The sequence below is a fragment of the Halobacteriovorax sp. GB3 genome, assembly GCF_028649655.1.
Classification (GTDB): domain Bacteria; phylum Bdellovibrionota; class Bacteriovoracia; order Bacteriovoracales; family Bacteriovoracaceae; genus BSW11-IV.
This window is the reverse complement of the sequence record NZ_JAQSLN010000003.1, coordinates 1,260,683-1,318,353: the sequence shown is the minus strand read 5'-3', so window position 1 is coordinate 1,318,353 and position 57,671 is coordinate 1,260,683. Positions and strand designations below refer to the sequence as shown.

56 protein-coding genes (2 of these 56 running past the window's edge) are annotated in these 57,671 nt (G+C 37.0%); 31 read left to right on the top strand and 25 right to left on the bottom strand.

Features of this window, described 5'->3' with window-relative positions:
• The 5 genes from nusB to HBN50_RS12700 all read right to left on the bottom strand — a co-directional run.
• Window positions 1-399: the 5' portion of a transcription antitermination factor NusB gene (gene nusB, locus HBN50_RS12720; protein WP_273870580.1), read on the bottom strand. It extends 75 nt beyond the left edge of the window; the window shows 399 of its 474 coding nt (coding positions 1-399); the start codon lies at window positions 397-399; its stop codon lies beyond the left edge, outside the window.
• Window positions 383-880 carry a transcriptional regulator NrdR gene (gene nrdR / locus HBN50_RS12715; protein WP_273870579.1) on the bottom strand — a complete coding sequence of 166 codons (498 nt, stop codon included), beginning with the start codon at window positions 878-880 and terminating at the stop codon, window positions 383-385. The genes nusB and nrdR overlap by 17 nt, the downstream gene beginning before the upstream one ends.
• Window positions 881-1,027: 147 nt before the next feature.
• The gene (gene glyA / locus HBN50_RS12710) at window positions 1,028-2,278 is read right to left on the bottom strand and encodes a serine hydroxymethyltransferase (protein WP_337961805.1); all 1,251 of its coding nucleotides are present in this window, start codon (window positions 2,276-2,278) and stop codon (window positions 1,028-1,030) included.
• 14 nt (window positions 2,279-2,292) lie between these two features.
• Complete coding sequence (gene fabF / locus HBN50_RS12705) at window positions 2,293-3,546, bottom strand: beta-ketoacyl-ACP synthase II (RefSeq protein ID WP_273870577.1); 1,254 nt, start codon at window positions 3,544-3,546, stop codon at window positions 2,293-2,295.
• A gap of 186 nt (window positions 3,547-3,732) precedes the next feature.
• Window positions 3,733-3,933 (bottom strand): hypothetical protein, encoded by a 201-nt coding sequence (locus tag HBN50_RS12700; RefSeq protein WP_273870575.1) that lies wholly within the window; start codon window positions 3,931-3,933, stop codon window positions 3,733-3,735.
• Window positions 3,934-4,053: 120 nt separating this feature from the next.
• Between HBN50_RS12700 and HBN50_RS12695 the strand changes: the two genes are divergently transcribed.
• The 4 genes from HBN50_RS12695 (at window position 4,054) to HBN50_RS12680 (ending at window position 9,405) form a co-directional block, all read left to right on the top strand.
• A complete protein-coding gene (locus HBN50_RS12695; RefSeq protein WP_273870572.1) occupies window positions 4,054-4,920 on the top strand; it encodes a LysR family transcriptional regulator in 867 nt (288 codons plus the stop codon).
• Window positions 4,921-4,929: 9 nt separating this feature from the next.
• Window positions 4,930-6,372: a hypothetical protein gene (locus HBN50_RS12690; protein ID WP_273870570.1), complete on the top strand. Its 1,443-nt coding sequence runs from the start codon at window positions 4,930-4,932 to the stop codon at window positions 6,370-6,372.
• A 212-nt stretch (window positions 6,373-6,584) separates the two neighbouring features.
• The gene (locus HBN50_RS12685; RefSeq protein ID WP_273870568.1) at window positions 6,585-7,613 is read left to right on the top strand and encodes a hypothetical protein; all 1,029 of its coding nucleotides are present in this window, start codon (window positions 6,585-6,587) and stop codon (window positions 7,611-7,613) included.
• Window positions 7,614-7,719: 106 nt separating this feature from the next.
• A complete protein-coding gene (locus HBN50_RS12680) occupies window positions 7,720-9,405 on the top strand; it encodes a S8 family serine peptidase (protein ID WP_273870567.1) in 1,686 nt (561 codons plus the stop codon).
• A 34-nt stretch (window positions 9,406-9,439) separates the two neighbouring features.
• Here HBN50_RS12680 and acpP read toward each other — a convergent pair whose 3' ends face one another.
• From acpP to HBN50_RS12650, 6 genes are all read right to left on the bottom strand, one after another.
• Entirely contained in the window at window positions 9,440-9,664 is a 225-nt protein-coding gene (acpP, locus tag HBN50_RS12675) for an acyl carrier protein (protein ID WP_273870565.1), read from the bottom strand.
• Between the two features lie 41 nt (window positions 9,665-9,705).
• Window positions 9,706-10,470 (bottom strand): 3-oxoacyl-ACP reductase FabG, encoded by a 765-nt coding sequence (fabG, locus tag HBN50_RS12670; protein ID WP_273870562.1) that lies wholly within the window; start codon window positions 10,468-10,470, stop codon window positions 9,706-9,708.
• On the bottom strand, window positions 10,467-11,420 hold the full coding sequence (fabD, locus tag HBN50_RS12665; RefSeq protein WP_273870560.1) for an ACP S-malonyltransferase: 954 nt from the start codon (window positions 11,418-11,420) through the stop codon (window positions 10,467-10,469). The genes fabG and fabD overlap by 4 nt, the downstream gene beginning before the upstream one ends.
• Window positions 11,421-11,430: 10 nt before the next feature.
• Complete coding sequence (locus tag HBN50_RS12660; RefSeq protein ID WP_273870559.1) at window positions 11,431-12,435, bottom strand: beta-ketoacyl-ACP synthase III; 1,005 nt, start codon at window positions 12,433-12,435, stop codon at window positions 11,431-11,433.
• A 190-nt stretch (window positions 12,436-12,625) separates the two neighbouring features.
• Window positions 12,626-12,838, bottom strand: coding sequence for a 50S ribosomal protein L32 (rpmF, locus tag HBN50_RS12655; RefSeq protein WP_273870557.1), 213 nt, complete (start codon window positions 12,836-12,838; stop codon window positions 12,626-12,628).
• A gap of 129 nt (window positions 12,839-12,967) precedes the next feature.
• Window positions 12,968-13,534 (bottom strand): DUF177 domain-containing protein, encoded by a 567-nt coding sequence (locus tag HBN50_RS12650; RefSeq protein WP_273870556.1) that lies wholly within the window; start codon window positions 13,532-13,534, stop codon window positions 12,968-12,970.
• Window positions 13,535-13,632: 98 nt separating this feature from the next.
• Here HBN50_RS12650 and HBN50_RS12645 point away from each other — a divergent pair, with 98 nt between their 5' ends.
• The 10 genes from HBN50_RS12645 (at window position 13,633) to HBN50_RS12600 (ending at window position 23,307) form a co-directional block, all read left to right on the top strand.
• A complete protein-coding gene (locus HBN50_RS12645) occupies window positions 13,633-14,157 on the top strand; it encodes a shikimate kinase (protein ID WP_273870554.1) in 525 nt (174 codons plus the stop codon).
• Window positions 14,158-14,225: 68 nt separating this feature from the next.
• On the top strand, window positions 14,226-15,707 hold the full coding sequence (locus tag HBN50_RS12640) for a hypothetical protein (RefSeq protein ID WP_273870552.1): 1,482 nt from the start codon (window positions 14,226-14,228) through the stop codon (window positions 15,705-15,707).
• A gap of 6 nt (window positions 15,708-15,713) precedes the next feature.
• Window positions 15,714-16,841 (top strand): alanine racemase, encoded by a 1,128-nt coding sequence (alr, locus tag HBN50_RS12635; RefSeq protein ID WP_273870550.1) that lies wholly within the window; start codon window positions 15,714-15,716, stop codon window positions 16,839-16,841.
• Between the two features lie 137 nt (window positions 16,842-16,978).
• The gene (locus tag HBN50_RS12630; protein WP_273870545.1) at window positions 16,979-17,779 is read left to right on the top strand and encodes an MlaE family ABC transporter permease; all 801 of its coding nucleotides are present in this window, start codon (window positions 16,979-16,981) and stop codon (window positions 17,777-17,779) included.
• Between the two features lie 9 nt (window positions 17,780-17,788).
• Entirely contained in the window at window positions 17,789-18,541 is a 753-nt protein-coding gene (locus tag HBN50_RS12625) for an ABC transporter ATP-binding protein (protein WP_273870543.1), read from the top strand.
• 50 nt (window positions 18,542-18,591) lie between these two features.
• The gene (locus HBN50_RS12620; protein WP_273870541.1) at window positions 18,592-19,962 is read left to right on the top strand and encodes an MlaD family protein; all 1,371 of its coding nucleotides are present in this window, start codon (window positions 18,592-18,594) and stop codon (window positions 19,960-19,962) included.
• A 10-nt stretch (window positions 19,963-19,972) separates the two neighbouring features.
• Window positions 19,973-20,962 carry a hypothetical protein gene (locus HBN50_RS12615; protein ID WP_273870539.1) on the top strand — a complete coding sequence of 330 codons (990 nt, stop codon included), beginning with the start codon at window positions 19,973-19,975 and terminating at the stop codon, window positions 20,960-20,962.
• A 230-nt stretch (window positions 20,963-21,192) separates the two neighbouring features.
• The gene (locus HBN50_RS12610; protein ID WP_273870537.1) at window positions 21,193-22,176 is read left to right on the top strand and encodes a hypothetical protein; all 984 of its coding nucleotides are present in this window, start codon (window positions 21,193-21,195) and stop codon (window positions 22,174-22,176) included.
• A complete protein-coding gene (locus HBN50_RS12605; RefSeq protein WP_273870535.1) occupies window positions 22,173-22,760 on the top strand; it encodes a Sua5/YciO/YrdC/YwlC family protein in 588 nt (195 codons plus the stop codon). Before HBN50_RS12610 ends, HBN50_RS12605 begins: the two co-directional genes overlap by 4 nt.
• Window positions 22,723-23,307 (top strand): methyltransferase, encoded by a 585-nt coding sequence (locus HBN50_RS12600; protein ID WP_273870533.1) that lies wholly within the window; start codon window positions 22,723-22,725, stop codon window positions 23,305-23,307. The genes HBN50_RS12605 and HBN50_RS12600 overlap by 38 nt, the downstream gene beginning before the upstream one ends.
• Here HBN50_RS12600 and HBN50_RS12595 read toward each other — a convergent pair.
• A complete protein-coding gene (locus HBN50_RS12595) occupies window positions 23,272-23,802 on the bottom strand; it encodes a DUF721 domain-containing protein (protein ID WP_273870530.1) in 531 nt (176 codons plus the stop codon). The genes HBN50_RS12600 and HBN50_RS12595 overlap by 36 nt on opposite strands.
• 214 nt (window positions 23,803-24,016) lie before the next feature.
• Here HBN50_RS12595 and HBN50_RS12590 point away from each other — a divergent pair, with 214 nt between their 5' ends.
• Both HBN50_RS12590 and HBN50_RS12585 read left to right on the top strand, forming a co-directional pair.
• Complete coding sequence (locus HBN50_RS12590; protein ID WP_273870529.1) at window positions 24,017-24,562, top strand: hypothetical protein; 546 nt, start codon at window positions 24,017-24,019, stop codon at window positions 24,560-24,562.
• The gene (locus tag HBN50_RS12585) at window positions 24,552-25,496 is read left to right on the top strand and encodes a DNA polymerase III subunit delta (protein WP_273870528.1); all 945 of its coding nucleotides are present in this window, start codon (window positions 24,552-24,554) and stop codon (window positions 25,494-25,496) included. Before HBN50_RS12590 ends, HBN50_RS12585 begins: the two co-directional genes overlap by 11 nt.
• Window positions 25,497-25,604: 108 nt before the next feature.
• Here HBN50_RS12585 and rpsT read toward each other — a convergent pair whose 3' ends face one another.
• The gene (rpsT, locus tag HBN50_RS12580; RefSeq protein ID WP_273870527.1) at window positions 25,605-25,865 is read right to left on the bottom strand and encodes a 30S ribosomal protein S20; all 261 of its coding nucleotides are present in this window, start codon (window positions 25,863-25,865) and stop codon (window positions 25,605-25,607) included.
• A gap of 271 nt (window positions 25,866-26,136) precedes the next feature.
• On the opposite strand from rpsT, the gene HBN50_RS12575 reads away from it, so the two are divergent.
• From HBN50_RS12575 to HBN50_RS12560, 4 genes are all read left to right on the top strand, one after another.
• Window positions 26,137-26,994, top strand: coding sequence for a 3-hydroxybutyryl-CoA dehydrogenase (locus tag HBN50_RS12575; protein WP_273870526.1), 858 nt, complete (start codon window positions 26,137-26,139; stop codon window positions 26,992-26,994).
• Window positions 26,978-27,787, top strand: a complete 810-nt coding sequence (locus HBN50_RS12570; RefSeq protein WP_273870525.1) for an enoyl-CoA hydratase/isomerase family protein — start codon at window positions 26,978-26,980, stop codon at window positions 27,785-27,787. Before HBN50_RS12575 ends, HBN50_RS12570 begins: the two co-directional genes overlap by 17 nt.
• A gap of 10 nt (window positions 27,788-27,797) precedes the next feature.
• Entirely contained in the window at window positions 27,798-28,937 is a 1,140-nt protein-coding gene (locus HBN50_RS12565; protein WP_273870524.1) for an acyl-CoA dehydrogenase, read from the top strand.
• Window positions 28,938-29,089: 152 nt separating this feature from the next.
• Window positions 29,090-30,202, top strand: a complete 1,113-nt coding sequence (locus tag HBN50_RS12560) for a hypothetical protein (protein WP_273870523.1) — start codon at window positions 29,090-29,092, stop codon at window positions 30,200-30,202.
• Window positions 30,203-30,231: 29 nt separating this feature from the next.
• Here HBN50_RS12560 and HBN50_RS12555 read toward each other — a convergent pair whose 3' ends face one another.
• Entirely contained in the window at window positions 30,232-30,672 is a 441-nt protein-coding gene (locus HBN50_RS12555; protein ID WP_273870521.1) for a hypothetical protein, read from the bottom strand.
• Between the two features lie 197 nt (window positions 30,673-30,869).
• Here HBN50_RS12555 and HBN50_RS12550 point away from each other — a divergent pair, with 197 nt between their 5' ends.
• The 5 genes from HBN50_RS12550 to HBN50_RS12530 all read left to right on the top strand — a co-directional run bounded on the left by HBN50_RS12550 (window position 30,870) and on the right by HBN50_RS12530 (window position 37,090).
• Complete coding sequence (locus tag HBN50_RS12550) at window positions 30,870-32,189, top strand: hypothetical protein (protein WP_273870519.1); 1,320 nt, start codon at window positions 30,870-30,872, stop codon at window positions 32,187-32,189.
• A gap of 138 nt (window positions 32,190-32,327) precedes the next feature.
• Complete coding sequence (locus tag HBN50_RS12545) at window positions 32,328-33,392, top strand: hypothetical protein (RefSeq protein ID WP_273870517.1); 1,065 nt, start codon at window positions 32,328-32,330, stop codon at window positions 33,390-33,392.
• Entirely contained in the window at window positions 33,389-34,630 is a 1,242-nt protein-coding gene (locus HBN50_RS12540; RefSeq protein WP_273870514.1) for a hypothetical protein, read from the top strand. The genes HBN50_RS12545 and HBN50_RS12540 overlap by 4 nt, the downstream gene beginning before the upstream one ends.
• Complete coding sequence (locus HBN50_RS12535) at window positions 34,618-35,832, top strand: hypothetical protein (protein WP_273870511.1); 1,215 nt, start codon at window positions 34,618-34,620, stop codon at window positions 35,830-35,832. The genes HBN50_RS12540 and HBN50_RS12535 overlap by 13 nt, the downstream gene beginning before the upstream one ends.
• Before the next feature lies 1 nt (window position 35,833).
• The gene (locus tag HBN50_RS12530) at window positions 35,834-37,090 is read left to right on the top strand and encodes a hypothetical protein (protein WP_273870507.1); all 1,257 of its coding nucleotides are present in this window, start codon (window positions 35,834-35,836) and stop codon (window positions 37,088-37,090) included.
• Between the two features lie 6 nt (window positions 37,091-37,096).
• Here the strand turns inward: HBN50_RS12530 and HBN50_RS12525 are convergent, their stop codons facing one another.
• Complete coding sequence (locus HBN50_RS12525; protein ID WP_273870505.1) at window positions 37,097-37,915, bottom strand: hypothetical protein; 819 nt, start codon at window positions 37,913-37,915, stop codon at window positions 37,097-37,099.
• Window positions 37,916-38,104: 189 nt separating this feature from the next.
• On the opposite strand from HBN50_RS12525, the gene HBN50_RS12520 reads away from it, so the two are divergent.
• Together HBN50_RS12520 and HBN50_RS12515 are read left to right on the top strand one after the other, a co-directional pair.
• Window positions 38,105-39,268: a thiolase family protein gene (locus tag HBN50_RS12520; protein ID WP_273870503.1), complete on the top strand. Its 1,164-nt coding sequence runs from the start codon at window positions 38,105-38,107 to the stop codon at window positions 39,266-39,268.
• 56 nt (window positions 39,269-39,324) lie between these two features.
• Complete coding sequence (locus tag HBN50_RS12515) at window positions 39,325-40,476, top strand: Crp/Fnr family transcriptional regulator (RefSeq protein WP_273870501.1); 1,152 nt, start codon at window positions 39,325-39,327, stop codon at window positions 40,474-40,476.
• 20 nt (window positions 40,477-40,496) lie between these two features.
• On the opposite strand, the gene HBN50_RS12510 is transcribed toward HBN50_RS12515, so the two are convergent.
• Complete coding sequence (locus HBN50_RS12510) at window positions 40,497-42,086, bottom strand: hypothetical protein (RefSeq protein WP_273870499.1); 1,590 nt, start codon at window positions 42,084-42,086, stop codon at window positions 40,497-40,499.
• A gap of 174 nt (window positions 42,087-42,260) precedes the next feature.
• Between HBN50_RS12510 and HBN50_RS12505 the strand changes: the two genes are divergently transcribed.
• From HBN50_RS12505 to HBN50_RS12490, 4 genes are all read left to right on the top strand, one after another.
• Window positions 42,261-43,046 carry a GYF domain-containing protein gene (locus HBN50_RS12505; RefSeq protein WP_273870497.1) on the top strand — a complete coding sequence of 262 codons (786 nt, stop codon included), beginning with the start codon at window positions 42,261-42,263 and terminating at the stop codon, window positions 43,044-43,046.
• Between the two features lie 28 nt (window positions 43,047-43,074).
• A complete protein-coding gene (locus HBN50_RS12500; RefSeq protein WP_273870495.1) occupies window positions 43,075-43,938 on the top strand; it encodes a serine aminopeptidase domain-containing protein in 864 nt (287 codons plus the stop codon).
• A gap of 5 nt (window positions 43,939-43,943) precedes the next feature.
• Window positions 43,944-44,462 (top strand): hypothetical protein, encoded by a 519-nt coding sequence (locus HBN50_RS12495; protein WP_273870493.1) that lies wholly within the window; start codon window positions 43,944-43,946, stop codon window positions 44,460-44,462.
• A 91-nt stretch (window positions 44,463-44,553) separates the two neighbouring features.
• Window positions 44,554-46,545, top strand: coding sequence for a serine/threonine protein kinase (locus HBN50_RS12490; protein ID WP_273870490.1), 1,992 nt, complete (start codon window positions 44,554-44,556; stop codon window positions 46,543-46,545).
• A gap of 10 nt (window positions 46,546-46,555) precedes the next feature.
• Here HBN50_RS12490 and HBN50_RS12485 read toward each other — a convergent pair whose 3' ends face one another.
• The 9 genes from HBN50_RS12485 to HBN50_RS12445 all read right to left on the bottom strand — a co-directional run.
• Window positions 46,556-47,818 (bottom strand): NRAMP family divalent metal transporter, encoded by a 1,263-nt coding sequence (locus HBN50_RS12485; protein ID WP_273870489.1) that lies wholly within the window; start codon window positions 47,816-47,818, stop codon window positions 46,556-46,558.
• Between the two features lie 16 nt (window positions 47,819-47,834).
• Entirely contained in the window at window positions 47,835-49,169 is a 1,335-nt protein-coding gene (locus HBN50_RS12480; RefSeq protein ID WP_273870488.1) for a magnesium transporter, read from the bottom strand.
• 2 nt (window positions 49,170-49,171) lie between these two features.
• Complete coding sequence (locus tag HBN50_RS12475; RefSeq protein ID WP_273870486.1) at window positions 49,172-50,038, bottom strand: pyruvate, water dikinase regulatory protein; 867 nt, start codon at window positions 50,036-50,038, stop codon at window positions 49,172-49,174.
• A 75-nt stretch (window positions 50,039-50,113) separates the two neighbouring features.
• Window positions 50,114-51,082, bottom strand: coding sequence for a tRNA (adenosine(37)-N6)-dimethylallyltransferase MiaA (miaA, locus tag HBN50_RS12470; RefSeq protein ID WP_273870485.1), 969 nt, complete (start codon window positions 51,080-51,082; stop codon window positions 50,114-50,116).
• Window positions 51,075-52,838 (bottom strand): DNA mismatch repair endonuclease MutL, encoded by a 1,764-nt coding sequence (gene mutL / locus HBN50_RS12465; RefSeq protein WP_273870484.1) that lies wholly within the window; start codon window positions 52,836-52,838, stop codon window positions 51,075-51,077. The genes miaA and mutL overlap by 8 nt, the downstream gene beginning before the upstream one ends.
• Window positions 52,838-53,743 carry a GGDEF domain-containing protein gene (locus tag HBN50_RS12460; RefSeq protein WP_273870483.1) on the bottom strand — a complete coding sequence of 302 codons (906 nt, stop codon included), beginning with the start codon at window positions 53,741-53,743 and terminating at the stop codon, window positions 52,838-52,840. Before HBN50_RS12460 ends, mutL begins: the two co-directional genes overlap by 1 nt.
• A 91-nt stretch (window positions 53,744-53,834) precedes the next feature.
• Entirely contained in the window at window positions 53,835-55,085 is a 1,251-nt protein-coding gene (locus HBN50_RS12455; protein ID WP_273870482.1) for a hypothetical protein, read from the bottom strand.
• A 9-nt stretch (window positions 55,086-55,094) separates the two neighbouring features.
• A complete protein-coding gene (locus HBN50_RS12450; RefSeq protein ID WP_273870480.1) occupies window positions 55,095-56,228 on the bottom strand; it encodes an acyl-CoA dehydrogenase family protein in 1,134 nt (377 codons plus the stop codon).
• Window positions 56,229-56,643: 415 nt separating this feature from the next.
• Window positions 56,644-57,671 carry the 3' portion of a S8 family serine peptidase gene (locus tag HBN50_RS12445; protein WP_273870479.1) on the bottom strand. The gene runs 589 nt beyond the window's last position, so 1,028 of the gene's 1,617 nt are visible here — the last part of the coding sequence; the start codon falls outside the window, past its right edge — the gene reads right to left on this strand; it ends in the stop codon at window positions 56,644-56,646.

The following is a 57,671-nucleotide window of genomic DNA, read 5'->3' as shown; positions in this document are numbered from 1 at the left end:
CATTTCAATGGCCTCGTTTATAGTAACTTTATATGGAGTCTCTGAGATGTCTTTCATTTCAAAAATTGCTACAAGTAAAATTGTCGCATCTACTTTCTCAAGAGAGTTGAAACTTCTTTTTAACTTGGGTTTTATGATTTCTTGTAATTCTGGAAGATTTTCAAGAACACCTGCAATAAGGCGTACACCATAGTTTTTAGCATTTGGCGTAAGATCGTTTTGAGGATGTTCTTTATCTCTTTCAACGTAACTAATATCGAATTCGTCGACAGCTAAAGTAAATGCTTCTTTGCTTTTTAAAAGAGTTTCACGAAGATCTGAAAACTCATTCAATTGGTGCTTATAGAGAAATTTGAAAGCATAATCTCTAGCAACTGTTTTGTTACTGAAGCTGGTCACGGTCACATCCTTTATCATCACACGTCTCGATTGAGGCGATGTCTTTTTGTAAACTGGAAATAAATGATTCGATATTTTTGTAGTTCCAGTAGAAAGAAGCAAAACGAACATAACTTACTGGGTCCAGTTCATAGAGCTTACTCATTGTTAACTTTCCAATTTGGTTAGCTGGAGCCTCATCAGGATATTTACTGATAATCTCTCTTTCTACTGTATCGATTAATGAATTGATTTGTTTTGTTGTGATTGGTCTCTTTTGACAGGCCTTCTTAAGACCTTTAAGAATTTTTTCACGGTTGTAATTTTCACGACGGCCATCGTTTTTGACGATCTCTGGCATTTGAATTTGTATCTTTTCATATGTCGTGAAGCGATTATCACAATTACAACACTTCCTACGACGACGAATCGTCTGACCTTCAAGAAGTAATCTTGAATCAATAACTTTTGTATCTTGGGCGTTACAAACTGGGCAGTGCATAAATGTTTCCTCTAAGTTTATGAGTTTTACCTAGAAGCAGCGATTTAGGCAAGGGAAAAGCAAAAAATATAGATAGCTAAGTACTTAGAAACTAAGGGTGAAAAAGAAAAAGCCCCCATTATTGTGGAGGCCTTTTGAGTATTTTATTTAATAAACAGGGAACTCTTTGCAAAGCTTGAGGACTTCCTCTTTGATGCCGGCCAAGGCCTTCTCATCTTCAGAGTTCTTAAGGGCCTTAGAAATCCATGAGGCGAGTGTCTTCATGTGCTCTTCTTTGAGTCCACGAGTTGTTACAGCAGGAGTTCCAAGACGAACACCAGAAGTAACAAAAGGAGATCTCTTGTCTCCAGGAATCATGTTTTTATTACAAGTGATTCCAGCTTTCTCAAGAGTCTGCTCAGCAACTTTACCTGTCAGGTCTACTGAATCGGTTTTAAGAAGAACTAAGTGATTGTCAGTTCCGTTTGAAACAATATCGATTCCCTCTGATTGAAGTGCCGCTGCAAGAGCTTTGGCATTATCGATAACTTGTTGTTGATATTCTTTATATTCTGGAGTCAGGGCTTCTTTAAAGGCCACTGCTTTTGCTGCAATAACGTGCTCAAGAGGACCACCTTGAATACCTGGGAAGATATTAAAGTTGATCTTTTTAGCAAGCTCTTCATCATTTGTAAGAACGATACCACCACGAGGACCACGAAGTGTCTTGTGAGTTGTCGATGTTACAGCGTGTGCGTATGGTACTGGAGAAGGATGAAGTCCTGCGGCAACGAGTCCTGCAATGTGGGCCATATCGACTACGAGATAGGCTCCAACTTCATCTGCGATTTCTCTAAACTTTTTAAAATCAATGGTTCTAGCATAAGCAGAAGCTCCAGCTACAATGAGTTTTGGCCTTTCTTTAAGAGCGACCTCTCTCACTTTATCGTAATCAAGTTCTTCAGACTTTTCATCTAGGCCATAAGAAACGATATTGAAAAGTTTCCCTGAGAAGTTTACAGGTGAACCGTGCGTAAGGTGACCACCTTGAGCAAGATCCATTCCCATCACTTTGTCTCCTGGCTGTATAAGAGCAAAGTATGTTCCCATATTTGCTTGTGAACCAGAGTGCGGTTGAACGTTGGCAAACTTTGCTCCAAAAAGTTCGCAAACGCGATCAATAGCAAGTTGTTCAACAGTGTCAACAAATTCACATCCACCATAGTAGCGCTTCTTTGGCAGACCTTCTGCATATTTATTTGTAAGGATTGAACCTTGAGCTTCCATCACAGCTTTTGAAGCGTAGTTTTCTGAAGCGATAAGTTCTAGACCTTCTTCTTGGCGAGAAAGTTCTTTTCCTACAAGAGCAAAAATTTCTGCGTCCATAGACTCTAATGAAGTGGCATTTTTATGAAACATATTTTCTCCGATTCTTATTCAGCGTATCTTTTTAGAACAAGGGAAGCATTCGTTGATCCAAACCCAAATGAGTTATTGAGGGCGTATTCAACTTGCTTTTTTCTAGCACCTTCAGAAACGTAATCGAGATCACAAGCTTCATCAGGGTTATCTAAATTAATTGTTGGAGGAAGAACACCTTCGTGAAGTGCCATGGCACAGAAGATTGTTTCAATTCCACCAGCAGCACCAAGAAGGTGACCTGTCATTGATTTCGTTGAGCTTACGGCCATATTGTAAGCGTGCTCACCAAAAGTTTTCTTAATTGCATTCGTCTCACCAGCATCTCCAAGTGGAGTTGATGTTCCGTGTGCATTAACGTAACCAACTTCTTCTGGTTTGATTCCCGCGTGATTTAAGGCCATTTTCATACATCTCATAGCACCTTCACCTTCTGGGTGTGGAGCTGAAATGTGGTAGGCATCACTTGTTGCTCCGTGACCTACGATTTCTGCATAAATTGTAGCACCACGAGCTTTTGCTTTTTCAAGGTTTTCAAGAATGAGAATACCGGCGCCTTCTCCCATAACAAATCCATCTCTGTCTTTATCAAATGGGCGAGAAGCTTTCTCTGGTTCATCTTGTCTCTTCGATAGGGCCCTCATAGAAATAAACCCACCAAGACCAAGATTGCAAACAACGGCTTCAGCACCACCTGAAACCATAACGTCTTGACGACCTGTCATAATTTCAAAAGCTGATGCTGAAATAGCGTGGGCCGCAGAGGCACAAGCCGAAGAGATTGAGTAGTTAAGACCTTGGAGGTTATGTTGAATACTCATCATCCCCGAAGTCATATTTGGGATAATACCCGGAATGAAAAATGGCCCAATTCTTCTTGGTCCCTTTTCAATAAAATTTCTAGCAGTTTTTTCAATCTCAGGGAAGCCACCAATTCCTACACCAAGGATTGATCCCATTCTCTCTCTATCGTAAGGAGAGTTTTCTTTTAATCCTGCATGCTTTAGAGCTTCTTCAGCAGAGTGAAGAGCAAATTGAATAAAGCGGTCATAGCGAGCATGTTCTTTCGCTGGAAGAATATCTTCAGAAAGAGAGAAGTTCTTAACTTCTCCTGCAATTTTTATCGCAAGTTTTTCGTCGAGTTCGACTTCTGTAATTTTACTAATTCCAGGTTTACCTTCTTTAATATTTGACCATACGTCTTGAAGGTTGTGTCCAAGAGAACAAATCGTTCCCATACCAGTGATTGCAACTCTATTTGTTGTCATAAATACCTCTGCTTTTTTGAGCATCATAGTATAAAAATTGCCTTCATTTCACTTGATCAAACACCAATTGGCAACACTCGGAGCACTATCTTCTGGAAAAAAAGTAAATAATGAGATTTACAGCGAAACTTCGCAAAAATAGGGGAGAAAATGGTGCAGGATAAGGGGCCTGCACCGAGAGAGAAATTACTTTTTCTTAGGAGTTTTAAGGCAAATCTTTTGTGTTTTTGCCTTGGAAATCTTACCTTTCCAGCAGAATCCTTCTCTTTGTTTTTTCGCGACTGCCGAACAAGAGATTGGAGTATATCCTTTCTTGCAAGAGTTCGGTGTCTTAGAGAGAGCCGGAGTTGAAATTGAGAGGATCATGGCAATAGCTAAAATTTTCATTAATTTCTCCTTTTTCCCAAAGGGAAAGATAAATTCTCTTGCTAATTATTGAGCCGATGATAAATTAGGTAAAATCGTTTTAATAATTAAATTAATTAGGGTTAAGTTAATTGGTAGGGTATGGATAGACTCAATTTTAATCACCTCTACTACTTCTATGTTGTGGCCAATTTAGGTTCAATTAAAGAAGCATCAGAGCGTCTTCATGTTTCACAGCCAACAATTAGTGATCAAATAAAACTCTTAGAAGAGTTTCTAAATTGTAAACTTTTTGAAAGAAAAAATAGAAGCCTCATTCTCAATGAAAGAGGTGAGATTGCACACAAGTACGCACAAAAAATCTTCTCACTTGGAAGTGATTTAACGGCAGAGCTAAGAAATAATCTTTCAATTCATAAGAAGTCGATTGATATCGGTGTTACCTATTATATGAGTCAGTATTTTCTTTATGGTAAGCTTCTTCCTCTTTTTGAAAAGAGCGAGTTGAGTGTAAATATCCACGAAGGTGAGAGGCACTACCTTCTAGCAGATCTAGAAGAGGGGAAACTTGATATTGTTTTTACCGATTCTAAAGATTCAATCTCTTCAACGATGAATAGCTACAGGGTAGGAGTTAATAAAACTTACGCTGTTGCTCACAAGAGTTTCCAAAAGCATATCAAAGGTTTTCCCGAATCTTTGAATGAAATCCCTTTCTTTAACTATACAAATGAAGCTTACTTAAAATACGAAATAGAACTTTTCTTTTCTAAGCATGGCATTACACCAAAAACAATTGGCGCAGCTGATGATGTTGATTTACTACAAATGATCACAGAGCAAAAACTTGCCTTTACAATTGTGCCTGAAGTGGCCATGAAAAGATTTTGTAATAATAAAAATATAATTGTTTTAGGTGAACTTGAAGAATTACAAACCTCTGTTTGGGGTATTGTTAAAAATAGCTATGAAGGAATCGGAAGAGACCTTCTGACAAATAAATTATAAGAGGCCGTTATGAAAAACGAAGTATCAATTGTAACTCCAAACGACTTTGAGCAGGATAATCACTTCTATCCAAAAGCATTAAATACTCAATTGCACGCCATGGTAAGTCACTTTTTTAATTTAGATCACAAAAGAATTATCGAAAGGTATTGTCATTTAAATCCTCAAGTAGATCCTAAGTATTTGCAAGAAATTCTTAATTATACGAGCAAGCATTTCTATTGGGGTGGAGCTGACCTTTTCTATGTAACGACGGAAAAGGGTAATAGAAGTATGGTTGTTCTTGAAACGAACTCTTGTCCATCTGGCCAGAAATCTATGCCACAAAGAACAGATGATGATGAACATAGAGGTTATAAGTTTCTTATTGAGAACTCATTTCTACCTGCTTTAAAAAAGAAGAAGCGCTTACCAAAGGGTGCTCTCGCTGTTATTTATGACAAAAACTATATGGAAGTTTCTGGTTATGCTGCAACTCTTGCAGACTTAACTGGAGAGAAAGTTTATCTCATTCCTCACTTTAACAATGAGGAGCAACACGCTTATTTTAAAGATGGTGTTCTCTACGTGAAAATTGATGGCGAAGAAGATGTCGCTATAAGAGCTGCTTTTCGATACGTAACACAAAAGCCATGGAATAGACTTCCTGTCGTAACGAAAACTTTTATCTATAACTCAACTCTCGTCTGCCTAGCCGGTGGAAGAAATAAACTTGTCGCAAATAAGGCCTACGAATTTTACAACTCTGAACTTAATGAGTCGGGACTTAAAATCAATATGCCTGAAACAATTCGCGATGTAAGTAAGGTTGAAGTACCTCTTTGGATTGAGCGCTTTGGTGGATACGCTGTTATTAAAAACCCGTATTCAAACGCTGGACAAGGTGTCTATACAATTACGAATGAAAAAGAATTAGAGGCCTTCATGAATGAAGAGCACTCTTATGATCAGTTCATTATTCAATCATTGATCGGACACTATAATTGGTCATCTCAATCGAGTGCTGGAAAGTACTATCACATTGGTACAATTCCAAATAAAAAAGGGAAGATCTACGTCGCTGACTTGCGAATCATGGTTTACTCAACTCCTAAGGGATTTTATCCATGTGCTATTTACGCAAGAAGAGCTAAGGGAGCACTTGCTCCTGAGTTAAATGAAAACTCTTCGAGTTGGGAAGTTCTTGGAACAAACTTGTCTGTGAAGTTAGGGGAGAACCAGTGGTCTTCTGATACTTCTCGATTAATGCTCATGGATAGAAAGGACTTTAACTCTCTTGGAATTGGTACTGATGACCTGATCGAGGGCTTTATTCAAACAGTTCTAAGTATTATAGCCATTGATAAAATGGCGCAGACTCTTATGAATAAGAAGGGTCAATTTCGTATGAAGCTTTTCAAGTCACTGGATAACGATAAGTCATTAATCAGTGAAATAATGAAAGAATCGTAGTAATTTTATACTCTTAAAACGGTCCATAAATGTTAGTGTTTGTTAAGTTTATGGACCAAATTCTCCACTATATTAGTCTCAACAAAACATCGAAAGATTGGAATCAGTCTTGCAGCTTAACAATGAAATTAGGCTCAATACCTACTCCCCCCCTCTTAAAACTGAGTAAGTTTTAAACAGGTGTTGAGCCTATTTTCACTTTTGGAGAATTCATGAAAAAGTTGAGCATCTTTTTTATTTCAATTGTTCTGATAGCACCAGGTCTTACGTGTGCAGCTGAACTTATTGATCCTCCAGAGTCTCAAGACTATATCTATTATGTAAAAGAAGAAAAAATATCACATATTAAAAGAGTGAATGAACGAAATATTGATTTAGTATCTCTAATTGATGATGGTCATCTTTATCGCAATCAAATTTCAGCAGCTCTTAATCCCCAAATGACGACTTATCATTTCAATCATTCAGGTGCTTGGGAAAATCTTGAAAAAGAAACACATTTTGTGAGCAATGATTATCTCTATAAAGCCGTAGATTGGGATACGCTTCTTGAGCTCAATGAAATGGCAGATACTGTATGGAAAAATGCAGGGAATCGCTATGAAAATAAATCTGAACTCATTAAGGCTTATAAAGAACTTCTTGATAAAAGAAGAGACCAATTTGTTTATAATAAAAAAGAAAAGAAATCATTTTCACTTTTTAGAAAAAAAGATGAGCGACTTAAAGATGTGTCTTTATTTCTAGATACTGTTAAAAACTTTCTCGAATCATCTGATGTTTATAATACTTATGGTTTTTCATTTATTGATCGATTCCACCCACTTTTCAGTGATGCCCTATTTGAAATTGTAGAAAACTTTCAAGACGATATCTTTAGAAATAATCAAAATCATTTTAGCATCGATGCTAATAAGAGAGAATATTACTATTTCTATTTACATCAACTACCGTTGCATTCAGTTAATACATTAAGCTATTGGAGAGGGATTCGATTAGTTAAAGAAAATAGACATCAAATCTCTGATTTAAAGGTAGTCTCTTCAGCTATTTTTCTTTTATCGATGAGAATGAAATCTTGTTCATCAGGAATTATTTCTCGCGATCAATCTTATTTATCTCGCTTCGACTATAGTTATCGATTTGTCTCTTGGACAAATCTGCACGATTGGTTAAAGCAAGTCTTCGACTATTTCTATGCTTTTGGATCGAATTCTACGGTCTTTTGTAAGCGATATTAGATGTCAAATCCTTACTATTTCTAACATTAAGTGAAGTTTTTACACTTTCGAAAGGATATCGACTCCCTATTTGTTAATTTGTTGAAATTACAACAATGGAGTCGATTTGAAATTATATATATTTTTATTAAGTGCATTGCTTTTAACTGTCCAAACCCAAGCGAAAAGCTGCGAACAAGATTCTGTTCAATACGATGATTACGGTTGGAAAGACATCGCTTATTGCATTGATGGTGTTGTTCGAAAAGAAGTTTCGATTCATTTGAAATCTGGAGCAACGACAAAGCTACAATTAAATAATGTAAAAGGGCAAGTCATTGAGTCGAAGTCTTGGAGCATAGAAGGACGTTTCACTTATTGGGCCAAGTACTCATATGTAAATTATGGAAGACAAATTGAAGAACTTTTTTCAACCCTTCCTGATTCAAAATTTGGAATGGTTCGTGCGAGAAGTGAATACGATATTTCAGGAGCAGAGAAAGTTGTTATAAAAGAATGGGTTTTCTCTAATTCATCTTTAAGACCACTTGCTATTCGTCACTTTAAAAAGAATGAACAAAAGCCAGGTCGCATTGATGTCCTTTCAAAAGAAGGAAAAGTCGTTAAGTATTATCTCGTTAAATATAACCAAGATGCTCCTATGGCCGCAAATCTTGTTAATGAATTTAAGGCATACACTCCTTCAGGTGAGTTGCTTGGTTCATATAATGAATCTCTTGAATTTAACGTTGAAAAAGTTCTGTCGAGCTACAATCTTTCTAAAAAAGAATTTGAAAGAAGACTTGCCGTTTTTAATGATACGACAAGAGAGCCGGTTGTGATTATTGATACAGGTTTTGATATTTCACACCCTTCATTGGCGCACAAGCTTTATCGTTCTCCATTTGATGTTCCATATGACGGAATTGATAACGATAACAATGGGAGAGTTGATGATTCTTGGGGATGGCACAGACAGGATGATGCCGGTCTAAGTCTTCTTAGAGATGATAATAATATTTTAGAAACACATTCATTAATTCACACTCCGTATCCTGTTTCTCACGGAACACACGTAGCTTCTTTGGCCCTTAAGGACTTAGATAATTATGGTCTAGTTGGTTTTGCTGGAGATGTGGCCATTTATGATCATCTTCTTAGTGCTGGTGAGTATATTAAAAATAAGCAGATTAAATTTGTGAATATGAGTTTTGCCATTGGTTTTCCTGGGGCGCCAATGTCGGCACCACGCGATTCCTTCACAGCTCTTGAATCAATTTTTACGAACAATCCTGAGACACTTTTTGTCGTTGCAGCTGGGAATGGTCGTGGAGCTCTCGACTTAGATGAGCCAGGAAACAATAATTATCCAGCAAGTTATACTTACGCCAATATGCTCAAAGTGGGGGCGATTAATACTGCTGAATTAGAAGACGGAAAATTTGATGAATATAAGCCGGCCTTCTTTTCAAAATTTGGTGTTACAAAAGTTCAAGTGTTTGCCCCTGGCCAAGGAGTTCTCTCTGCACAGTCTGGTGGGGGAGAGATTGCACTCAATGGTACTTCTATGGCCTCTCCCTATGTTCTCAATGTTGTTTTAAAGGGACACAATGTTAACTCCGCTTTAAGTGCTTTAGAGTTAAAAGAAGTTCTTATGAAGACTGTTTATATTCCAAGCTCTGGAAGACTTCCATGTGAGAGTGGTGGGATTGTTGCTCCAAATAGATTCTATAAGGCATTGGAGTTAATGAAAGAGGGGCTAGATAAAGAAGAGGCAATTAAAAAGGCCAACCTTTTAAGCCCATCAAAGTAAGATAAAAAAAAGGCCCTTTGAAAGGGCCTTTTTATTATTGTTTCTTTTCTAGGTAAGTAACAACATCGTTTACTGTTTTAAGCCCTTCAGCATCTTCTTCAGGGATCTCTACACCAAACTCATCTTCCATTTTCATCATTAGCTCAACGATATCAAGTGAATCTAGGTTTAGATCGTCAACAAAGCTAGTTTCTGCTTTGATTTTTGAAATATCGATTTTAGTAGCATCTGATACAAGTTTAATTACTTTTTCTTCCATTTCTCTCTCCTAAGTTTTTTACGAAAGTATTGTTATCTTAATTAAATATAAAGTCCACCGTCAATTTTAATTACTTCACCTGTAATATAGGCTGAAGCATTACTTAATAGAAAAGACGTCAAATTGGCAACCTCTTGTGCATCACCAAGTCTTTTCAATGGGATTTGAGTTAGATATGTTTCTTTTACCTTATCATCAAGGGCATCTGTCATATCTGTTGTAATAAATCCTGGGCATATTGCGTTGCATCTTACGTTTTTACCTGCAAGTTCTTTTGCGAAAGACTTTGTGAAACCGAGCATTCCCGCTTTAGATGCAGAGTATGCGATTTGCGAAGCATTCCCCATAAGTCCAACAACTGAACTAATGTTAACGACAGACACATTTTCAGCTCTTAGAAAGCCTCTAGAGCAAGCCTGAGCAACCATGATTGACCCCTTAAGGTTTGTATCAAGAGTTTGCTGAATATCTTCTTCTTTAAGTCTTAAAACAATTTGATCTTTAGAGATACCTGCATTGTTTACAAGTCCCTCAATAGATCCTACATCTTTAGTAAAGGTATCGATTGCTGATTTAATTTGCTCATAATTTGTAACATCAAACATAAGTCCTGTAGCATCTGTCGCTCCAAGTTCTTTTAGTTCTGTTTCAATTTCTTTAGCAACAGATTCTTTACCTTCACGGTAATTGAAAACTACGTGAGCTCCTTGAGTTGCAAGACTTCTTACGATCTCACGACCAATTCCACGTGTTGCACCTGTTACGAGTACTTTTTTACCTTTTAGATCGTCAAAATTTACTTTCATGAGAGAAGCTCCTCGAGTTCCTCAAAGGCACCATCTTTATCGAGTGAGATGACTTTGATATTGCGATTAATTTTTCTAGCGAGACCCATTAGAACACGGCCCGGTCCAACTTCAATGCAAATTGTATCATCTGGAAGTGAAGCAAAGCTCTGCGTCCAAAGTACACTTCCATCAACTTGCTTGTAGAGATTTTCTTTAATAATTTCAGCAGAAGTTCCAGCCGCGTATTCTTTAGCATCGATATTTGCAACGTAAGCTAAATCATTTTCTTTAAACTTAAACTCGCTAAAAGCATCGTTAAGTTTATCTGCAGCTGGTTTCATTAGAGAAGAGTGGAAAGGAGCTGAAACGTTAAGTTCGACTGCTCTAAATGGATCTTCCATATTTTCATTAAGCCAAGCAACAGCTCTATCACATGCATTCGCTTCACCTGAGATAACCGTTTGGTTTGGCTCGTTGAAGTTTGCTGGCATAACTTTTTCTGTTTCAGTTGAAGCTTCAGTACATGCTTGTTCAATTTTTTCAGCAGGAACTTTCATGATGGCAAACATCTTTCCCTTTCCTGCAGGAACAGCTTCTTGCATAAACTTCCCACGAAGGTTTACTGCTTTAACCGCATCTTCAAAAGGAAGAGCTCCTGCTGCAACGAGAGCAGCGTACTCACCAACAGAGTGACCAAGAACGCGATCAATTTTTACACCTTTGTTATCGAGAAGTTCTTTTAGTTTTTCAAAAAGAGCTACCGAATGGCTTAAGATTGCTGGTTGAGTATTTTCTGTTAGCTTAAGTTCTTCTTCTGGACCTTCAAACATCATTTGAGAGATGTTAAACCCAAGAGCTTGGTTTGCTTTTTCAAATAATTCGTAAGAAGAGTGACCTTCTAAGGCCTTTCCCATTCCAACATATTGAGCCCCTTGTCCAGGGAAGAGAAGTGTTACTGATTTTGTCATAACTTCACCTTTAGTATTTAATAAGGGTTGCACCCGTTGTTAGACCAGCACCAAAAGCATCAAACATAACAATGTCACCACGTTTGATTTTTCCTTCTTGAATGGCTTCATGGAAGGCCATTGGTACAGTTGCCGCTGATGTATTAGCATATTTATCAATATTGATAATGACTTTGTCTGGATCAATTCCAAGAAGTTTTCCAGTTGTTTCGATGATTCGAATATTGGCCTGGTGAGGAACGAGCCAATCAACATCTTCAAGCTTTAGTTCTGTTTGCTCAAGAACGCGCTTTGCATTTCCTGCAAGTGTTCTTGTGGCAACTTTAAACATCTCTCTACCTTTCATTTGCATAAAGTAGTTTTTCTTTTCAAGATGCTCTTCTGTGATCGGTTCAACTGCTCCACCAATCGGTTGGTCGAAAAACTCTTTTCCAGTTCCATCAGCACCAAGATAAGTTGCAAGTACATCTGATTGATCATTCTCATCTTCGTTTCTACCAACGACAGCGACACCACATCCATCTCCAAAAAGAATACATGTGTTTCTATCTTCCCAGTTCACTTCACGACTAAGCATTTCAGAACCAACGATAAGAGCATTTTTAATCATGCCCGTTCTAATCATTGCCGTGGCCATATTGAAGCCGTAAACGAAACCAGAACAAGCTGCTGAAATGTCCAGAGCTGCACAGTTATTTGTAATACCTAGTTTTGTTTGAAGAACAGTGGCCGAGTTAGGAAGTTTATAGTCAGGAGTAACGGAACCAAAGAGAATGAAATCGATATCGTTTGGTTCAAGGTTTGCAGCTTTAAGGGCGTCTTTTGCTGCATAGAGGGCCATGTCTGTAGGCCATTCTCCACCTTCTGTAGAACAGATATGTCTTTCGCGCATTCCTGTTCTTTCAAAAATCCATTCATCACTTGTGTCGACAATCTTTTCGAGATCGACATTCGTTAGAACTTTTTTTGGGACATACATTCCAGTCCCTTTAATTTTAACTTTATAATTAGACATAAAATCCACCTTTAGTGTTTTTTAGGCAAACGACTTTATAGGAGTCCTTTGATTGGGCAATCTTAATGGGTTGAAGTTCAATTTGTCTAAATAAATTCGAGCAATTATTCGCCAAATTGAGGGGAGGATTAAACTAAAAAAGCCCCAATGAATGGGGCTTTTTTTTATATAAAGAATTTGAGATCAAATTTTATTCTTCTGTATCTGCTTCTTCTCTATCAGCTTTCGTTTCGAAAACTTTTTGTCCTTTCCAGTAACCAGATGGAGAGATACAACCTTTAAGAGTTAGTTCTCCAGTAGTTCCGTCAGTTAGAACGTTAGATTTTCCATATAGTTTGTGATGCTGTCCAGCTCTTCTTTTTCCCTTTCTAGAAACGGACGTTTTCTTCTTAGGTACTGCCATTTTCTACTCCAATATTTTCAGATCAACTTTATTATTCTTATTTTTAATAAACGTGAATGAGATAATTACGTTATTTTTAGCTCATTTTCAAGTTCTTTTTAACACGAGGCCATATTTTCAGGGCTTTTTTTAGTTATGTCCACAATTATATTTGTTGAGATTGCTCCCACATTGCCCGCAAAGTCCTTTACAATCCTCAGCGTGTAGAGGAAGAGGCTCTAAATGCATGTAAACTTGTTCATGAAGCATTTCTTTGACGTTGGCCTTTCCTTTTTCGTGGAAATAGAGCTCTACATCTTCTCCGTCAGCAAAGATATGCGTGATTTCCTCGTACTCCGGTTCTTTCTCGTATCTTGAATTAATGAAAGCAACTCTAAAGTCACACTCAAATTCTTGAAAAGAAGGGTCTAGACAGCGAACGCAAGCAGCGTAGTACTGACCCTTAGCTTCCCCGCGTACGATGAGGTGTTCACCGTAAATATTATTCACGAGTCTTTTAATTTCGAGGTTTGTTTCAATTTTGCCTTCACCCTTTGGGAGTTCTTCGTCAAAGAAGTCATTTTCGATTTCTTTTAGAATTTCTCTTACCCATTCAGAATTCGTTTGATCAAATTCATATGATTCAGGCTCTTCATCAAAAAGAGAGATGTTGATGATTGGGCTAAAGTCGCTTGCCTCAGGTGTTTTCTTTCGCATTTATCGTCCTATTTCAATTCAAAAAACTGTAGTGTAAGCTACCTTGTATCAGGCTTTTAGGCCATGACAAAGGAATTTTTACACTTTGCGGTGAGAATATGGGTTTTATTATTTGTGGCTTTATGGGATCGGGAAAAACAACTCTTATTGAAGAGTTAAAAAGAGATGAAAAAACGGGGACTTGTTTTGATTTGGACTCGCTTATTTTGGACCAATTAGCTCCTGAGTTTAAAGGTCTGGGAGAGTATATTCGCCAAGCTGGCTGGGACTCATTTAGAGAGAGAGAATCGAAGGCGCTTTGTGATGTTCTAAGTAGCCTTGGGCATAGAGATATCGTTGCTCTTGGAGGGGGAACTCTTGAGAGGGAGGAGAACATTTTAAAGATCCAAAAAAGTGAGCATATTTTAGTGGGGCTCGATACTCCTTTTGAATTGTGTCTAAGAAGAATTAAAGGTGATCGCAATCGACCAATGCTTGATAAAAGGGATGAAGAGTTGCGTGAAATATACCTTAAGCGCTGCGATCAATATAAAAAGTCCAAAATTCTTTTAAAGCCCGAGCAAATAGAACAAGTAAAATCTTTAGATGATTTATTTCATTTTCTTAATGCCAATGACAAGTAGAGTTAAATATTAGACTAATCGTGTAAAACTAGTCATAATAATACAGTCTTGTGACAAGGGGAAAACAAGTGCAAAACGATGGACAACTTACTGTAGCTTTACTCATTAGTGACATGAATGCTGTTCGAGAAATCTCTCGCGTTTTTAAGCAAGCTGGAGTGACTCCTTATTTTTACGAAACTCTCAAAGAATATTGGAATGGGATTATTCATGACGTTCCATCTCTAAGTGTTGTTGATGTTAAAATGATGAGTGATGGAGAGTTATTTCTTGCGGCCCATCCCTTTGTTCAAAATGATGAACTTCCACTTGTTTTCTATTACACAGACGAAACACAGGCCCTTATGAAACAAGCTTTTGATTGCTTAAGTTTGGGCTTTATTAAAAATGAGCTCGGATACTCTGATCAGATTAAAGCACTCTTAAAAAGAGTGAATCATTTTTATAAACTCGATAGAGAAAATGAAACGCTTAAGGCCTTAACTAAAGATGTTGATACGAAAGTTGAGCGCGTTGTTATGGCCAATCAACGTTTCCAAGAAATGAATCACTACAACGATCTTCTTTATCGCATGAGTGAGGATTTTGAGAAATCGAGAAATGATGAATCTTTTATTAGTTCAATTGAAAGAGTTTTTTCTAAGTATGATGAGATTGAACAGTATACTTGCTTTGAATTATCAGCGAATGGAAAAAAACTTGTTGGTCTAGAGGGAAGTAGCGATAAGTATTTTTCAATTCCTTCTCTTTGGCTAGGGCAACTTTGTAAAAATGGTATTGAAGGTTTCGCACAAAATCTCGCTTCACAAGTGGCCTTTGATCTCATGGGTGAAAACCTTATTTGTCTCAATATAATGGGAATGAAGAAAAACCCAGATATGCTCATGTTTATCCAATGTGAAGATGAGCAAATGCTCAATCATTTCAATTGGGATCTCTTTGAGCGCTACTTAAGTGGAGTTTGTGAGCACCATAAACTTAAAGAAAACCCACGCAATTTATCTAAGGGAATCTTTTTAAATCCATGGGAGTTAATGAGCACTCTCGATTCTCATGCTTTTGGTAAACTTCCTGGAGATAAAGTTCTTCCAAGTAATTTATTGAAAGGCGATGTGGCCTTGATGAATATCGATTTCTCTGATCTTATCGACTATATTCGCTCACAAAAAAATGTGCGTTTTTACTGGAAAGAGTTTCACGCGGACTTTGTTGCTAGACTTGATCACTTACAAATTGACTCACTAAGAATTGTTTCAATGGGTGTTCAAAACATGGGTCTTCTCGTGAATGAAAATTACAGTGAAGATGCGTTTAAGCTTGTGAAAGGACTTATTGGGCGCTATCCTTTCTGGCGTTTTTTCGAAGAAACTGATCTCGTATTAGTACAGTCTTTGAAACCGATGCTTAGAATGTCTCCGATTTCTTCTAAAGCATATTTTCAATTGATGGATGGGCTAGAGTTTACAATGGCCAACCAAATGATTGCTGAAGAAAAGAAAGAAAAGACAAAACAAATTATCTGGGGAGATGCTCCGGATTTAACAATTTAGGATCGCATGCGATTTAGAAGCAGAATGCTAGTGGACTTAGGTGTCCTTGCTGATAATTATAAAAAGTTAAAAGAAATTTGTCCTAATAACGAAGTCCTCTTCATGGTGAAGGCCGATGCTTATGGGCACGGAGTTCTTCCTATCGTTCGCTTCGCAGTTGTAGAACTTGGAATAAAAGAGTTTGGATGTGCCACTTTAGGTGAGGCGCTCAATCTTCGCGACGAACTCTTTGATCTCGAATTCGAAGTCTATGTTTTTTCCGACGTTCAGCTCGGTCTTAAAGAATGCTCTGAAATTTATCTCAATCGTCGAATCATACCAGTTCTGTCGAATATGGATGATTTAAGATACGTTTTAGATAATCAAGATTTTCAAAATTTCCCACTTTGTTTGAAGTTTAATACGGGAATGAATCGTCTAGGGATTCATCACGAAAGAACTGAAGAGGTTATAGATCTTCTAAAAAGAAAGGGGAGAAAGAGTGTTTACCACCTTTTGTCGCACCTCTCTTCGGCTTCTCTTTCAATGGAAAAGAATAAAAGAAATATTTTCCAACGCGAAAAATTTAATGAAATTAAAAAAGCATTTAGCGATGCGAATATTGAACTAGAGAGAACATCTCTTTCAAATTCTGGAACTATTGAGCAAGGTTTTGGCCTTGATAATACCCACGTTCGTCCAGGTCTGATGATGTATGGACCGACATCACTTATTGGGCCTTATCGCCATTTGTCAAAGTGGACGGGAAGAAATATTTCAAGTCTTGAAACTTATATCATCAAAGTCTTTCCTGTTGAGAAGGGTCAGCCTATTGGTTACGGAGCAACTCCCGTTTCTAAAGACGGGCTGTGTGCAATCATAGCACTAGGCTATGGTGATGGTTTTTCTACACGCTATATGGGGGCCACTCTAGAGCACAAAGGTCATGAAGGAAAAGTGACTGGTCGAGTTAATATGGATATGGCCCAGATTGTTTTTGATAAAGATGCCTACGACCAGTTAAAAGTAGATGATAAATTCGTCATATGGTCCAATGATCCAAAATCAATTATGCGACTTTCAGATGAGACGGGGACCATCCCCTATGAAATTTTTCTACACCTAACGGCGCGCGTACCGAGAGTCTATGTTTGACTAGATGTGCTTAAATAAAGGCTCTTTCGGATTTGAGAAAAATCGCTAGTAAATATGAATGACTTCCAGTGTTAATTGTTCGCCAAGTTATGTTTTCTTTAGTAAAATAGTCGCAATAAGTTAAAATTGGAAATTAGGTGACCCACATCAATACAGCGTTCGTTAAATTTACAGAACTCTTAGGCAAAACTGTTATAAAAAATGTAGCAGGATTAGGCCGTATCATGAGCTTTATTTCAAGGTTCTTCTACTGGTGTTTCAAGCCTCCATTTCGTTGGAAACTTTTCTTTGATCAAATGTACTTCATTGGGAACCGCTCACTGTTTATTGTCCTTCTTTCGGGATCATTTACTGGGATGGTTATGGCCTACCAAACTTACTTTGGTTTTAAGCTCATCTCTGTCGACTCCTTAGTTGGTCCAGTTGTTGCGATCACTTTGGCAAGAGAGTTAGCTCCTGTTCTTACTGGCCTGATTGTTGCTGGTCGAGCTGGTGCCGCCATGGCCGCTGAAATTGGAACAATGAAAGTTACTGAGCAAATTGATGCACTTGAAGTCATGGGAATCTCTTCTCTTCAGTACCTTGGAGTTCCAAGAATTCTTGCTGCTACTTTAGCGCTTCCAATGCTTACTGTTTTATTTCAATTTATCGGAAATATTGGATCGATCATTGTTGGGACAAAGGCCCTGATGATTGATGAGACGATTTACTTATCAAAACTTGGTGAGTTTATGTTTGTGGCCGATATTGTACAAGGGATTTTAAAGGCCTTTGTTTTTGGTTTTGTTATTGCTGTTATTGGAACTTACTTTGGTTTTGAAGTTAGAAAAGGTGCAGCAGGAGTAGGGAAGGGAACGAACCTCGCCGTTGTTTGGGGAATGATTTCTGTTCTTGTTCTCGATTACTTCTTAACAAGCTTTTTGGTTCATATTTTATAAAGAGGATTTATGTTGCAATTTGATAACCCTGCTGTTTCTTTTAAGAACGTCACTAAGACGTTTGGGCAGCATACAATTCTCAATAATTTGAACTTTGATATTGCTAGAGGAAAAATAACGACAATTCTAGGCTTCTCTGGAGCTGGGAAGTCGACAATGATGAAACATATTCTTGGACTTCTAAATCCTACAGAGGGTTCTGTCAGTGTCCTTGGAAATAACTTGTCTGAGTTAACATCGATGGAGCTAAGAGAGTTTAGAAAGAATTTTGGAATGCTCTTTCAATATGCAGCTCTCTTTGATTCGTTCACTGCTTCAGGTAACGTTGCCTTTCCTTTAAAAGAATTTACCAAGATGACGGCTTCTCAAATTGATCAGCGTGTTAAAGAACTTCTCGAGTCTGTTGGACTTCAAGAAGTTTCACACGATAAACTTCCATCTGAGCTCTCTGGTGGAATGAGAAAAAGAGTAGGACTAGCTAGAGCTCTCGCTCTTAGTCCACAAATTATGCTCTATGATGAGCCAACAACGGGTCTTGACCCTATTACAACAAAAATGGTTAACGATCTCATTACTGAGACATCTGAAAACCACAAAGATATACAACTTACATCAATTATTATTTCCCACGATATTAAGGCGACCCTCGAAATTTCCGACTTCATCGCTTTTTTAGACCGTGGTAATATTGTTGAGTACTTACCGGCAAAAGATTTCAAGAACTCTGAGCACCCTCTTGTGAAAGAGTTTATTAACTTATAAGTTGATAGTTTGACTCGGGTAAGACTGTTGCATTAGGCAAGGAAACGAAGATGAATGAATTTAAAGTTGGGTTGATGGCCCTTGTAACCATGGCCGCAGTAATTGTTCTGTCGCTAAAAGTTACTTCAAATCAATCTGGATTTGGTGATTATGTCACTTATAAGACAATTGTTCGCGATGCTTCTGGTATTTTTCCAAAAACTCCAATTAAAGTTGCTGGGATTAATGCTGGGAGAATCAAGTCAATTGAACTTAAGGGAAATAATGCCCACATCGCTTTTGAAGTTTTAAAAGACGTTCGTATCGTAAAAGATTCTCGCCTAAGAATTAAGTCTGTTGGTTTTCTTGGAGATAAATATCTTGAGCTCTTTATCGGGGAATCAAATCAGATGCTTACTGAAGATAGTTTCATTAAGGCCGATGAAGGAGGAGGGGTTGATGCCCTCGTTCGTGAAGCTAATGAAATTATGAAAGATGTTAAGATTATCGTTTCAAGCTTGAAGGACTCAGTTGCTCCTGCTGGTGAGAAACCTCCAATTAAAGTGATTCTTGAAGATGTGAAGGCCCTTGCAGCCAATACAAAAGAAGTTACAGCATCACTTAAAAGAATCATGAATGGGAATGAAGAGAAGATCAATACAATGATTGCTAATCTTGAAGACTTCTCAGAGCAAATTGCTTTTCAAACAGATAATAATGAACCAGAAAGTGCTATGGCCGATGTGAAAAAGATTTTGGCCAATGCTGAAAGATTAACATCTGATCTTAAAGAGATGGTTGCCGATATCAAAGGCGGACGCGGAACTCTTGGAAAGATTTTAGTTGAAGAAGAGATCGCAGACGAAGTTAAAGAAACTCTTGCTGGCGTTAAAAAGATGGTTAATAGAGTTGATGCTATTAGAACTGAGGTTTCTGTCTTTACGGGGGCTAATACTGACTTTGGTGCTGACTCTTATGCTCACCTTAAAATTTATCCATCACCAGAGAGATTTTACCTCATTGGTGTTTCTACTTCTGAGTTTGGGCCTGAGTCTGAGACTCAAACAACTCGAATTATTAATGGTACAGAAACAAATGAAATTGAGCGTGAGCGTGTAAAAGACAAGCTTCGCTTTGATGTTCAGCTTGGTCGTCAGATCCATGACTGGACTCTTCGTGGTGGTTTCATCGAGTCAACGGCAGGTCTTGGTGTGGATTATCATCTTTACTCTCTTGGATCAAAAGTTTCGGCTGAACTTTTCGACTACAGAGATGACATTGGATTTAACTTAAGATTGTCTACTGAAATCCAAATTTGGAACGTTCTTTACGGAAGAGTTGCGGGTGAGGACATCTTAGACGACAATAGAAGTGCTACATTTGCAGCAGGACTCAGGTTTAATGACGAGGACCTCAAAGGATTGTTGGGGTTCTTCCTATAGAAAGGATTCTATGGAAAAGAATTGGCTAATCAGAACGAGATCAAACAAGATCTTGGGACCAATTTCTAAGGCGAAACTCATTGAGTTTATCAATAAAGGTTCGCTTGTAGGAGAGGATGAAGTAGTCTCCGGTAACGGTTATTGGTTTAAAATTCGAGAAAAAGATCTTCTAGACAAGTATGTCTTTGGTGATATCCCTCAAACTTTTAATCCGATCTCTGAAGCGGAAAATGTTCTAACGGCCCACTCTCTAAAAAGAGAGACGACAGCTTCTTTTAAGCCATCGGGTCTCCCTCAAGAAGTAAAAGAAAAAAGTAAAAGCTATACTACTGATGAAGGTGAGCTCATTCCTTCAGATGATGATCTCGCTTATCCCGATATGGATAATCTCACATTTGATGAGTCTGAAGAGGTCGATGATATAACCAAGGTATCGATGAGCTTTGATCCTGAAATGCTTAAATCTCCAGGTAATCCAAAGAAGAAAGAGACTAAAGTTGAACCTTCTGAAATTGATTTGAGCGATGAGAACGCTTTAATTCCGGATGATGACGATCTTGCCTATCCCGATCTTGAAGTTAGTTCAACAGATGTAGATAATGAAGTTCCAACTTTCGAAGTTGATATTCCCGTTGAGGAAGTTCAAGAGGAACTTCCAAGAGAAAGTGTCAGTCCAAAAAGAAGTTTGCCAAAAGAAAATCCAATTAAGTTGAGTCAGCCTAAAACAGAAGCTGCTCAAAAAAGTTTGGAAGAGTTACAAGTCTTAAAAAAAGAACCATCAAAAAAGAAAAAGAAAAGCTCTAAGGCGACAAAAGAGGCTGGACCAAAGAAGTCTTATAGAAATGATTTTATCTTAATCGTTTTACTGCTAAGTCTTGTTTTTGCGGCATTCTATGGGGTTTATTATTATTGGACAAAAGTTCTTAGAAAAGATCTACCATTTATAAGTTCCGTTTCTGCCCAGGAAATTTTAAGTCTTGATATAAAAAAAAAAGTTTAATTGCTAAGGATCGTGTTGAATTTTCTCACGGAAGTATATCGCCTGAAGTTTCAATTCTCGGTCCACGACTCGTCGTCTCGACGCTAAAGAGAAGCCCAACTGAGTGTAGTGATTTTGAAAAATTCGAAACGAAGTTATTTTATATTTTATTAAAAAAACAAAATATCGATCATGCTTGGAGAAGCTTAGAGTTAAAGTGCTCTAGTATATTTCCTGTTGATTTAAAGATTATGAATCAGCTACTCGATAATCCGACATTTAATGCTAATCAAAAACAATCTCTATTAAAACAATACAACTTAGCTCCTGAAAAATTTAATATGGCCAATGAAGTTATGGGCCAAAAGAATTATGACCAGTTACTTGAGCTTAATGTAATTGAAAAGTATTTTAATTTGAATATTGCGGACCTTAAAAAACATCAGCTCTATTTTGAAAATAAGAAATTTAAAAATTATATAAAAGAATCTCATTCTCTTTTTATTGAAAGACTTTTTATGCCTTTAATTGCACTAAGAGCTAATAATCAGAGTTGGTTTAAAACGGCTATTGCAGAATTGCTACATACTGATCCAAGAAGGGTTCTTTTTTTAGAGGAAAGTTCACAAAAACTTGATGATAAATTCTTTAAGGAGCTTCTTAATCTTTATTTTAATAATTTAGAAAATGATTTTTGGAAAACGGCTTTTAAATTTTACTTCAATCAATTTGATGGTATTTCATACGAGGAAAGTCTTCCAACTATTTCTGATATCAGAGAAATACTCAAAAATATCGAGAATAATAAGTTGTTTTATCCAACTTGGGTTGAGGCCTTATATCGAAATGGAACTAAGAAAGAATTAACTGATTATTTCAATTCAGTGACGACTCTTGAGAAAATCGATCGTATGGATATCGATCAATATATGGTCTTTGAGTTTGATTGGCCAAGACATGAAATCAAACGAGAAATTCTCGTTAAAAAAATTAAGGAAATGGAGAACTCAAAGGATATATTTAATCGTTTTGTGGCGAATTCTCTTTTTCAACAAGAAGTCGTTCGAAGTTCTTTTAAACAAAGTAACTTGGAGATTAAAGATGCTTTGTTTTCAATTAATAGAAACTTTTATCTACAACAACTTCTCTCTGGACAAGGTAGCTCCTATGCACTGTATAGTCTTTTAAAGCTTGGTGATTTTAATGAAAGTTATCTATGGTGGTTAGTACTATGAGTGATATTTATATTTATCCTACAGATACTGTGTGGGGCATTGGCGGCGATATTTTTGATAATAAAACTTACCTTGAAATTGCTAAAATTAAAGGGACAGACACTTCAAAGCCATTATCAATTTTATTTTATTCCGTTGAACACTTACTTGAATATTTTGAGATCGATAAAGTATTTGGAAAAGAGTGGTTAGAAACATTCTTTAGCTTAGAGGCTACATTAGGTGTACCTCTAACATTGGCCAAAACAGAAATTCCTAAACATGTCAGCTGTGGAAGTAGCTTTGTTTGCCTTAGAGTTTTAAAAGATGAGATTCTTAGAGAAATCATTCAAAAAGTTGGAAGTCCCATTTCAACAACGAGTCTCAATCTAACGGGACAGGCTCCTTGTATTGATGAAAATGAAGCAAAAAAATTCCATCAACAATATGCACCGGATTGTAAATTCTTAAACTTGAATTCTCTCAAGCCTTCAGGTCATTCTTCAAGTATTCTTCTTATGAAAGAAAATGGAGAGTTTCAATTTTTAAGAGAAGGTTTTCGAGTTAATGAAGTTAAAGAGCATATTAAATTACTCCCAGCCTGATTTCTATCACTTTAGCGAGGATTCAATCGCTCTTGCTGATTATTTAATCGCAAGTGACTTTCTTTTTGAAGGAGCCAGTGTTTTAGATGTCTTTAGTGGTTGCGGTGTGATCGGACTTGAGGTCTTAACGAAGTTTAATAAACCTCTCCAGATTGATCTTGTTGAAATTCAAAATGAATATCAAGAGCATCTTGAAGAAAATATCTCACTCACTCACAGTGAACCTTTTGTTCGTTATCATATCAAACACTATCGAGATTTTGCTGTTGGTCTCAAAAATGATTTTGATTTTATTCTGGCGAATCCTCCATACTTTGATCCCTCCCAAGTTAGACCTGGAAAAAATAAAAACAAAAATATTTGCCGTCAGTTTGAAGAAGGCAGTTTAAGTGAATTTATTCATTTATTTTACGATCGACTTCGTGAAAATGGGAAAATGTTTTTAGTCTTAAGAGAAAGGCCAACACTCAAGGATTATAAGGCCATAGTGAAAAAGGAATTTGGCCGATACTCAATCTTCGAAATAGTGAGATTGGATGTAGATTGAAATCAAGCTTGTTTTCGTTTCATCTTCTTCTAAATCTTTAAATAGCTCTATGGCCTTCTTTTCAAGTTCTTTGTAGCGTGGAGAGTATTTGTGAATCTGCTTTTCAGGTGGCTCTTCTTTGACGATCTCTTCTTTTCTATAAGACTCAACTTGTTGCATAAAGTGACGCGGATTATTTTGAAAATTGATTCTTTTAATTTTGCCTTTCAGCGCCGGGTATCTCGCTTCAATTTTAAGCTTAATTTGCTCTTCTAGAAAGCCAAGATGTTGTGCAAAAGCAGAGTGATTACAAAGTATTGTTAGTGTACCGTATTGGATTTTTAGAGGAATCGTCAGTTTTGCGAATTTTTCACCAATGATTTCATGCCAGTTCTTAATAAGAGTCAAAAAATCAAATGTATCATCACCGTAGCGACTGTTGCTTTCGTATGAAGAAGATTTGATATTTTGAAAGGCATTATCTTTTAACAGATCTTTGAGTGATTTAAATTTCATTTGTTCACCTGAGTAATTCAAAGCATCATAGCTCTGACAAAAAGTTTCGACAACCCCAAATGGCTTAAGATATAGTAGCAACGTTATGAAAAAGTCTTTCAATATCTTTTATTGTTTATTCCTCGTTACTCTTTTGTCTTCATGTAGTGGATATCACTTCAAAAAGAGGTCAAACCCTTTCAAAAACTATGGAATTAAACACATTAGTGTCCCAATGTTTATCAATAGGACGACAATTCCCAATATTTCGGGAGTGTTTACCTATGAATATATGAAATCAATCTCGGCCTTTCCTGAGATTCGAATTACATCGGGGGCCCACTCTAAAGCTGATGCGATTATGCTTGGGATATTGGATTCATCGAACTTTGCTAAGAGTACAATTAAAAGGCAATCCAATGTCTTTATTGATGGAGCCCTCGCAAAATCTATTGGTGCTCGTCAGTCATTTTATCTTCCAAGTTCAGTTCTTTATACACTCTCGCTTAGAATTATTATCATTAGAAGACCTACTAAAGAAGAAATGGAACTCGTATCAGGTGATCTTGGAAAATATATTTCCCAAAATTCGAAGATTGTATTTAATGAAGTATTTCCTATTACAGCGAGTGTTTCAAAGATTATCGAATCCTCTGAGTCGGTCGATGAAGGTGGAGTTGTTAACTTTACGCGAAACCAAAGAGTCTTCAACGAGAGTATAGAAGATCTTGCTAAGTCTTCTGCTAATACTTTTAGAGAGGTTGTTTTAAATGCCTTTTAAATGCTTTGCTTGGGAATATAAAAAAAATCAACATGACTACTCTCGCTCAGGTATTTTTGGCCTTAGTTTTCCAGATATCTTCTGTGAGCGTCTCATCCTTGATGCTATACCAAGAACGATTCAGCAGGGAAGTCTTCATATTCTTCATGCCAGTGAGTTAACGAGCGCTTGGATAGAGAATACATTCAATACTGTTGACTTCTTCTCGAGTCATGATTCTTATCTCGTGCTAGAGTCTCAGTCGCTTTCAAGCCAAGTGATTAATTTTCTAAAAGAAAACCCAGTTAGTGTTGAGGGAAGAGTTCTAATTTTCTCTTTCAATAAGACATCAAAAGTTTTCGATCAATTGGAGAAGGCAACGAAGGGCACATTTACAAAGATTGATCCGCCTAAATTTTGGGAGTCGGCAAAGTATCTCGACTTTTTTTGCGATTCTCTAAATGTAAAATTGGCCCCCCAAATTAAGAATTACATCTTAAATGCCATCGAGAATGATGGACTTCACTTTTTCAATGCTGTAAACCTTCTTAAACTTCACGCTGGCGAAGAGGGGAGTTTATCCCTAGAACAAGCGCGTGAGTTAATTGAAATATCGAAAATTGATCAATTCGAACTCGCGGATACTTTTTGTTCCAAGAAGTTCAAACGTTTTTTTGAAAAACTACTAGGCCTTGGAGAAGACTATGAATCTCTTCGAGGGATATTTACCTTCATGCAATCCCACCTTTTTAAAGTTCTTGATCCAAGTTATGCGAGCAAGAAAGCACGATTGAGTAAGTATGATCAAGAAATTCAAAAATTATCACGAGTTTGGAATCATGATGATCTCGTTCGGGCACTAAGAATGTTTTCTGAATTAGAAGTTCTAGCGAAGTCGAAAAATCAAGCGCTATTGAACGAACTAAAGATGAAGTACTTTAGGTCACCAAGATAAATTTAAAAAGAAAGTAAAAAGAGAAACTCTAAAAGAATTGAAGTCTAGAAACAAAAAAAGGCACTCATGAGAATGAGCACCTTTATTATTTTTTGTATTCTTTAAGAATTAAAGCTTGCTTACTTGGCTAGCTAGACGAGAAGTCTTTCTAGAAGCATTGTTCTTTTTAACGATGTTTGCTTTCGCAAGCTTCGCAATAAGTTTTTGAGCATTTACTAGAAGCTCATTAGCTTTAGCTTTGTCACCAGCTTCGATTGCTTCACGAACTTTCTTAATCGCAGTTCTTGTTGCAGATCTTTTTACTGTGTTTCTTTCGTTTCTAATTTTATTTTGTCTAGTTCTTTTTACCGCAGACTTGTGGTTTGCCACAATCAACTCCTACCGTTATAGATTTGTTCAACTTTATAATTAATGCAGTTTGTAAAGTTTATTCAGATTGTAGTTTTTAAATCAAAATCGAGGGATTGGCAAGACTATTTTGGCCGAAGTGTAGATTTTTTGGGCCGAGCGACATTTTTTATAAGGTATCAGTATGTTAGCACTGTCGCAGCACAAATTGAGCTTTTGATTTCAAACAGGTATGATCCGCAGGATTTATTTTGAACATCACACTTTTTGAACATTTAAAAAGGAATTATTTATGAAAGACATCAAGAAAATCGGTGTTGTAGGCGCTGGTCAGATGGGGCGTGGGATTGCTCAAGTAGCGGCCATGAGTGACTACTCTGTTGTTATGTATGATATCTCTGCTGAAGGACTTGAAAAAGGTCATGGATTTATTAAAAAACAACTTGATAGAGGAGTTGAGAAAGGAAAGTGGGATGAAAGCTTTGTTTCTAAGACAATGGCCAATTTAGAAGTATCTACATCTCTTGATGCTGTTAAAGACTGTGATCTTGTTATCGAAGCAGCAACTGAAAATAAGAAAATTAAATTTGAGATTTTTAAGAATCTTGATGAGATCGTTAAGGATGGAGCAATTCTAGCGACGAATACATCATCAATCTCTATTACAGAAATCGCTGCTGTTACAAAGCGTGCAGCAGATGTTGCTGGGATGCACTTTATGAACCCAGTTCCTGTAATGAAGTTAGTTGAAGGAATTCGCGGCCTTGAAACAAGTGATGAGACATTTGATACTGTTCAAGCTGTTTCAGAGAAAATGGGAAAGACATTTGTAAGAGCTGAAGATGTTCCAGGGTTTGCTGTTAATAGAATTCTTATGCCAATGATTAACGAAGCAGTTTATGCACTTTATGAAGGTGTTGCTTCTGTTGAAGATATTGATGTGGCCATGAAGCTTGGTACAAACCAGCCAATGGGTCCCCTTACTCTTGCCGATTTCATCGGTCTCGATACATGTCTTGCCATTATGGAAGTTCTTCACGATGGGCTAGGCGATACAAAGTATAGACCATGTCCACTTCTAAAAAAATACGTACTTGCAGGAAGACTTGGAAGAAAAGTAGGTAGAGGTTTTTATGACTATAACAACTAAATTTGAAACGATTGAATTTAGCGTTGAAAGTGACATTGGAACGATTACAGTTAATCGCCCAAAAGCTTTAAATGCATTAAGCGAGCAAGTCCACACTGAATTGAATGCTCTTTTAAAAGAAATTCAAGAAAAGAACACTGACTTTTCACTAGTTAAGGGTTTGATTCTTACAGGTGCTGGCGACAAGGCGTTTATTGCAGGAGCTGACATTAAAGGAATGACTACAATGAGTGCTTCTGAAGCTGAGACATTTGCTCGTCTTGGTCAGGAAAATACGCTTCTTTTTGAATCTTTAAATGTTCCAGTCATTGCCTGTGTTAACGGGTACGCACTTGGTGGTGGATGTGAGATGGCAATGAGTTGTGATTTTATTTTTGCGACAAATACTGCTGTTTTTGGACAACCTGAAGTGAAGCTTGGCTTGATTCCTGGTTTTGGGGGATCTCAAAGATTATCGAAACTTGTAGGAAGAAATAGAGCAAAGGAAATTACATACTCTGGACGCAATGTAGGAGCGCAAGAAGCACTGCAAATTGGACTTGTTGTCTCTCTCTTTGAAACAAAGGAAGAGATGATGGAAGCGGCGACAAAGTATTTTTCTAAGATGATGAGAAATTCACCGCTTGCTGTTTATGAAGCGAAGAAAGTGATGAATGAAGGAAATGATCTGACTATTGCAGCAGGTCTAGATGTGGAAGCACGAGCTTTTGGAAATATCTTCAACTCTGAAGATATGAAAGAGGGAACCGTTGCTTTTATGGAAAAAAGAGCACCAAAATTTACAGGGAAATAAGGGGAGAAAAATGAGCTTGAGTGATTTTCAAGAAATTCGTGACATGGTTCAAAAATTTGCAGAAGCAGAAGTTGCACCACTAGCACATGACATCGATAAGAATCAACAAATTCCAGCTGAGCTAATCGCTAAGCTTGGTGAAAATGGACTTCTAGGTTCATATATTCCAGAAGAATACGGTGGAGCCGGGATGGATTACACATCTTACTCTCTTATCGTTGAAGAGCTTTCTAAAGCCTGTGCTTCAACAGGAGTACTTGTTTCGGCCCACACATCTCTTTGTGTATGGCCAATTCTTGCTTTTGGAACAGAAGAGCAAAAGAAAAAGTACCTTCCAAGACTAGCTTCAGGTGAGCATATTGGTTGTTTCGCTCTCTCTGAGCCAGGTGCTGGTTCTGATGCAGGTTCACTGACAACATTTGCTGAAGATAAGGGTGACCACTACGAAATCACAGGGATGAAAAACTGGATTACAAATGGTCGCGAAGCAGATATTGCTATCGTTTTTGCTAAAACGACAAAGACACCAAATTACAAAGGTATTTCAGCATTCATCGTTGAGACGGCTACTGAAGGTTATAGCATCGTTAAAATCGAAGATAAGCTTGGTATTAAGGGGTCTTCGACAGCACAACTTGCTTTTGATTCTGTTAAAGTTCCAAAAGAGAACCTTCTTGGTGATTACGAGAAAGGTTTTAGAGTAGCTATGGCCACTCTTGATGGTGGACGTATTGGTATTGCTTCTCAGGCACTTGGAATTGCAAGAGCTGCTTTTGAGTATGCAAGAAAGTATACAACTGAGAGAATTCAATTTGGAGCACCGCTTTCAAATCTGCAAGGTGTACAATTTATGCTTGCAGATATGAGTACTAAGATTGCAGCATCTAAACTTCTTATTTATGAAGCCTCGCGTCTAAAAGATGAGAAGAAGAACTACACAAAAGAATCTGCTCACGCGAAGCTCTTCGCTGCTGAAGCATCAATGTGGATCGCTACTAAGGCCGTTCAGCTTTGTGGTGGGAATGGATATACTAAAGAATACCCTGTAGAGAGATATTTTCGTGATGCGAAAATTACTGAGATCTATGAGGGAACAAGTGAAGTGCAAAGAATCGTTATTGCTGCGAACGAAATTAAAGAAGTTCAATAACGGTATTGCTCAATTAAGCAGTTTTTGATACGAATAAAGATCAGAACTTTAAAGTTCATAGTAATCACTATGGGGATGCTGAAGCATCCCCATTTTTCTATAAGTAAATAAATCTCATGGGCTTAGTAAAAAAGATCTTGGAGAAAGTTAATATGGCCAAAAAGAAAACTGCAACTTCTAAAAAGAAGACAGCAAAGAAAACTGCTAAGAAAAAAGTAGCTACTTCTACTGCTAAGAAGAAAACAACGAAAAAAGTTGCTAAAAAAGCTTCTACAGCCAAGAAAAAGACAGCTAAAAAGGTTGCTAAGAAAACTTCGGCTTCTAAAAAGAAGACAACGACGGCCTCTAAGAAAACTGCGAAAAAAGTAGCAACTAAAAAGAAGACAGCTAAAAAAGTTGCAAAGAAAGTTGCTAAGAAAACAACAGCATCTAAAAAGGCGACTGCAAAAAAAGCCACGTCAAAAAAGAAGACTGTTAAAAAAGCAGCTCCTGCTGCAAAGAAAAAAACTGCTAAGAAGGTTGCCGCTAAGAAAGTTGCTAAAAAAGCAACTCCTGTAAAGAAGGCGACTGAAAAGAAAAAAACAACGGCTAAAAAGAAAACGACTAAAGCGACAGCTAAGAAAGCATCTGCAAAAGTAGAAGTTGAAGAGCTTGAAGAGGTTGAAGAAGAAGTTGCTGAAGTTGTTGAAGAAAAAAAATCTAAGAAAAAAGCAAAAGAAGAAAAGCTTGAACTTGATCTAGGTCTTGAAGAAGAGGAGGCGCAAGAGCCTGTTCTCGATATGACTAAGAAAAAGAAAAATGAGCTGATTAAGGACCTTAAAGAAGTTGTAGCTGAGGAAGTTGTAGGACTTGCTGAAGACTATAAGCTTAAAGATATCTTTGATGCGATTAAAACAATCGATTTCTTCTTTAATAGTATTGATGAGTGTATTGAGAAGGCATGTGATAACCCGGCCACAACAATGGGTTATTGTCGTTTTCACTACATCAAAAATTGGAAAGAAATTAAACGTAAGCAGGCCATTCTTGAAGAAGGTAAGTTACAGCAATTTATCCAAGAGCTTGTTGCTAAATATCCAATGAAGTACATCGAATCAATCCTTGGTGATCTTGATGATGAAAAATCATTTTTCAGTATTCTTAAAGAACTTGATATTGATGCTGATGAAGATGACTTCAATATGGACGATGATGCTTATGATTCAGACGATTCTGATATCGCCTACGAAACGAAAGCTCAAAATAAGCCACAATTTGAAGAATAAAAAAAGCCCCGAATTAATCGGGGCTTTTTTTATACAAATTTTAAAATTTCATCGGCCTTGAGTGTTAGACCAACATTTTCTCTGGTTGTCTTATAATAGAAATCAACGTTATTCATTTTTGTCTCATTCCATTGATTTGTGTAATCATCCCAATTTTCCGTTTGAAAATACTCGTCAAAGAAAACACCTACAGAATCAACAAGAGTATCCATGATTTTTTCAGGATTTGTCTTATCATCTAGATTTGCCGAAGCGAAATATGAGATAGGTGTGGCCATTTTATCATTGGCATCAAGGAGACATACCATCACAAGCACTTCACTTGGGTAGGACTGTCCATAAACTTCAAAAACTTTACTCTTCTTTGAACATTGTGTCCCGTATGAGTTTTGTAGAAGCTCAGTCACACTTTCTTTCCATTGCTCGGGTAGGTTAAGTGCTGGTTTATCGTGTTCTATTCTCGATAACATTCTGTTGTTCTCCTTTAAATTTGAATTAATGGTAATACCTTGAAAAAGCAGGGCTTTCAAGGGGCTTTTTTGGGCCAGTTATGTTTGTTTATGTTCGAGCTCAAAGAGAAAACCTTTGGCACTATACATGCAACATAATAACGAAATACTTGATTAAGTATCCAAATTTAAAGGTTTTCTGTCTAAAAAATGGGCAGATGTATCACCTTGTAACAGGTTGTTTAATGAAAAAGCATTGTTTTCTTCAATTATCCGTTTTGTTTTCTCTGTTCCTATTGGCCTCAGAGTCACTGGGGCAATCGACTTTTGTTAGAGACGATGAGGGACATTGCGAAAAGATTAATGTGAAAAACAGCGGTGCTTTTATTAATATTCAAAAAGGTTCACTTGAGTATCGGTTATGTGAAAGAATGTTTCCTGCCGATGCAACGAGGAGATCTTTGTATGATCAAAGGTTTGGTGTGCCATCAGCTTTTCAAAATTACGATGACTTTAAAATTGATTATTTTGAAGAAGCTATTGTATCACATTATAAGAGCCGTTTTGATTATGAGAAGCTTTCTGTACAAAGCTACCTTGGAATTCCTAGTTCTTCAGGAAATTCTATCTTTCACAAAAGTACACCTGGAAAAATTCTTGTTTCAAAAAATGGAAAACACCCAGAAGTTATAAAAAATGAAAAGTCGATTAATCGTCATATGAAAATCGATATAGAATATGGTTTTAATTCTTTGACAGTAATTGATCTAAGCTTGGATTACGTGAGAACAAGTAACGATTGGGAAATGATACTGGAGCTGAATAAGGAAGCTTCAGTAATGTGGAGATCTATTCTTGAGAAATCAAATCTTCATAGTTCTTATGATGAACTGAATAATGCTTATATTCAAGGGGAGAAGTTACACTCAAACTGGTTGGAAAGAAGATCGATAAATAAGATGATTAAAGCTTACAAAAGACAAGTTTACGATTTTCTCTCTTCTGGAAGTATTCGCTATACCTATGGTGTTTCGATGCTTAATTCATTCCACCCATTCTTTACTCAAGTCCTTTTAGAAATGTTTTTTAGTTCTTTCAATTATGCGAAAGTCGATGGTAAAAGAAAGAAAGGACATGACTATGAAAAAGAGTCATTGGCGCTCTTTGTTGCAGCTTTTGGTGACCAGGAAGTGATTCGTTTAGTTTCGAACGATGACACTCAGTGGAATACTTACTTTGCTAATAATGAAGTAAAAGGGAGTCTTCTTTCATTACTTTCTATGACGGCAACAAAAGATTGTTTTCAACTTGGTCTCAAACCGGAAATCAGTCGTACTTTGTTTTTAGGTTTTGATCCTATCTATTATCACCAGACAGTGAGTAAGATCTTCACTAATATTAGCGGAAATATTGCTCATAACTGTGGAATTGGAAAGGATGAAGAGTATGGAATTTATTATTCGAATCTCTATCATTCAGAATATAAAGGTCTCAATAAAGATATGCTCAAGCTCTTTAGAAAACGTAACGAATTCTAAAGAAGTTCAATTGGTCCATTCTTGTTTGTTTATGTTCGAGCTCAAAGAGAAAACCTTTGGCACTATACATGCAACATAATAACGAAATACTTGATTAAGTATCCAAATTTAAAGGTTTTCTGTGTAAAAAATGGACAGATGTATCACCTTGTAACAGGTTGTTTAATGAAAAAGCTTTGTTTAATTCTATTTTTTACTTTCTGCTCGCCAAGTCTCTTGGCCGCGGCTTCATATAGTGAAACGAAGCTTACTGATAAGACTGAACTTCTTTTTCACCATTATGCGGCCGCTCTTTTTAATTTTAAAAAGAAATTACAAGTATCTCTTGAAGGAAGCTATCCAAGCTTTGATCGTGGAGATCGATATGTCTATGGGAGAGACATTTCTTATGGCCTTGATGGAATTGACGATATTCATCTTTCATACGAGTACTTATTAGAGAGTAATGATTGGGATTCTCTTGTAGAGCTCAATAATGATTCACATAGACTATGGAAGAAGTTACTAAAGACAACTAATCTACACAAAAGCTATGAAGAGCTTAATCGTGCTTATCTAAAAGGGAATAAACTTCATTCTAAGAGAAAGATCAGAAAGGAATTGGAAAAAGAGATTATAAACTTTAAAAAGAAAGTCTATGACTATCTCTCTTCTGGTAGTGTTCATTATACTTATGGTGCTTCACTTGTTGATCAATTTCATCCCTTCTTTGTTCAAGTTCTGGTCGAAATATTTTCTAAGTCTTTCTTATATGCAGGTATTGATAGAAGGAGATTTGATGCTGAACAACTTCAAAAAGATTCTCTGATTCTCTATGGATCAATCTTGGGTGATGAAGAACTCATTGGAAATATTTTAAGAATTGAAAATATAGACGAAAGCCTGTATCGAAAAAGAGAGTTTAAAGGGAGCCTCGTTTCATTGATTGCGATGGTGGCCTCGAATAAAAATTGTGATCAAATTGGTCTCCTTCCTGAGGTTAGTCTTAATTCTTTAATTCATTTTAAACCTGTTATCTATGAACTAAGTGTAAATCATATTTTTACAAATATTCAGCAAAATCTCATTTATAATTGCTTTCTAAGTCCGACAAACTTTTATAATAGCGCTATTGGAAGTTTTAATAAATCTTATCTGAAGCTTGTTAGAAAGAGAGCAGAAAAGGATTTGAGACAAATTGATTGGAAGGAGGTTCAGCTATGAAGACCTCTTTGATTCTCATCATTTTTTCTTGCTCACTTATCTCATTAAAAAGTAGTGCCTCGAATTATCGGATTGATAAGAATAATACATGCGAAGATAAGCGTTTCAATGAAGCGAATAAAAACATTTTTTTTAGAAACTCTCTTGAAGCCAAGTTCTGTGAGAGACTATTTCCTGATTTGAATGATAAAAAAGCTCTCGCATCTCGTGATTATGGAGTTCCATCTCGAGCTCAAAATTATCGTGCACCTAAAATAAAAGAGATCGATCATTTTAAAGTTCTGCGTGCGTCCATGGAATTTACTACAACTCCTATTCTTGTCAATGTTTCGAGTGATGGGGAATATCCAAAATATCCTAAGTTTTTTGAAGAGGAATATGGTTTTGATACGGATTGGCCTAATGAAATTGCACTATCTTATGACTATTTAATCGAATCACAGGATTGGCAAGGCCTATTGGATTTAAATATTCAGGCTTCAAAAATATGGGATTTGATTTTAGAGAAATCTGATATTCACCAAGACTATGACTCTTTGAAAAATGCTTATGTTTTTGGAAAAAAACTCCATTCAAAAAGAAAAGGCAGAAAAGAGATAGATCATATGATCAAAGCATATCAGAAAAATGTATTTGATTTTCTTTCATCAAGTGGTGGGCGTTATACGTATGGTGTTTCTCTTATTGATCATTTTCACCCTTTCTTTTTACAAATTGTGATTGAGTTTGCTTCTGAACTCTTTGCAATTGATTTCGTTGATAGAGATAGATTTTCAGAGTTCAATTTTAGACTTGATTATCAGCTTTTGAATGCAACTCTCATTGCAAATCCTAATATGATGATTGCTTATTCTCACTGGATTGAAAATTTTGAAGAGCTACTTTCTAAATACGAACATCGTGGAGCAATCATTTCTATATTGAGTATGGCCGCAACTGAAACAGAATGCTTACAACTTGGCCTCAAACCGGAAATTTCTCGTTCAGTCTTACTAGGAATTCATACTGATAAGTATAGACAGGTTTCAAAGCAAATCATGATGTATCTAAAATCTGATATAAGACAGAGTTGTGGAAATGTAGATAGTCTATTTTTTCCAGACATTCAATTACAATCAAGAATTTATAATATTTATTATCCGCAATTTGGAAAAAGCATCGTTAAACCTTTTAGGGAAAATGGAAAACGCTTTTTGGATTCTGTGGATTGGGAGATGAATTATAAATGGGTAAGATAAATTTTGCACTCTCTTTATTATTTTTGTCTTCTGTGAAGGCGTTTGCAATTAACTTTGAAGTTAATGAGCAAGGATACTGCCCTGGAATTAAAGTATCTCTGGCCACTACCGTAGAGATCGTAAATCCGATAGATGAAAATAGTCTTGAATACCGTTTATGTGAAAGAATGTTTCCGGATCATAAAAATAGAAAGTCGATACAATCAAATAAGTATGGAGTGCCTTCTAATGTTCAAAATTATGACGCACCAGTTATAAGAAATTCTGAGTCTTTTTCTCTTTCACATGTAAACCTTTCTAAGCGTGTTAACGTTCATATTTCAAAAGATGGACATTATCCTGTATTTTCAGAAGATTTTTTAGGGCAACAATATGGATTTGATTATTATAAAGATATTAACTTGTCCTATGACTTTTTGTTAGAAAGTAATGATTGGGACGGTATTTATGAATTAAATAGACAAGCTGCTAATGTTTGGAAAACCGTTCTTTCGATGTCTGATTTACATCATGATTATGATTCATTAAAGAATGCCTATATTTTCGACAAAAAGTTGCATTCAAAAAGAAGTGGAAGAAAAGAAATTGACGAACTTATTTTTAACTACCAAAAAAGTGTATTGGACTTTTTAAGCTCGAGTGGAGTTCGCTATACATATGGTGCTTCACTTATTAGTGAGTTTCACCCTTTCTTTATGCAGACGATCATTGAATTTTACTCTGAATCATTCATCAGCTCCCTTATTGATAAGAGACGAATAAAGGATGCTGATCTTTATAGCTATTCGAAAATTCTTTATGCCTCGCTTTTTGTTAATGAAAAATACGATAAGAAGGTAAGAGAAATTTTTCAAATATCATCTAATGCCTATCAACACTTTGAGTATCAAGCAGGTATACTCTCATTGATTAATATGGCGGTAGCGAATAAGAATTGCTTTCAGTTAGGATTAAAGCCCGAATTAAGTCGTTCAATCATTTCTAGTATGAATAACTATTTATACAGTACTGAAATTTCGAATATCTTCAAAAATACACAAGGGAATCTAAGTCTCAATTGTGGAAAGACAGAGCTTATGGGCAGAAAGGTTCATTCGATTCTTTATAATGCTGCTTATAAATATTTTGAAAAAGATATTCTCATCCCTTTTAGAAAAAAGGCGGTTAAACTATTTAAAAAGACTGATTGGGCAGGGTATTGATTTGAACTTAAAGATAAAAGTACTATTCTATCTCTCTCTTCTCTGCGCGCTTCAGGCCTTTTTCTCATTCTCTGTTTATGGGTTTGAGAAAGTTAGTATCTATCAAAACGATAGTTGTGATGGACAATATCAGCAGGTCGGAGATTTTAAGTTAGAGCATTTTTTTAAAAGTAATAGTCTCGAGAAGATCATGTGTGAGAGGGGATTCCCGCCAAAGTTTAGAAAAAGTTATCTCTATGATTCTCGTTATGGCGTTTCTTCTAAGGATCAGGACTATGGAAAATCTCGTCTTGATTTGAGTGAGAAACTTGTCTTTTATCATCTAGGTAAAGAGCTTTTGGTTGATGAGTTTGGAAGTTATCCCGACTTGGCCCTCGGGGTTAAACCGATTCAAAATATGCCAAGGACAATTAGACTTAATTATGGGTTTCCAACTAGAGAGAGTATTCACCTGTCCTATGAGTTTCTATTAGAGAGCAATGATTGGGATTCTCTTTTAGATTTAAATAACCTTGCTAAAGAGGTGTGGGATAGAGTTCTTTCTTTATCAGATAAGCATAACAACTATGATGATTTAAAAAATGCTTACTTACTATCTTCAAAGCTTCATACGAAAAAAGAGGGGCGAGAGAAGATCGATCATCTTATCAATACTTATAAGCAAACTGTTCTCGATTTTCTCTCTTCTGGTGGGATTCGCTATACTTATGGTGCGAGTATGATTGAGAATTTTCATCCTTTTTTCAGTCAAGTCATTATCGAGATCTTTACGAATCTCTATCGTGACGCAGAAGTGGATGGAAGTTTCTCTTTTAAATCAGAGTCATCCTTTTTAGATGCGATTGTTATTTATTCTTCAAGTGTTGCTTCCAAAGAAAAGAGAAATCAAGTCTTTGAAACGGTTCCTCATCTTAAAGAACGCATTAAAAGTGAAGAAGTTAGAGGAAGTGTTCTTTCTCTTATGAATATGATCGCTGCAAGGTCTTCTTGCCGTCAACTTGGATTAAAGCCTGAATTAAGTCGAGTTATCTTATCTCATTTAGAATCGGTTTTTTATGGGTTAGATGTTGGGAACATGATTAAGAATATCTCGGAGAATGTTGAATTAAATTGCGGTGAAATACGTTGGTGGAGCGAATATGATCAGTATCGGGTTTCAAAAATTTATTCTCGACAATATAGTGGATACAAAAAACATATTTTAATTCCAATGAGAAAGAAAATTAGAAGTTTGATGAAGAACTTCTCTTGGTTCTAAGTTTTTTTATAAATTGATACAAAGAGTATTTTTAACGGAACGCCTCTTCTCAAAGCCATTTATACTCGTGATCTCTATACATTCAAAGCCAATGAGCTTTTGCTCTCTTTTGTAAAAAACTTTTGTGTCACTGCTAAATTGGTTGTAGGCCTTCTTCGTTTCAAAATAAAATTTACCATCTCTTTTATAATAGTCCTCAAGAAAGGGTTGCTTATGAATTTTCGCGACAAGTCCTTTATCCGTTACGTAGTAGAGATCTTGAATCGATGAATTATCTCTTCTGTCTGGATAGTTGAGGTCTCGAAATGAAATTTTCACTTCTTTGCAATCTTTCATTTCTGTCTGATTATTGATTCTTTCACCTTGATAAGTCAGGTGCATGAGGCAATTTCTTATGAGATTTGTTTCATAGGAAATCGTATAGCTAGCATTTATTTCATTTTTTTCTTCTATGAGATTACAACTGTAGTTTTCATATTCTTTTTCAAAGCATTGTTCCATTCTATTGAAACGTTTGTGAACAACAATCTCGCCTTTATAGAGTATGTATTCGTGACAATTAATTCCTCTTTTTTCTCTAACAATAGAAGCTTCTTTTAGAAAATTGAGATAGCTTTTTTCACTCTCAAAGTACAATTCATAGTCTCTTGGAAAAAACTTTGGACTATATTTCTTTTCCATTTTTGATATTGCAGGAACGACAGTTCCTCTTTCTGTGATTAGAAATCCTTTCTTTAATAGAAAGTAGTTTGCCTGGACACTTGTCGTGATCAGAAAAAAGAGGATGAGAATCATGTTGGTTTTCATCATTGACCTTAATTTCATTTCATTTTTTGCGGCAGCATATCTAATAACAAGGATTCGTCACAATACTCCTTATCGGGGCATGAACAAGAAAAGTTTAATGGGCCAAGTCGTTGAAATGAGATAGTATCGCTGCTTAGAGTCTTAACGTTATTTATCGTTTATGCTTTAATGGAGCGAATAATTATCAGAGTAAAAAGGACGGGAATTATGAGTGTTTATATTTTATCTGGTGCACGTACACCAAGTGGAAGTTTTTTAGGAGCGCTTTCAAGCGTGCCAGCTCCAAAGCTCGGGGCCACGGCAATTCAAGGGGCCCTAAAGAAGGCCAATGTTGATGGTTCTAAAGTAGATGAAGTCTTCATGGGGAACGTTGTTACTGCTGGTGTAGGGCAGGCTCCGGCGCGTCAAGCGACTCTCTTTGCTGAGCTACCTGAGTCAACACCTGCTACAACAGTTAATAAAGTTTGTGGTTCAGGTCTAAAGACAATCATTATGGGTGCACAGTCAATTCTTGCAGGTGACAATCAAGTTGTTGTGGCCGGTGGAATGGAGAATATGTCACTAGCTCCACACCTTATTATGAATTCTCGTACGGGAGTTTCTAAGTTTGGTGCAGCTGAAATGAAAGATGCTATGCAATGGGATGGACTATGGGATGTTTACTCAGATCGTCCTATGGGAAATTGTGCGGAAGAGTGTGTTCGTAAATTCGAATTCACTAGAGAAGACCAAGATAATTTCTCAATTGAATCGTTTAAAAGGGCACAAAATGCCATTAAAGAAGGTGTATTTAAGGACGAAATTGAACCTGTTATAATCAAAGGGCGCAAAGGCGAGACTGTTGTTGAGGAAGATGAGGGTCCATTCAAAGCTAAATTTGATAAGATTCCAGCTCTTCGTCCAGCATTTGAAAAAGATGGAACGATTACAGCGGCAAATGCTTCGACTATTAATGATGGAGCAGCGGCAGTTGTTCTAGCTGGTGAAGAATATAAAGACCAAGCTAAGTTTAAAATCGTCTCTTATGCTTCACATGCTCAAAACCCGACTTGGTTTACAACAGCTCCTGTAGAAGCAATGAAAAAGTCATTAGATAAAGCTGGATTAAAACTAGAAGATATTGACCTTTTCGAAGTTAACGAAGCTTTTGCAACGGTTACAATGGCAGCAATGAAAGAATTAAATATCGATCATGCTAAGGTAAACGTTTTTGGTGGTGGTGTTTCTCTAGGTCACCCAATTGGATGTTCTGGAACTCGTATTGTCGTTACACTTATGAATGCGATGGAAAGAAAATCTGCAAAATACGGAATGGCCTCAATCTGTATTGGTGGTGGTGAAGCACTTAGTTTAATTGTAGAAAGACTTTAATTTAATATGAGAGAGAGTAGGATGCTCTCTCTCAACTCTCAGACTAAGGGTTAATTATGGCAGGGACGCCGGTTAAAAAAACTGCAGCAAAGAAAAAAGCTGCCGCTTCAAAAAAATCAGGGATTAGAGTTTTAAAACCAGGTGAAACTCTTTTCAAGCAAAACGATCCCGCTGAATCTCTTTTCATTATTCAAAAAGGTCAATTAAGGCTCTTTCTTCCAAAGGGAAGAGGGTTTGTTGAACTTGCTATCTTGCGTGCAGGTGAAGTTTTAGGGGAGATGGCCTACTTCGATGAAAAGTCGAGAAGAAGATCATGTTCTGCTCAGGCCATTGTCACGACTGAAGTTATCGAGATTTCTTTTAATGCTTTTCATAAAACAATTCAAAATCTAAACCCATGGTTTAGAACGATTATTACAACTCTTGCTGATCGTTTAAGAAAGACAAATGATCGCGTAAAAGAGCTTGAAAGTAACTCTGTAGGCTTTGCTGGTAGTGGAAAAGTTGCTGATTACAAATTTTTTAATAATCAGGATATCACTCGTCTTCTTACTGTTTTCTATCTCACTTTTAAATCACATGGTGAAAAGAAAGAGAGTGGAATGTGGGAAGTTCACCTGAATCGTCTGAAATTTTATACTTTTGATATTTTCAATATTCAGGAAATTAAGTTTGAAGAATTTTTTCAAATTATGCAAAAAGGAAGCTTCCTTGATATCGTTGCTGACGATGAAGGGCAACCAAAACACATCCAGCTGAAAAGTCCTGAGACTTTAAAGGGGATGCTAAGTTTTATTAACAGTGAAAGATTAAAAGAAGATGCTAAAAAAATTGTTATTGGAGATCGCTGTCTTCAGCTCTTTAGCGTCTTTATTGATTACTATACGAAAAATCCTCCAGGGCCAACGAAAGACTCGGCCGGTAAACCTCTTCTTGCTTATCCAGGAAGAGAGCTACGTGATGGAGAAGTTCTCTGTGATATGGGTGAAATTATTCGTATTGGTGAAGAGCAGGGGATTGCCCTTAATGAAGGAGATCTTCAAGATGCCGTATTGGCCAAGCTCTCTGATGATGTTATTGTCGGGGATCTCAATAAGAAGGTTGCCGTTATCAATTACGGGTTAATTAAAAAATTATATCCGGCGATTAAACTGCAAAGAATGGTTGATCAAGTAAACTTATCTAAGACAAATGGAGCGAAGTACTAGGTGTACTTCGCTCTTATATTCTATTGCCCAGCGGGCTCATAATTAACTGATTTCGTCGCACCATCTGTATAAATAGCACTTCCATAGAGCTTAACAAAGTAGCCTGTTTCAAAGATTCCCGGAATAGCTTCGCTATTATCACTTGCACCTTTGACTTTGATATTTTGATGTTCAATATAGGCGGCCTCTCCATTGGTCTTTACGAGTTGCCATCCATTAGTCGAGCTTTGTGGAATCGAGACACCATTGATCGTTACTTTAATTGTTGATTCAACTGGCTTTGAGTTCATTGAGATATAGCCGTAGTAAGTTTTTGGTGCCTTCGCTGATACCATAAAGCATTCAGGCCATACGACTTCTTTTGCATCACCATAGAGCTCAATGACTTTTCCAGTATATGATTCTCCTGCTGATGGGTAGAATCTCGTATTAACCGTTTGATTCGTATTGAAGTAGCGAAATCCATTGACTGGGTTTCCATATTGATCTGTATCTTTTCCACTTGAATCAGTTGAGATCGTTAGATCATCATCAATTGGATAGAATTGCTTTCCAGTATTTGTTTGTACGTTAATTGTAGCCTTATCGATTGATGTCGAAGAATCAGCAACTGGCCAGTATTGGTACTTATGTTTCAGTACTGTATCTTGAATCGCATTATTTACACCGTCAAAGATGTGTTGGTAATTTCCACGACAAATATCATAGGCATCGTTGGTTTCACCTGAATAGAAGACTCTCGAATTTTGATCTGTCGGAGCTGTAATATCATTTGTGTAGCTTGTTGTATAAATACTATTGGAAACAGTTTTATAAACAACACCTTTATTGTGGCTTCCAACTGTCGCTTGGCAACTCGATGAAGAACCAAGTGCCGTGATAGAGATAAATCTCATCATAGGGCTATTCAGTCGATTCGCCCCTGTGCAGTTTGATCCAAACGTCGAAAAACTACTACTGTATTTCGTACTATCTGGAGAGTAATTTCCTCTTAAACATAGAAGGTCTTGAGTCTTGGCCTTAATGTAAGGGTCCTTGAACTGTGGTGTTTCAAAGTTTTTACTTTGATTATATGAGTTGTCATCTTCATTGGACATGACAACGACAATTGTATAAGCGCCATCTCTAAAGACACCATTGGTTTGGTTATTCTGTAAAAGATCAACTGCTCTTTGAACCCCTGCCTCTTCAGTTGCTCCACCTGTTGGAAAATTTCCAAGCACATTGGCAGCATTACTTTTATCTATTTTTGTTATACCTGATCCCGGCGTGTGACCTGAGTAGCTAAAAAAGTAGGTATTGCTATTTCCAGTTCCAATAAGAGGTGCCATAAGCACGTTGTAATCAAAGCGATTGGAAATATTATTAATGACATTGTTCAGAGCTGTTTTGATCTCAGCTTTTGTATTAAATTGACTTGAAGAGTTGTCCCAAAGAAAGAGCAAATCAACTTCAGGGCGAACGAGAGTGTATTTTGTACACTTGTAGTTGTTAATTGTATTGGTTTCAGGAACAGTGCCCTGATCAGTTAGGGTATTGATTGAAAACTGTTCTTTTCCACAAGAAAAAAGAAGAGTTAGCGTGAGTATAAGAAGAAATTTTACTTTCATAAATTATCCTTAGGATATTAGAGCTCAATGGCTTATCGGAAATTTTCTGAATAAACTTGAGCTTTTCATTTTTATTTAAAAACGTGTTGCTTCGCGGCGTTTTTTTCCCTGTTAAGTTAGTCTTTTCAAAGCTTTAAAATAGGGGTTGATCGTTTTATTTAGGGGAGTACCGCAATGGTGAATTGGTATTATGTACAGGGAAGTGAAAGAGTTGGTCCAGTTAGGGAAGCTGACTTAAAGGATTTAGTGACTGATGAAGTCCTCGGTCCAGATAGCTATGTTTGGAAAAAAGGATTTGATAATTGGGTTCATCTAAAAGATGTCTCTGAGTTACAGCACATTCTCGAACAAACAGATGATGCCATCGAGGAAATTCCTACGATTGATTTTGGAGAAATTAAACGAGGTGTTGATTGGGATTCAATCTCTGAAAGTGATCGAGTTTTTATGATCAAGATTGGTATTGATCGTGGCGCGACTGAGACAGAGTATGGCCCTTATAATATGAAACAATTAAAAAGAGCTTTTGACGAAAATAGAATCAATGAAAAGACTTTTATCTTTGTTCATGGGATGGAGAACTGGACTTTTCTAGCAGATCTACCAATCTTTGAAAAAGTTTTTCAAACGGCTCCTCCAATTATTGAAGAGACAGAGAGAAGAGTTGATGTTAGAAGGCCATTTGTGGCGAGACTTCTCTTTCATGATAATGAAGAAGTATTTGAAGGTATTTGTCGCGATATCTCTGTTGGTGGAATGCAGATCTTAGTTTCTGATTTTCCCGCAGCAGTAGGTGATTCTGTTTCAATTAATGTACATCCTGATAATAGTGATGTGCGATTTACTGCTGAAGGAAGAATTGTTAGATTACTCGATGGTGGCCAAGGTTTTTCAATTCGTTTTAGTGAATTGAATACGGGTGCCAAGACTGTGATCGAACAATATACATACGATGTTTAATGATAAAGCTCAAATAAAAGAAAAAAAAATGAAAGGGAAATTTAATATAGGAAATTTCCCTTCTCATTGTTCCAAAGAAAAAATCTATTTTAAAACTTATTCTCCAGATAAAGAAGCGAAGGCCCATCTCATTATCATTCATGATATTAGTGAGCATCACGGCCGTTATTTAGAAATCGTTTCATTTCTTGAAAAAAAGAAATTGGATGATTTGGCCATTTCTTGGATTGATTTAAAAGGTCATGGACTGAGTAGTGGAGCAAGAAGTTATGTTGAAAGTTTTAATGACTATTCTCGAGATTTACAACATTACTTGAGTTCTATTGTGAATAGTGAAGTTCCTACATTTGTTCTCGGACATGGAGTAGGGAGTTTAGTTGCTTTAAATAATGTTTCTCTTTATTCAGAAGATTTTTCTAAGAGAATTACGGGGCTCATTTTAACTAATCCATGTATTCGATTGAAAATGGAGTTTCCTCGTTATCTAGGGAAAATGGATGAATCTATTTTTGGATCTCTGACAAAGAAAGTGCGTGTTCCTTACCATATACATGGTCTAGAGTTAACTCAGGATGAAGTCAAGGCCATGGCCTACGATAGTGACCCTCTTGTGAATCACTTCATTTCAAATTCTTTGTTGCAGGAAGTCTATTCGACATCTAAAAAACTAAGACAAATTTCATATTATATTGATGTTCCGACCTTTGTTGTCATAGGATGGAGAGACTATTTTTGTGATCATGACATGACAAAACTCTTTATCAAGGGCGGAGATAAGAGGCTCTTCGATTCTCTCGAGTTGCCAAGTTTTGGACACGACCTTTTTAATGAATTAAATAGAGACAAATTTTTTCAGGCCCTTTATAATTGGATAAAAAATAAAATAAGGTGAATAATATGCGTTTAGGACTTCTTTTCAGTCTACTTTTCTTAATCTCTTGTACAAACCTTTCTAAAAATATCATTAAAGAAGGTGAGTTTACTCTTAAAAGAGGTGTCTATAAGACAAGTCAGTGGGATGAGTCTCTAGAATTTAAACGTATTTCATGGTTTCACGAATTAACTCTTCAATTTGATCTTTTAATCACTAAGTTAGATGATGATACTCGTTTTCGTAAGTGGCTTTCTCCTTCGGAAAAAGCGCTTCTTGCTGACTGTAGAGACCACTACCTTGTTCTAAGTTATCACCTTGATTCAGATAAAATATCTAAACGTATGCTCTTCTCTGATATGGAACGCCAGGGTTATAAAGAGTATTTGTTGCCTAATTTCCAAAGAAATATCAAATTGCATCCAGACTTCGAACTGCTCTCACTCCAGCTTTACAGTCTCAACCTTCTTTGTAGCAAAGAGGAAAAGTCAAAAGACTTATCAGTGACGTTTCCTGGATACAAATCTGTTAACTTGTTGAAATAAAGATAAATTTAAAGAATTCTTTATATCCATGTGTTAGTCGCTAAATATTCAGCTTAAAATGCCGAAATGAGTAACTAGGAGAGTGTACTCTATGGCAGACGTAAAAGACGAATATGAACTTTTTGGCAATTATTTAATTTTAGACCACCTGGTTGATGGGGGAATGGCAAAGATTTGTCGCGCCTTTCAGTTAACTGAACAGGAGTCGAGAATTGTTGCGATTAAAATGGTTCAACCCCAATATTCAAAAGATGATTCATTCAAGCAAATGTTTGATGATGAAGTTCGTCTAACTTTCCAATTACACCATCCAAATATTGTTCAGATCATTGATAGTGGTATGTATAACGAGCAACTCTTCGTATCAATGGAATACCTCGATGGACGTAACTTAAAAGAATACTCTGATAAAATTAAAAAAATCAAAGATGGCGAGTTTAAAGGATTCTTTCCACCTTCTGTTGCGGCAAATATCGTTTCAGATGTTTGTTTTGCTCTTCATTACGCACACAACTTTACTGATAAGCTAACAGGTCAAAAAGCAAATATTATCCACAGAGATATATCTCCTCATAATATTATGCTTAACTTTGATGGAACTGTTAAAGTCATTGACTTTGGTATTGCGAAGTCAGAAAAAAGTTCTGAAGCGACACAAGCGGGTACGATTAAGGGGAAGCTCTCTTATCTTGCACCTGAATATCTAGAAGGTGAGAAGCTCGATCATCGTTATGATCAATTCGCTGTTGGGATCACTCTGTGGGAATTGCTAACTGGTCAAAAGCTATTTAAGGCCGCGAATGATTTAGCAGTTCTAAAGAAGATACAGGAATGTAAAATCATTCCACCGTCAAAAATCAATCCAGCAGTTCCAAAAGAACTTGATCTGATTGTATTGAAGGCCTTGCAAAAGAATCGAGAAAAGAGATTCAAAGATATGCAAGACTTTGGTGATACATTGAAAGTGTTTCTTTATAAGAAATATCCTCAATTTTCTTCAAAGCAAACGGTTCATCTCATTAACTCAGTCTTTAAAGATGAAATTCGCAAAGACAGAGAGAGACTCTTTCGTTTCGGAAAAATCGATGTGCGCAAGTACTTTGAGATGATTCGTTCAGGATCAAATAAATCAACAATATCAAATTCAGCACAGCAGAAACAAAGAAGTGCTGAGGTTGTTCTCGACTTTGGTTTTGAAGAGGAAAGAACAAGATCTACGGTTAAATCCAGTATTAAAGGCTCAACTAAAAGTGCTGTAGCAAAACCTAATTCAAAGGCCAGTGCTTCACCATCAGAGAAGACAGAGGTTGAACTTGAAATTGGTGATACAAATACTAAGAGACAGGTTTCATCGAGCAAGACGAGAACGAATGTCACAAGCTTGAATAAGAATCCAAGAAAGTCTGGAACATCTGTACGCCAAATTAAGAAAAAAGAGAAAAGTTCTACTGGAGGACTCATTGCTGCTGCAATTGCTGGTGTTGTTGCCTATGGAGGTTATCAATACTTAGAGGGGCGCAAAGAAGTTCCTAATGTTGCTGGTTCAACGAGCACTACAGTAGAAGATGATTCAAATAGAGTGCCTTCTCAAGTTAAAGAAATGGGAAGCCTACTTATTACTAATTATGAGCGTGAGCGACATAAGAAAATCTTCGTCAATGGAAAACAGGTCACTCCAGATATCATTGGGGCTATCGAAGTTCCACTGAATCAGGAAGTAACAGTAAGAGTTGAGACTAATAATCGCAGACACTTTATTCATAAAGCGACGTATAGTGAGAAGACTGGAAATGAGCTTGTGATTAAAAGAATGCCGTTTGCTTATTATGGTGTTCTAATTACTTCATCTCGTTGCGTCTTTGGTAATATCTCTTTTAACCTCTTTGGTGAACAAAGAGTTGAAAGCCTACCCATTACTAAAAAATACGGTATTCGACTTGCCACTAATGTAAATGAGAATGGTAAGCCAGCGCCAAAAGAGTATACTCTTTATTATAAAAGAGATGGAGAGTCTCTAGAGAAGTCTTTAAAAGTCACTGTAGAAGATAGTATTGCAGTTGATCTCTGTAAGCTTATCGACTAAGTCGGTAAGCTTACAGAAGCGGTCTTATTGCTTCGTAATAAATCAAAGCTAAATTAATGAGAATCATGAGAGCGACAATTCCGTAGCTGAAAAAATTGTATGTCGCTGTATTGGTATATTCTCCCATAACATCTGGATCATTACAGAGATTGATAATGAACAAGAGAATGATTGGAATTAAAATTCCATTGATGACCTGTGACCAAATCAAAATATTAAAAAGATTGATTCCTGGTATAAGAATCATGGCCGCACCTATAACAATGAGGGCCGTGAAAATTGTAAAGAAGTGTGGTGCTTCGTCAAAAGATTTATCCACTCCCGATTCCCAGCCCATACCTTCACAGACATAGTAACTTGTAGCAAGGGGAAGAAGAGCTGCTGCAAAAATAGATGCATTGAAAAGACCAATTCCAAATAGCACAGAAGAGTAGGGACCTGCTAAAGGAGCGAGCGCCACGGCTGCATCGGCTGCTCCTGTAATAGGAACGCCCGCTTCATGCAATGTAACCGCACAACAGATTATGATAAACATGGTAACAAGGACCATGAACGTACAGCCAACGACAACATCAATTTTAGAGTGTGTTAAATGCTTAACAGAGATTCCCTTCTCAACAACGGCTGCTTGAATATAGAATTGCATCCAAGGGGTTATGGAAGTTCCGACAAGACCGACGATAATGGGCATATCTTTGAAGTTAATTGATGAAATATTTGGAATCAGTGCCGCTTTCGTCACTTCCATCCAGTCTGGCTTAATGATAAAACCGGATACAATATAGGCTAGATAGACTGTACATCCCGCTATAAAGACTCTTTCAACAATTTTATAATCACCTTTTAGGATTAAAAGCCATACAAAGAGCGAGCAAATGGGAACTGAAATGTACTTGGATATACCGAATATTTCTCCTGCGGAGGCAATTCCTGCGAACTCGGCCATAGTGTTTCCAAGGTCGGCAAAAATTAAAAAGAAGAGAGTATAGAAAGTAACCTTAAGTCCAAACTTTTCTCTAATTAGATCGGCAAGCCCTTTTCCTGAAACAATACCCATTCTTGCAGACATCTCTTGAACCATAATGAGAGCAACAGTGATAGGGAGGAGAGTCCACAGAAGTCTAAATCCTGTTTTTGCTCCCGCTAGTGAGTAGGTTGCAATTCCACCGGCATCATTGTCAATATTTGCTGTTATGAGACCTGGTCCAATGATTCCAAGAAGAACAATAATCTTTTTTACGAATGGGGGAATGTTTGGTCTATCAATATCCACGTTATACCTTTAGGCCCTACTCATCGAGAAGCCATGGAAGTAAATCATCTACAGAGACAATTCCAAGTAATTCTTTTTCTTTATCAATAATAGGAACGTTTATGAGATTATATTTACTCATAAAACTTGCGACATCTTTCCATGAAGTATCTGGAGGAAGAGTTTTCATATCATCCTCATTCATTATATCACCGATGATGACATCTTCTTTGTGAATGAGAAGGTCTCTAAGAGAACAAGTTCCAATAAGTCTATTAGAGTTATCGATAACGTAGAGATCATAGATTGTCTCTAAGTCTTCGTGCTCTTTTGTAATGAATTCTAAAATATCTGATTTTTTAAGATGCTCTCTTACTTCAAAGACCTCTGTGGACATCAGTCCTCCAGCAGTATCTTCATCGTATTCAAGGAGTTCTTGAACTTCTTCTTTTGTCTCTTCATCTTCTATTTTATCGATGATTGCATTGGCCTTAGCTTCTCCAAGATCGTGAAGAATATCGGCAGCATCATCTGTATCCATATTCTCGATAATTTTCGCTGCTTTTTCTGCAGTTTCCTTTTTCATCAGTGTCGTTTGGACATCTTCTTCGAGTTCGGAAAGTGTTTCAGCAGCTGTTTTTGGATCGAGATTTTTAAAGATTAAGTCACGTCCGTGAGCATCGAGATCTTCAAGAATATCGGCTAAGTCAGCAGGGTGAAGTCCTTTAATATCTTCATTTGAAAGATTTAATTTTACTGAGCTTTGAATATTTCTACTTGGAATCGCGTGAACATATTTCCAATTAATGAGTACTTCGCTCTTTAAATATTTTGCGTGAGGCTTAAAGGTCTTAACGAGTTTATCGACTGGTCTCTCATAACCCAATCTTCTAAGCATCGAACGAAGTCCAATAGAGGCGTGGGTAACTCTTAAGAATTTCCCTGCTTTGATCAGTTGAATATCATTAACTCGTACTACTTTTTTTCCTGCCGTATCAACAATTTGCTTATCAAGAACGATCTTTCCAAGAGGAGGGTATTCTTCAGCTTTACCTGCAAATTGGTTGGCCAAAAGACTCGTAATGACTTTATTCTTTGGAGTCTTTGGATAGGTGCGGCTTCTTCCTTCAAAGGCACCTTCTTTAATGGTGATTCTCTTATAAGAAAATTCTTTAATGTCATCCCAGTCGATATAGAAATATTGATTATTTCTGACAAATTGGATGGCGATAACGAGAGGATATACTTCTTCATAATCGACGAAAAAATCTTTTAGCTTTCCTAATCGTTTTCCACTTTCACTATATAAAGTTGCGCCTAGTGCATTTGAAAAGTTAACGGTGATATTAGGAAAGTTTTTAAATATTCCCATCTTTAATCTTCTTTTTGCTCTCTTTTGAGCTGTTTGAAAATATTATTCTTTCTCATATTAATAAGCTTCATGATGTCTGCCGCTGTCTCTTCGAGTGCTTTGTCGGTAACATTGAAAACTGGCCATCTTTTATTTTCTGCAAATAATTCATTGGCCCACTCAATTTCTTCGATAACTTTCATATGGTCAGCATAATCACCTGTGTGATTTTGTGCTCCTAATCTTGTGAGTCTATTTCTTCTAATACCCATAAGAGCATCCGGATCAATTGTTAATGCGAAGATCTTTCTTTGATCAACTTCACGAAGTTCGACAGGTAAAGGTTGATTAGAAATGATTGGAATATTGACGACCTTCAGTCCGTGCTGACAAAGATAAACTGAAAGAGGTGTCTTTGATGTTCTCGAAATACCAACGAGAATAACATCGGCAAGGTGAAGAGAGGCAAGGTTTCTTCCATCATCATGGTTTAGAGTAAATTCCATGGCCTCAACTCTTTTATAATAATCATCATTAACGGCGTGAAGAAGTCCTGGCTCGGCCTTTGGCTCTTGTTCAAAGTAATTGGCAAATGTCGTAAGGGCCGGTCCAATAAGGTCGAGTGCACGAACGTGTTTTACTCGAGCTTGTTCTCCAATAAATTCTCTAAGCTCACTTGTTACAACCGTATAAATAATCAGGTCGTGGTGAATGGCCGCTTCATCAAAAATTGCAGTAATTTGATCTTTCGAGCGAACATTTTTATAGCGAGTGAAGTAGACATCTCTTTCAGGAAATTGAGTCATAATTGCTCTGGAAATAGCAGTTGCCGTTTCTCCTGTTCCATCAGAAATGATAATGATCTTTAGTCTCTTCGTAAGAGGTGACATAGAGGCCTTCCTTAATTGTTTGGATCTATTTTATCTCAATTTATATTAACAAAAGAAGAAAGAAATAATAGGCCCTTAATTCTTCTGTGTAATAAATTTCAAAAGATCTTGGTGTATTTTTTGTTTATCTTGAAGTGGGTGGTATTGCACTTTAGGGCTTACTTTCTTAAAGAAAGTTCTTTGGGACTTGGCCAATTGTCTTGTTGAGATATTGAGTCTCTCTTGGCAATTATTTATTGTTGAGTATTCCCCTCGGAGATAGCCCACTGTCTCTTTATAACCAATCGACTGAAGAGGTTTTTCAAGACCGCTAAAGCCTTGATCAAGAAGTGACTGAACTTCATCGACAAGTCCATCATCAAACATCTTTTGAGTTCTTTTTTGGATAATTTCCCAATGTTCATCTTTTGGAAGATCTAAGTAGAGGTGAAATATATCCCAATCTGGATGGCCGTTTTCTGAAAAATCATAAGGGTTTTTCTGATCGAAGCGCTCTTTTTCCTTCGAGATCGGCTCACCGGTCATTTTGTGATGTTCTACGGCCCTGATTAAACGATAGTGATCATTCTCGTGTAGATTAACGAGTGATTGAGGGTCGTGCTCTTCTAAATATGAGAGAAAAGGTGCTATACCTTGTTCTTTGTATAATTGATCAAGCTCTTTTTGAAGCTGCTCATTGGGAGTTCTACTTTCATACATTCCTTTAATAAGTGCACGAAGATAAAATCCTGAGCCTCCAACAAGGAAAACGATCTTATTCTGTTTAAAAAGCTCTATAATCTTCTCTTCGGCCAACTTTATATAGTCGGAGGCATTAAGGGGCTCTTTAGCAGAAGAAATATTCACAAGGTGATGTTCAACTTGTTCTAGTTCCTCATTGGTTGGTTTCGCTGTCCCAATAGTCAACTCTTTATAAAAGAGAAGAGAATCAAAGTTTACAATGGCCGAAGAAATTCCAAGCTTCTTAAGTTCTGTCGCTAAAGAGATACTTGTTGAGGTTTTTCCACTAGATGTCGGTCCCGAAATAATAACCAGCTTATTCATTGAATAGGCTCCAGAGGTTTTTATCCGTTAGTGGAACGATGGCCTTAGAGCTCAGTAGAGTTGTCATAGAGAGCCTCTTACACATAAGCTTTAATTCCATTTCAATATGACTGTGAAACTCTACTCTATATTGATTGAAGAAATATTCAGAAACATCTTCAATTGAAAGCTCATTATATTTTTGGATATCCCTAAAAAATGGGGAGAGAGTCTCTCTAATAGGGAACTCATTGAGAAAATTTGGAATACTTCTAAGAGCAATAACATCTTCATCTAGTCGATCGACTTCTAGGCCAACATGTTGAAGAACTTCGAAGAATTGATCGATCTTTCCCTTTGCTAATTCAAATGGCTCACTAATAAGAAGAGGAGTTGTATCTTTTTCTTGAAGAGATTCCTTAATTGAGAAATTCGCACCAAGATACTGTCCCATAATAAGTGAGTGATTAAGAAGAAGCATTTGGTTTGAATTTTCATCTTTCATTAAAGAGAAGCCTGAAGAAAGCTTTATATAATCAGTTGAAAGTGAACCGGTCTCTTTTTGTTGAAAAGAAGAGTGTTGATTTGAATCTTGATAACCGTAACTCGACTGGGATTGATTTAAGTCTATTCCTAGTGAGAAAGGTGTTTGAGAGAAGTTCTCAAGAGCGAGACCTTTGTTAACCTCATCACTAAAGAGTTCTCTTTGTTCGTTTTGCAAAGAAGAGAGTAGGTTAGTTGAACCACCCATTTTTTCTCTATATTCAGAGATGGTCTTCTTTATTGCAGCACTGACCATTGAGAATACGAGACTTGGTTTAAAAAACTTTACCTGAGTCTTATTGGGATGGACATTGACATCAACTCCTGAAGGAGGAGTTGTCAGCATAACAAAGTAGTGCCCGCTTTCTCCCAATGGCCAAAGCTTTTCCATATTTCTGATGATTGTTTGATGAATTTGTCGGTCAGTGAAAAGTCTACCATTGATAAAGAGATACTGATTCTTTCCAGCATTACCTCTTGAAGAGTATTGACTTACATATCCGCTAATTTTGTAGTCTTCATAGGCTCCGCTAATTTCGAGCAGCGTTTTTTCATGCTCTTCTGCCTTCTTTTTAAAGAGAATTTGCTTTGCTCTTTTTTCAAATGAACCATCATCAGATTTACGATAAATATCTTTTTCTTTGTCATCCCACTTAAGAGAAAAGGTGACATGAGGATTTGATAAGATAAATGCATTTAAAACTCTTTTTAGAGAGTTCTTCTCTGATGTCTTTGACTTGATAAATTTAAGTCTGGCAGGTGTATTGTAGAAGAGATCTTTAATATAAAAAGAAGTTCCTGCTCTTCTTCCTTGATGCTCGGAGTGGGCCTTGGTTTCTCCTCCGTGGATAATGATCTTTCCGCCGGCGTTTAGATTTTCAGCGGGAGTCGAAGTACAAGTAATTCTAGCTATACTTGCCATACTGGCAAGGGCCTCCCCACGAAAACCATAACTGTGAAGAGAGTATATATCTTCGAAGCGCTCAATCTTAGAGGTTGCATGACGGCAAAAGGCATAGGGAAGGTCTTCAAAACCCATTCCATGCCCATTGTCTTCGATGCTAATAAGCTCGAGTCCATTATCGCGAATTTGAATATTGATTTTATCTGAGCCGGCATCGATAGAGTTTTCGAGTAGCTCTTTTATGATCGAGGCCGGACGTTCAATAACTTCTCCGGCCTTAATCTGGTCAATTAAATGTTCTGGTAATAAATGTATTTTATTCGATATCATTATGCCCTATAAAACTGAACTTGGTTTCTTCCACCTTGCTTAGCTTTATATACAGCTTCATCGGCCCTTTTGAAAAGGTCTGTTCCTGTTTTAACTCCCTGACGGTAGTCGGCCACTCCAATTGAAGCAGATACAGGAAGTACTTGAGAGTCATAAACAAATTTATGAGTTTCAAGAAGTTTTCTCAGACGCTCAGCAATCTCAAAAGCTTGTTTAAGATTCGTCTTAGGAAGAAGAATAACGAATTCCTCTCCACCGTAGCGAGCGAAAATATCGATATCACGAACACCATTTTTTCTAATGATGCCTGCGCCTTCTTTTAGAACAAAGTCTCCAGCATCGTGACCATAGTTGTCATTAAGCTTTTTGAAATGATCTAAATCGAAAACGATTAACGAAAGAGGGCTACCTGTGACTTTAGACTTTTTAACTTCAAGTTCGATCTTGTCGTTGAAGTAAGCCTTGTTAAAGCATCCTGTGTGTTTATCTGTATTGGCCTCGAGATTGAGCTTATCGTAAGTTAATCTCTCTGGATCACCTTTTGGTAGAAACTTAAGAGCGATACTTCCGATTTTAATAATGTCGCCCTTTTTAAGAGCGTATTGTCCTTCAATCTTTTTGTTATTGACGTAAGTTCCGTTCTTAGAGCCTGCATCTTCTACAAGAAATGTTTCATCTCCTGCGATTAATTTGAAGTGCTGTCTGGAAATACCGTTAAATTCTAAGCTAATCTTTACTTCCGGCGAGCGCCCAACGATAACCAACTCTTCGTCGAGATCGAAGATCGTTCCATTTAGCTCTCCTCCTACTACTAAGAGTGCAGCAGGTTTTTCTGCCGCTTCCTTCTCAGCTGAAGCAAGAGCAGATTTAATGTCCGTAAGTACGACTGTAGCATCATCACTCATAAAAAAATTCCTTCTATGAAAACTAACATACTGTTTTTTTTGATTTTATCTTCTCTGCTTATCGAACACAATGGCCATTCTTTTTAGTTTTTTATTGGCCTTTTTCTAAAAATTCGTAAGCAAAGATCTTTCCGGCCTCAACTCCAGGCTGGTCAAAAGGATTTATTTGCATCAGATCGCCCATAAGAGCTGTAAGTGACTCAAAAAAGAGAACTAAGCTCGCTAAAGTTCTTTCATTAAGTTGATTGATCGATATGTGGATGAACGGTCTTTCAGCTTCCTTTAGGGCCCTAAGTGTACCATGAAACTCGGCCTTCATGAGATCACTGAGTTTGTGGCCATTTAACTTTTCAAAAGCACGTCCTTTGAAGTTAGACTTCAAAGAAAAATCTTGATGAAAATTCTCAACTTCCAAAAGAACAAGGCACTTATCAAATGGTCCTTCCATAAAAAGTTGCATTTGAGAGTGTTGGTCAGTAGGTCCGTAGGCAGGAATAGGGGTTAATCCTGTATTGATGATATTGCCATTGAGATCAAATTTCTTTCCTAAACTCTCTGCCCATAATTGAGTAAACCAAAATGAGAGTTCTCTAAGTTTTGATGAGTAAGGCATAAGAACAGTTTGGTTAATGCCACTATCTTTTAGTTTTAGAAGATACTGAGAACAAGTAAAAAGGGGATTCGTCGCAGACTCTTCTTTCAAAGTCTCACCAAATTCTTTTGCACCTAGAAAGAGTTCATCGATATTTATTTTAGCAAAGAGTGCTGGAAAAAGGCCTACAGGGCTAAGGGCACTAAAGCGTCCCCCGACATTTGAAGGTATCTCTAGGCATTGAATCCCAAGTTCACGTCCAATATTAAGCAACTCACTCTTAAGTGGATCAGTTGCAAAAACATAGTGGTTTTTAAGATCATTAAGTGGAATGCCTTCTTGCTCGAGAAGGTTTGTAATAATGGCCATGGCGGCCATTGGCTCAGCTGTTCCCCCTGACTTTGAACAGAAAAAGAACACGGCCTCTTTTAAATTTACCTGTTTTATTTGATCGTAGATTTCATCAGGATCAATATTGTTGATGAAAGTGAATTTTACCTCTGGATTGTTGTTAAGAGCTTTAATAAGCATCTCGGTTCCAAGAGAACTTCCTCCAATACCAACATGGACAAAATGCTTTTTAGTTTTAAATTTTTCAAAGGCAATTTTTGATTCGCTAATAAGTTCTTGTCTCTCAACAAGTTTGAAGAAACCTAGTTTTTCATCGTTGATAATTTTAGAAAACTTATTTGCAAGTTCTGTTTCATTAAATTGATTCTTTATATTTTGTGAAAAATTAAATGTAAGCATGCCCAATTCCTAATTTGAATATTCTTTTTTAAGAGACCTTGCAATAACAACTTTTTGAATTTGGTTTGTTCCCTCTACGATCTGTAGAACTTTTGCATCTCTCATAAAACGTTCAACAGGGTATTCTGTTGTATAACCAACTCCACCAAAAATTTGAACAGCATCTGTTGTTACTTTCATCGCTGTATCTGTTGCTTTGAGTTTTGCCATACATGCTAGTTTTTGATTTGGAGTTCCTGCATCATAAAGCTTTGCAGCTTCTGTTACAAGGAGGCGAGATGATTCAACATCTGTGGCCATATCTGCCATCATGAATTGAAGTCCTTGGAAATCAAAAATGGCCCTATTAAATTGTTTTCTTTCCAAAGAGTATTTTACTGCTTCATCGAGAGCTCTTTGAGCAAGACCTGTTGCAATTGAACCAATTGTGATACGTCCCTTATCAAGTGCGGCCATCGCAACTTTGAAACCAAAGCCTTCTTCTCTAAGTAGGTTTTCTTCAGGCACAAAACAATTTTCGAAAACGAGTTCTCTTGTCGGAGAAACTTTCCATCCCATTTTCTTTTCTTTCTTTCCGTAGCTGAATCCTTCCATTCCATCTCTAATGATGAAAGCTGAAATTCCCTTGGCCCCTTCTTCTCCAGTTCTTGCCATTACAATATAGGTTTTAGCAATACCGCCAGAAGTGATCCACATTTTCGTACCATTAAGAATGTATCCGCCTTCTACTTTTTTAGCTGTCGTTTTAAGACCGGCGGCGTCTGAACCAGAGTGTGATTCACTTAGAGCGAATGCACCAATTTCTTCACCACTCGTAAGAGCAGGAAGATATGTTTCTTTTTGTTTTTCTGTTCCAAATTCATTGAGGATAGCCTGAGTCATTGTTGAAACAGAAATAGTAACGGCATAGGAAACAGAGTATTTTGCGATTTCACTAAGAGCAACACAGAGGTCTTCGTAAGAGAGGCCCATACCACCATATTGTTCTGGAAGAGTCATTCCTGTGAAACCTAGTTCTCCCAATTGTTGGAAGAGGTCCTTGCGAAAATTCTCGGCGTGATCATCTTCTTCCATATGAGGTTCAATATTTGCTAAGCAAAACTTTGCTAATTGGTTCTTTAGTTCAAGTTGCAATTCATTCATGCGATGACTCCGTGAGAGCTAATTGTCGGTATTAAGAGAGTATTTTTAGCAATTTATCATGATTCAGCCAAGTCGCACCTAGATATAGAAATCTCTAAGGGGTTGAAATTGTGTACGTGAGCCTTGAGACACCCTTAAAAACTGGGGATTTGGTCATTTTTCCTTATTTTTATGACATAGATCAGCTTAAAATTATAAGTGGGAAAAAAACAGGGGAATGTTTTATGGGAAAAGAGTATTCAAAGACGGATTTGAGAGCTCCGATCCACATTGAGGATAGCTATCTTCAAGGCCCTCTAGGGGATGAGTTTGGAATCGACTCGTACCCCTTTGTGGTATTCTTACTCTTTATCGGAGTTTTTATCTTGTTTAACTCGATAATTAATCCGATTATTTTTAAGTTGATTGGGCCTAGTTAAAGTAGGCGCATCTTCCAAAGAGTTTGAAGCTTTTCAAGATAGTTCGCATTTGATTCTTCTCCTTGGAGAAGAAGCTCTTTTTGAGCCCGCATTTCTAGGGCAAGTTCTTTTATCGATTTTGTTTTATTCTTTAAAAATCTCTTTGCAAGGGCGTGCGCTCTCGTAGGAAAAACCATTCCTCCTGAAGAGCAAGGAAGAGGTTCATCAATGTTTGGAATATAAGCCGTATAAAGAAAGAGGTCTCTAATTTGTCGATTCGTAAGTTCTGGATAGGTCTTCTTTAACTTTATGGATTGATTTACCATCCAAGGTGTTGCCATCGATGTACCGGAATGTTTGATTAATCCACCGCCAAGAGATGCAGCCAAAATATCTGTTCCTGGTGCAAAAATATCGACGACAAGATTTGAAATATTTGAATAGTCGGCAACGTTATAAGTATGAGCGTCATCTTTGGAAAAGGTTGCAGTATTGAGAGCTCCAACTGTGAGTATATTTTCCATTGGAAAAGATGCTGGGTACACACCATTTCGACCATAGTGAATAACTCTTTGATAGTCATTTCCTGCTGCTGCAAAAAAGAGTGTCTCTTTATTTTTTAGAATCATAAATTTTAGATTCATGAATGTTTTTTTAGGAATGTCTTGGAGCGACCAATGAGGAAAACTAAAGCTCATATTGACGAAGTCAATTTTCTCGTCTGTGATTTTATCAGAGATTTGCTTTAGAAAGTAAGCTTCTCCGTATTCTCCTACAAAAGGAAAGAGTGCTACATTTGAAACCCCTGATACCATGATGTGACCGACATGAGTTCCATGAGAAAGAGGGTAGATCTCTCGATCTGGTCTAATCGACTCCAGAGGAAAACCCACACCACTTAAGGCCTGAAGTCCAATGTAATCGTCGACAAAACCGTTTTGATCATTATCTATCCCATCGATTGGATCATTGAAATTAATCGCCAATTTTTCTGCTAAGGCCGGGTGATGATGATCGAGTCCCGAGTCTATTAATGCTACTTTGA

Bases quoted from the DNA above. Each gene is read 5' to 3' on its own strand.
- HBN50_RS12550 (WP_273870519.1), top strand. From the start codon at position 30,870: ATGTATCACCTTGTAACAGGTTGTTTAATGAAAAAGCATTGTTTTCTT.
- HBN50_RS12565 (WP_273870524.1), top strand. From the start codon at position 27,798: ATGAGCTTGAGTGATTTTCAAGAAATTCGTGACATGGTTCAAAAATTT.
- acpP (WP_273870565.1), bottom strand. From the start codon at position 9,664: ATGGAAGAAAAAGTAATTAAACTTGTATCAGATGCTACTAAAATCGAT.
- HBN50_RS12595 (WP_273870530.1), bottom strand. From the start codon at position 23,802: ATGAAATTTAAATCACTCAAAGATCTGTTAAAAGATAATGCCTTTCAA.
- fabF (WP_273870577.1), bottom strand. From the start codon at position 3,546: ATGACAACAAATAGAGTTGCAATCACTGGTATGGGAACGATTTGTTCT.
- HBN50_RS12455 (WP_273870482.1), bottom strand. From the start codon at position 55,085: ATGCTTACATTTAATTTTTCACAAAATATAAAGAATCAATTTAATGAA.
- HBN50_RS12505 (WP_273870497.1), top strand. From the start codon at position 42,261: ATGGTGAATTGGTATTATGTACAGGGAAGTGAAAGAGTTGGTCCAGTT.
- HBN50_RS12490 (WP_273870490.1), top strand. From the start codon at position 44,554: ATGGCAGACGTAAAAGACGAATATGAACTTTTTGGCAATTATTTAATT.
- mutL (WP_273870484.1), bottom strand. From the start codon at position 52,838: ATGATATCGAATAAAATACATTTATTACCAGAACATTTAATTGACCAG.
- HBN50_RS12500 (WP_273870495.1), top strand. From the start codon at position 43,075: ATGAAAGGGAAATTTAATATAGGAAATTTCCCTTCTCATTGTTCCAAA.
- HBN50_RS12620 (WP_273870541.1), top strand. From the start codon at position 18,592: ATGAATGAATTTAAAGTTGGGTTGATGGCCCTTGTAACCATGGCCGCA.
- HBN50_RS12540 (WP_273870514.1), top strand. From the start codon at position 33,389: ATGAAGACCTCTTTGATTCTCATCATTTTTTCTTGCTCACTTATCTCA.
- HBN50_RS12545 (WP_273870517.1), top strand. From the start codon at position 32,328: ATGTATCACCTTGTAACAGGTTGTTTAATGAAAAAGCTTTGTTTAATT.
- HBN50_RS12570 (WP_273870525.1), top strand. From the start codon at position 26,978: ATGACTATAACAACTAAATTTGAAACGATTGAATTTAGCGTTGAAAGT.
- HBN50_RS12625 (WP_273870543.1), top strand. From the start codon at position 17,789: ATGTTGCAATTTGATAACCCTGCTGTTTCTTTTAAGAACGTCACTAAG.
- HBN50_RS12600 (WP_273870533.1), top strand. From the start codon at position 22,723: ATGAAGTTAAAGAGCATATTAAATTACTCCCAGCCTGATTTCTATCAC.
- HBN50_RS12695 (WP_273870572.1), top strand. From the start codon at position 4,054: ATGGATAGACTCAATTTTAATCACCTCTACTACTTCTATGTTGTGGCC.
- HBN50_RS12555 (WP_273870521.1), bottom strand. From the start codon at position 30,672: ATGTTATCGAGAATAGAACACGATAAACCAGCACTTAACCTACCCGAG.
- HBN50_RS12645 (WP_273870554.1), top strand. From the start codon at position 13,633: ATGGGTTTTATTATTTGTGGCTTTATGGGATCGGGAAAAACAACTCTT.
- HBN50_RS12660 (WP_273870559.1), bottom strand. From the start codon at position 12,435: ATGTCTAATTATAAAGTTAAAATTAAAGGGACTGGAATGTATGTCCCA.
- fabD (WP_273870560.1), bottom strand. From the start codon at position 11,420: ATGACAAAATCAGTAACACTTCTCTTCCCTGGACAAGGGGCTCAATAT.
- fabG (WP_273870562.1), bottom strand. From the start codon at position 10,470: ATGAAAGTAAATTTTGACGATCTAAAAGGTAAAAAAGTACTCGTAACA.
- HBN50_RS12685 (WP_273870568.1), top strand. From the start codon at position 6,585: ATGAAAAAGTTGAGCATCTTTTTTATTTCAATTGTTCTGATAGCACCA.
- HBN50_RS12610 (WP_273870537.1), top strand. From the start codon at position 21,193: ATGAATCAGCTACTCGATAATCCGACATTTAATGCTAATCAAAAACAA.
- glyA (WP_337961805.1), bottom strand. From the start codon at position 2,278: ATGTTTCATAAAAATGCCACTTCATTAGAGTCTATGGACGCAGAAATT.
- nrdR (WP_273870579.1), bottom strand. From the start codon at position 880: ATGCACTGCCCAGTTTGTAACGCCCAAGATACAAAAGTTATTGATTCA.
- miaA (WP_273870485.1), bottom strand. From the start codon at position 51,082: ATGAATAAGCTGGTTATTATTTCGGGACCGACATCTAGTGGAAAAACC.
- HBN50_RS12700 (WP_273870575.1), bottom strand. From the start codon at position 3,933: ATGAAAATTTTAGCTATTGCCATGATCCTCTCAATTTCAACTCCGGCT.
- HBN50_RS12520 (WP_273870503.1), top strand. From the start codon at position 38,105: ATGAGTGTTTATATTTTATCTGGTGCACGTACACCAAGTGGAAGTTTT.
- rpmF (WP_273870557.1), bottom strand. From the start codon at position 12,838: ATGGCAGTACCTAAGAAGAAAACGTCCGTTTCTAGAAAGGGAAAAAGA.
- HBN50_RS12575 (WP_273870526.1), top strand. From the start codon at position 26,137: ATGAAAGACATCAAGAAAATCGGTGTTGTAGGCGCTGGTCAGATGGGG.
- HBN50_RS12590 (WP_273870529.1), top strand. From the start codon at position 24,017: ATGTTTATCAATAGGACGACAATTCCCAATATTTCGGGAGTGTTTACC.
- HBN50_RS12460 (WP_273870483.1), bottom strand. From the start codon at position 53,743: ATGAGTGATGATGCTACAGTCGTACTTACGGACATTAAATCTGCTCTT.
- HBN50_RS12650 (WP_273870556.1), bottom strand. From the start codon at position 13,534: ATGCGAAAGAAAACACCTGAGGCAAGCGACTTTAGCCCAATCATCAAC.
- HBN50_RS12510 (WP_273870499.1), bottom strand. From the start codon at position 42,086: ATGAAAGTAAAATTTCTTCTTATACTCACGCTAACTCTTCTTTTTTCT.
- HBN50_RS12560 (WP_273870523.1), top strand. From the start codon at position 29,090: ATGGCCAAAAAGAAAACTGCAACTTCTAAAAAGAAGACAGCAAAGAAA.
- HBN50_RS12525 (WP_273870505.1), bottom strand. From the start codon at position 37,915: ATGAAATTAAGGTCAATGATGAAAACCAACATGATTCTCATCCTCTTT.
- HBN50_RS12605 (WP_273870535.1), top strand. From the start codon at position 22,173: ATGAGTGATATTTATATTTATCCTACAGATACTGTGTGGGGCATTGGC.
- alr (WP_273870550.1), top strand. From the start codon at position 15,714: ATGCGATTTAGAAGCAGAATGCTAGTGGACTTAGGTGTCCTTGCTGAT.
- HBN50_RS12480 (WP_273870488.1), bottom strand. From the start codon at position 49,169: ATGGGAATATTTAAAAACTTTCCTAATATCACCGTTAACTTTTCAAAT.
- HBN50_RS12585 (WP_273870528.1), top strand. From the start codon at position 24,552: ATGCCTTTTAAATGCTTTGCTTGGGAATATAAAAAAAATCAACATGAC.
- HBN50_RS12615 (WP_273870539.1), top strand. From the start codon at position 19,973: ATGGAAAAGAATTGGCTAATCAGAACGAGATCAAACAAGATCTTGGGA.
- HBN50_RS12495 (WP_273870493.1), top strand. From the start codon at position 43,944: ATGCGTTTAGGACTTCTTTTCAGTCTACTTTTCTTAATCTCTTGTACA.
- HBN50_RS12515 (WP_273870501.1), top strand. From the start codon at position 39,325: ATGGCAGGGACGCCGGTTAAAAAAACTGCAGCAAAGAAAAAAGCTGCC.
- HBN50_RS12690 (WP_273870570.1), top strand. From the start codon at position 4,930: ATGAAAAACGAAGTATCAATTGTAACTCCAAACGACTTTGAGCAGGAT.
- HBN50_RS12535 (WP_273870511.1), top strand. From the start codon at position 34,618: ATGGGTAAGATAAATTTTGCACTCTCTTTATTATTTTTGTCTTCTGTG.
- HBN50_RS12475 (WP_273870486.1), bottom strand. From the start codon at position 50,038: ATGTCACCTCTTACGAAGAGACTAAAGATCATTATCATTTCTGATGGA.
- HBN50_RS12450 (WP_273870480.1), bottom strand. From the start codon at position 56,228: ATGAATGAATTGCAACTTGAACTAAAGAACCAATTAGCAAAGTTTTGC.